We start from the raw sequence: 51,114 nt of genomic DNA, 5'->3' as shown, positions 1-51,114 counted from the left end.
GGCCGTACGAGCAGCGCCAGCCGGGCGGCGGCGCCCTCGCGCACGGCACGGGCCCCCACGAGCCGGACGCAGCCACCGGTGTCGGCCGTCAGCCGCAGGGTGCCGTCGGGGGCGGTGCGGTGGTCGACCGATGCCCAGGGCAGTCCGGTCAGTCCTGCGGCCCTGTCGGCGGACAGCAGCGGCAGTGGGGCGGCGTGTGCGAAGCCGGGGGTCAGGGTGTGCACCTCGACGGGCCGGTAGGGCCGGCCGGCCGGCTCCGCCCGGTCACCCTGTGCGTCGGCACCGCAGCCGCAGACCGCCAGGAGCAGCACGACGGCGATCAGTAACGCGCCTGCCCGCGACCACTGTTGACGCCCCACGGCACTCCCCCGCCCGACGTTCCGTCCGTGCATCGGACGCGGGGAGTGCCGTTCTGGTTTCAGCGGCGCGTCAGTTCGCAGGAGTGCGAGAGGAAGTTGCCCATCAGCCCCTCGGCGTCGCCGTTCTTGTACGCGTACGCGACGCCCGTCAGCTCGCGCCCCGCGCCGTCGAGCCGTAGCGCGAGCCCCAGCCGGGGACCGCCCAGCCTGGCGTCGGCGGTGGGCAGTTGGAGCGGGAGGTCCGCCCGCAGGTCCCACTCGGCCGACGCGTCGGCGGGTCCGGTGACCCGCTCGCCGTCCACGCTCACCTCGACGCCGCCGTCCGGCAGTACGCGCACCTCCGTGGGGATGTCCCGCTCTGGCGCCACGATCCGGCCGCTCCACACACCGGGCGGCAGTTCGGCGGGGCGCGCCGCGTCCTGGGTCAGCGGCGAGATCAGCTCGGGCCGGTAGTCCGGTACGAGCGCGCTCATCACGTACTGGACGACCGCGTCGCGGGCCGCCTTGTTCGTGCTGTTGGTCAGCACGGCGACCGACAGCTCCCGGTCGGGCACCGTGACCAGCATCGCCGCCACCCCGCCCATACCGCCGCCGTGGCTGATCATCAACGGCCCGCCCCCGTACGACACACACCAGCCGAGCCCGTACCCGAGATGCGCGTTGATCGGGACCCCGTCCCGCATGGCCGCGACCGTCGCGGGCTTCAGCAGCCGCGCGTACGACTGGCCGAAGAGCGCGAGTTCCGGCGCGGGCGCCCAGCCGAGGGTGGCTCCGGGGTGGCTGGTGCCCATGACACGGGGATACGGACGGCCGTCGACCGTGTACCGCACCGCCGACGGCGCGGGCCCCGGATAGGCGGATGCCAGCAGGCAGTTGCGCAACCCGAGCGGCCCGAAGACCCGCTCCCGCACGAACGAGCCGAGCGGCTGCCCCCCGGCCTTCTCCAACAACCGCCCCAGCGCCCGGAATCCGAGGTTGGCGTACTCGTAGCCGGACCCCGGCGCACGCCGGAGCCGAGCGTAGCGCTCCGCATCGACGGCGGGCTCGTCGGCGCCGTAGTGAAAGTCGTAGTGCATCCCGAACCCGCCCCGATGCCGCAGCAACTGACGCACCGTCGGCTCACCCCACGGCGAATCGCCCGCCACGGGCACGGGCACGGGCTCGTCGAGACCGATCAGCCCCTCGTCGACGGCGACACACACCGCCGTCGCCGTGAACGGCTTACTGATGGACGCCAGCGCGTAAGCGGTCTGCGGCGAGGCGACCCGCCGGGCAGCCACATCGGCGAACCCGTAAGCCTCGGCAAGCACCACTTCCCCACGCTCGGCAACGGCGACGGACACGGAAGGACACCCGTGCTCCCCCAACACACCAGCACACACCGCACCCAGCCCCGCCAGCACGCCTGCCCCGCCCGCCCCATCCTGCGTATACACCATGGTCACAGTGTGCCTTGCGGAGTGCGGAGGAGGCGGAAGGGGGCAGCCGGACAGCGTTCGCACAGGCGGTCGCACGCATCTCAAATGTGCGAACTCATGCGGCCTAAAGTCATGTTGACCCCCCATCAGGTTCCTGAGATCGTGGTCTCTTCTCTCATTTGGTGGAACAGAAAACAACGGGGGCCTTCGTTGACCATCGATCCCGTACCGTCCTCGCACCCCGTCCCGCTCGTCGCGGTCGCCGGGTATGCCGGGTCCGGGAAGTCGGAGGCGGGGAAGTTACTCGCCCAGGCCACCGGCTGGACTTTGCTCGACAAGGACACCATGACCCGGCCTCTGACGGAGTCCCTGCTGAGCGCGCTGGGCGGCGATCCGGACGACCGGCAGACCGCCCTCTACGCCGACCGGGTGCGCCCGGTGGAATACGACTGTCTGCTGAAATCGTGCTGGGAGAACGTCGAATGCGGCGTCCCGGTGATCGCGGTCGCCCCGTTCATCAAAGAGGTCGACGACCCGCAGTGGGACACGCGCATCCGAAGGCGCTGCGCCCGTCTGGGCGCCGGATTCGAATTACTTTGGGTGGAGAGCGATGCCCCGTCGATGCGCGAGCGTCTCACGGCGCGCAATGCCGGACGGGACACCTGGAAACTCGCCAACTGGGGGCGCTACCTCGCCACGACGGCCGTCGACCGTGTTCCGGTCGGGGACTTCCATCGGATCGACAACCGGCTGACCGCCGGGACACCGCTCGCCGAGCAGGTGGAGGCGGTGGCCATGGGCCTCTCCGCCCGGTACGACCGGTACGTGGGGAGCCGCGTGTGAACACCCGCGCCGTTCCCGATCCTGGTGGTGTGATCCTGCTCGGACCACCGACCGCAGGCAAGGACACCGTCAGCGCCGCCCTGTCCGAACATGACCCTCGCTACACCCAGTTGACCAAACTCAAGGTGGGGTCCGGCCGCACCTCCGGCTACCGCGCGACCAGTGCCGCCGAACTCGCCGCACTGCGCCGCATGGGCCGTATCGTCCTGGAGACACACCGGTACGGCAACACCTACGCCGTAGACAGCGCCGACCTGTCGCGGATGCGCCGGGACAAGCTGGTACCGGTGGTGCATCTCGGCAGTGTGGACCACCTACGCGCCTTCCGCGAAGCCGTGGACCGGCCCTGGCTCTCTGTGCTCCTGTGGGTGCCCCGCGCTGTCTGTGCCCAGCGCTCGGCGGACCGAGGTGACCCTGACACCGAAGCGCGGCTCGCCGCCTGGGACGCGGCGCTGGCCGATCTGGCCGCCGTACCGGCGGACGAGGCGATTTTCCACCAGGTGGTGCGAACCGACAGTGACAACGCCGACAAGGCCGCACGGAAAGTAGCGGAGCGGTACGAGAAGTGGGACTGGAAAACCGCTCCGCCCTGGTCCGAGCTGTCCCCGAAGATCGCCGAACTGGCCCAGCTCACATCGCACTGACACAGCGAGTGCTGCCGACAGGCAGTGTGCACCGTCACCAAGTGTGAGTCGTCGTCATGGGGGCCGATGTGGGCACGATCAGCACACTCGAATCACTGGCCCGCACGGCGGGGCTGGAGGCGGGACCGGGCGGTGGGCGTGACCTCACCGTCCGGCGGCGTGAGATCGACGAACCGCTGCGGTTGGACTCGCTGTCCGCCGGCCGGCTCGCGCTTCTGCAGGTGGACGTGGACGGGATCATCGCCGTCCGCTCCTGCGTGATCGATGAGTTGGTGATCGACCACTGCACCGCGGAGGCGTTGCTCGTCACCAACTCACGCATCGGCCGGCTCACCATCCGTAACACCCCGCTCAACTGCGAGCTGGCGGTGAACGAGTCGACGGTCCAGACCCTCGACATCCACTCGTGTGCCGCGACACGGCTGGAGGGAGTCCGGGTGGCCGACTCGGTGCAGATCTCCGGCATACGCGGCGCCGTGCACCTCAAACGATTACGCACTGCGTCCCTGACCGTCCGCAGTCAGGCGTCGGCGGGTCGCCGGCGCCGGCGACCGGACGTGGTGCTGGAGAATCTGCATGTGACGGAGGAAATCACCTTCGACGACCTCTGGCTCAACACGCTGTCCCTGGAAGAGATCGACGCGGACGTCCTGATCCTGCGCCGGGTACGGCTCGAAACACCGCTCGCCGGGACGGGCATACGGTGCCGCGAAGGGCTCCGCGTCAACGGCATGGTGGTGGTGGACGACGCGGCGAGCACAGTGTCCGACAGCGACGTGAAGGGCACCGTCGAGATACGCGGGCTGCGCCAGGCGGGCACCGTACCCGGCGACGCGGCGGAGATGGTCTTCCGGTCGTCGACGATCGGCCGGCTGACGGCCGCCTCCGACGAGGGACTGCCGGTGCTGGTACGGCTCGACAACACCGCCGTCACAGACACACTCGCTCTGCCGGGCGGCCCCGCCCGTTACCACCTCAGCGACAACAGCACCGTGCGTGAAGTGGACCTCGGGGACGCGGTGTTCCGTAACACCGCTCAGGTCACCGGCTTCCTGAACCGCGTCTTCACCGGGCCGGGACCCGGCGCCCTCGAAGCCGTCAGATCCACCCTGGCCCTGCGCCGGCGGAACGCCGAAGAGGACCAGCTCTACTACTTCGCCCGCCAGCGGGAGTCCCTGCACGGACCGCTGCTGCGCCGGCTGTTGACCAGGGGCCTGCTCGGCGGTGTCCTCGGCTGGGGCGTACGGGCGCGCAACCCCGCCCGCACCCTCGTGGCGGCCGTACTCGCCACGGCAGCCGCGATGCACGCCTCGGGCGCCGTACGAGGCCCCGGCGTAGGTCAGTTGCTGAGCCCCCTCGGAGCCTCACGTGCGCTGATCCTGTCCAGCGCGCTGTGGCTGAACGTCGGTACGGGCGCTCCTTCGGAGCTGAAGACGTACGCCTGGACGGCTTTGTCGGTCCTCTTCGCCGCCGGAGGTCTGCTCTTCACGACGCTGACGGTGGGCATCATGATCCGCAAGCTCGTACGCTGACGGAGCCCCCCTCTTTTTTGGGGCTCGGTTCACCTCCGGGGCGCCTTAAGCCCCTGTCGACGGTCAACCGTGCTCGGGGCGGGCCTGGAGGCGCAGCTCGGCCAGTGCCGCTTCTACGGTGAGCCCCGTGTCCTTCTCCGGATTCCAGCCCACCAGCACGGTGGCAGCGGCGGCGACGATCTGCGGGGGCAGCCCCGCGTCAGCCAGCAGCACGGCTGCGTCCTCCAACTCGGGCCCCCAACGCCAGGCGCGGGCAGCCGTCTTGGGGATGTACGACGTCTCGGTGAGGTAGCTGCCGGGTCGGCTGCCCGCGATCTCCATCAGTTCGTCGGCGACCCCGTGGGCATCGGCGGCGCCGTAGGCGACGGCGGCGAGGACCCGGGAGACCTTCTGGTAGCTGGAGTAGGCGAGTTTGAGCGCCGATGCCTTGCCGATGTCCTCGCCGAGGGGCCGGGTGACGACATCGGTCCGCTCGAAGATCGCTTCGGTGCGCGCGACGGCCGCGGCCGGCCCCGCGAGGTACAGCGAGGGCGTCTTGCCGCCGACGGGCGGGGATCCGACCACCGCCCCGTCGACGACGGCCATGCCGGGCAGCAGTCCCGCGATGTGCCGCATCCGGTGCGGGGCGACGGCGTTCGCCTCGACGTACACCGCCGGGCCTGGACCGTCGGCCGGGGCGTGGGCAGCCACTTGGGCCGCCACGTCCTCGGCCGCAGCGGGCGGGCAGAGCGAGATGACCAGGTGCGCACGGGCGAGCAGGCCGGTGAGTGACTCCGGTTCGAGACCCGCCTGTTCGGCCCGCCGCCGTGTGGCGGCGCTCCGGCCGTCGGGACACCACAGCACGGTGGTGCCCCGGGAGCGGAGCTGCGCGCCGAAGGCTGCGCCCATGCTGCCCGGATGCAGGAGTCCGACCACTGCCGCGCGCGCTGTCGTCAGTCCGTGCCCGTTCAGGTTCATGTGCTCAGCATGAAGGGCCGCACCCCCGGGGGTGCGGCCCTTCGTCCGGTCTGTTACCGGCTGACCTACTTGCTGATCAGGCTGCGCAGCACGTACTGCAGGATGCCGCCGTTGCGGTAGTAGTCCGCCTCGCCCGGGGTGTCGATGCGCAGGACCGCGTCGAACTCCACACCGGTGTCGGTGGTGACCTTGACCGTGCTCGGGATGGCGTCGTTCAGCGCGGTCACGCCGGAGAAGGAGAAGGTCTCCTCACCGGTCAGGCCCAGGGAGGCGGCGGTGACGCCCTCCGGGAACTGGAGCGGCAGTACGCCCATGCCGATCAGGTTCGAGCGGTGGATGCGCTCGTACGACTCGGCGATGACCGCCTTGACGCCGAGCAGCGCCGTGCCCTTGGCCGCCCAGTCGCGGGACGAGCCCGAGCCGTACTCCTTGCCAGCCAGGACGACCAGCGGGGTGCCGGCCTCCTGGTAGTTGACCGACGCGTCGTAGATGAAGGAGACAGGGCCGCCGTCCTTCGTGAAGTCGCGGGTGTAGCCGCCCTCGGTGCCCGGCGCGATCTGGTTGCGCAGGCGGATGTTGGCGAACGTGCCCCGGATCATGACCTCATGGTTGCCGCGGCGCGAGCCGTACGAGTTGAAGTCGCGGCGCTCGATGCCGTGCTCCGTCAGGTACGTACCGGCCGGGGTGTCGGCCTTGATCGCACCGGCCGGGGAGATGTGGTCGGTGGTGACCGAGTCGCCCAGCTTGGCCAGCACCCGGGCGCCGGTGATGTCCTCGACCGGCGACGGGTCCTGCTGCATGCCCTCGAAGTACGGAGGCTTGCGCACGTAGGTGGACTGCGGGTCCCACTCGAAGGTGTTGCCCGTCGGGATGGACAGCGCCTGCCACTGCGCGTCGCCGGCGAAGACGTCCTTGTACGAGTCGTTGAACATGTCCTGGCCGATCGCGGAGGCCACGACCTCGTTGACCTCGGCCTCGGAGGGCCAGATGTCCTCCAGGTGGACCGGCTTGCCGTCCTGGTCGGTGCCGAGCGCGTCGCGGGTGATGTCCACCTTCATGGAGCCCGCGATGGCGTAGGCGACGACCAGCGGCGGCGACGCCAGGTAGTTCATCTTGACGTCGGGGTTGATCCGGCCCTCGAAGTTGCGGTTGCCGGAGAGCACGGCGGTGACCGCGAGGTCGGCGTCGTTGACGGCCTTGGAGACCTCCTCGGGCAGCGGACCCGAGTTGCCGATGCAGGTGGTGCAGCCGTAACCGACGAGGTTGAAACCGAGCTTGTCGAGGTACGGGGTGAGGCCCGCGCGGTCGTAGTAGTCCATGACGACCTTGGACCCGGGGGCCAGCGTCGTCTTGACCCACGGCTTGCGGGTGAGGCCCTTCTCGACGGCCTTCTTCGCGACCAGCGCGGCGGCGACCATGACGGCCGGGTTCGAGGTGTTGGTGCAGGAGGTGATCGCGGCGACGGTGACGGCGCCGTGGTCGATCTCGTACGTCGAACCGTCCGGGGCCGTGACGAGGGTGGGCCGGGTCGGCACACCGTTGTGGGCGGCCGGGGAGTCGGAGGCGGGGAAGGACTCCTTGCCGGACTCCTCGTCGTCCGTCACGTAGTTGCGTACGTCCTGGGCGAACTTCTGCTGGGCCTCGGCCAGGATGATGCGGTCCTGCGGGCGCTTGGGGCCCGCGATGGACGGGACGACCGTGGCGAGGTCGAGCTCCAGCTTCTCGGAGAAGTCGGGCTCGGCGGCAGGGTCGAGCCACAGCCCCTGCTCCTTGGCGTACGCCTCGACCAGCGCGATCTGCTGCTCGCTGCGGCCGGTGAGGGTGAGGTACTTGATCGTCTCGGCGTCGATCGGGAAGATCGCGGCCGTCGAGCCGAACTCCGGCGACATGTTGCCGATGGTGGCGCGGTTGGCGAGCGTGGTCGCGCCGACGCCCTCACCGTAGAACTCGACGAACTTGCCGACGACGCCGTGCTTGCGCAGCATCTCGGTGATGGTCAGCACGAGGTCGGTCGCGGTGGTGCCGGCGGGCAGCTCACCGGTCAGCTTGAAGCCGACGACGCGCGGGATGAGCATCGAGACGGGCTGTCCGAGCATCGCGGCCTCGGCCTCGATGCCGCCGACGCCCCAGCCCAGCACGCCGAGGCCGTTGACCATGGTGGTGTGCGAGTCGGTGCCGACGAGGGTGTCGGGGTACGCCTGGCCGTTCCTGACCATGACCGTACGGGCCAGGTGCTCGATGTTGACCTGGTGCACGATGCCGGTGCCCGGCGGGACGACCTTGAACTCGTCGAAGGCGGACTGGCCCCAGCGCAGGAACTGGTAACGCTCCTGGTTACGGCCGTACTCCAGCTCCACGTTCTGCGCGAACGACTGCGGCGTACCGAACTTGTCGGCGATCACCGAGTGGTCGATGACCAGCTCGGCGGGGGCCAGCGGGTTGATCTTCGCCGGGTCGCCACCCAGCTCCTTGACGGCCTCCCGCATGGTGGCCAGGTCCACGACACACGGCACACCGGTGAAGTCCTGCATGATCACGCGGGCCGGGGTGAACTGGATCTCCTGGCTCGGCTGCGCCTGGGAGTCCCAGCCGCCGATGGCCCGGATGTGGTCGGCGGTGATGTTCGCGCCGTCCTCGGTCCGCAGCAGGTTCTCCAGCAGCACCTTCAGGCTGTAAGGGAGGCGCGCTGAGCCCTCGACCTTGTCCAGCCGGAAGATCTCGTACGACTCGTCGCCCACACGCAGCGTGCTGCGGGCGTCGAAGCTGTTCGCCGACACGACAGTCTCCTTCATCAATGTGCGCGTACTACCGCATCCTGCCGCCTCGATCTGTCGCCCATCCGCTAAGGTATGGCTAAGTTAGGTGACCCTAACCGACTGACGGCTGCGGTACGCCTTCGGCAGATATCTCGATGTCGAGATAACTGTAGTACATGACCGCCGCCCGGTCATGCTCCGACCTCCCTGACCGCGCCCCGCGACGGGCCGGGTTCGAGCCGGGGCCGGAGCGGCATTCACTCTCTGGCACCGGCGACCCGCAGGCCGTCCATGTAGTCGCGGACGCGCGTGATCAGTCCGTTGTGGACGTGGAGCACCAGGAGACCGGGGACGGTGAAGGTGGTGCGACCGGTCGGCAGCGTTCCTACCACCACGTGCTCAGCGATGATCACTTCCGGATCGGCGGTCTCGCAAGCCGCGGTCTTCCTGATCTCCTCCACCTGGACGGGGCTGGCTCCCCAGGCCGCCCGATATCCCGCACGCACCGCCTCGCGGCCCTCGTAACGCGCGGGAAAGCCGGGAGAGGTGAACGGGAACTCGTGCACCGCGTCCACCGCATACAGGTCGGCGAGATCGTCTGCGGACTTGTCGAGCATGGCCCGGTAGTAGCAGGCCAGCACCTCGCGAGGGGTGCGGACGGCAGGTGCCTCCAGGTCCGGCACAGGGATCACTCCATTCGCTCAACACGCGTTGACCCGGCCACCGTAGGAGTCGGCCGACGGTTGGGTCAACAGCTGTAGAGTGAATTGGTGCCTTCCCCTCACCGGTCCCGCGCCGACCGCCGCCGAGCCACCGAACTGCGCATCCTCAGCAGCGCCCGGGGGCTGTTCGCCGAGAAGGGATTCGATCGCACCACCATCCGCGCCGTGGCGACCGCGGCAGGCGTCGACCCGGCTCTCGTCATGCAGTACTTCGGCTCGAAGCGCGAGCTTTTCACCCACGCGGTGCAGGCGGTCCCCACACTGCCCGCGGCCACTGACACCGACGCGCTCGTCGATCAGCTGCTGGCCACGCTCGACCTCAAGCTCGGGGGTCTTCCCGAGGGCACGCTGGTGATGTTGCGCTCCATGCTCACCGACCCGACTGCGGCCGACCACGTCCGCGCCGCCCTCGACGGGCAGATCGACAGCGTCAGCGCTGCCCTGCCCGCAGCCGAAGACCCCCAGCTGCGCGCCGCCCTGGTCGTCGTCACCCTGCTGGGCGTCACCATCGGCCACCAGTTCCTCGACCTGGCCGCTCTTCGCGACGCCCCGCCCGACCGCATCGCGGGCCTGCTCCGCCCGGCGTTCAAAGCCCTGACAGATCCGGCGGGTTGAAACAAGGGCGTGAGGGCCTGGCCCCACTGTCGACGGTCATCCCTGACCGCCCCCCTGCCGCCGGAAGCCCGTCCGTCGGAAGCCCGTCCGCCGGACGGCGACAATGGGCCTGTGCTGATCATGGATGCCGTCCTGGAAACCTATGATGCCGTCGACTTCGCCCTGTGGCCCACGGCCGCCCCGAGCGCGGACCGCCTGCTGGTCCTCTCCGGCCACCTGTCAGCGCTGGAAGTCGGAACAGCGATGGCTGTCCAGACCAGCTACACCTCCGACGACCGGGCCTCGGACCCCGAAGCCGGGATCCGACGTATCGAGGCGCTGCTGGACGTCGATCTCGTCATGGCCCCGGGCGGCATCCTCCTGCAGGACACCGCTACCGGCGTCGTGATCGAACCGGGGTGCTGCTTCGGTCTGGAGAACTGGCGCGACTGGCTCGGCCTCCTGCACGGCGAAGAGCTCTGGCTCGGCCACGGCACCGCCGCGCACATCGAACAGCGGGGAACGCTCGTCAGGGTGTGGCCGGACGCGGACCCACCGGCAGAGCGATTCATCGAGCTTCCCGTGGCCGAGTTGCCGGACCTTCTCCAGACCGTGCACGACAAGCTCAACGGTTTTCTCGCCCTCGCCGAACAATGGGCCTCCCGCTACGCGCCCGCGTCGGCCCCCGCGCTGATTGCCAAGCTCGACGAAGGCCTGCACATCGGCACCCCGCTGGACAACTCCCGCGTCGCGGACCCTTCCTAGGCAGCGGGCCCGTCCGGCCCGCGCCCGGAGGCGCGGCGGCGGGTTGGGTGGTAGCAGGTTGCGCACAGTGCTGCGAGGAGCTGGAGTGCGGCGGCTGCGAGGAGGGCGCCGGGGAGTGAACGGGCCGCCAGCGGGCCCGCTGTGGCCGCGCCGATGGCGAAGCCGGTGATCTTCAGGCTCGCGCCGGTGGTGAAGACCTGGCCGCGCAGTCGGCTGGGGGCTTCGCGGTGGCGGACCGCGAAGAGGGCTGTGAGCTGCGGGCCCTCGCCGATGCCGGCGATCAGCATCGCGGTGACGAGCAGGGCCGGCCGGCCTGTCGCGGCGAGGAGGAAAGCCGCGGCGAGGACGAGCGTGCTGCACCAGATGACGGTGTCCGGGCGCAGCAGCCGTGGGTGGCGGGCGAGTACCGCGTTGGCGGCAAGTGCCGAGGCGGCTGTCAGGGAGAGGAGGAGCGCTCCGCGATCGGCCGAGCCGAGGCTGTGCTGTCCGATCAGCGGGGTGCACGCGATCACCATGCCCTGGCCAGCGCAGGAGACCACCGACGTCGCGGTCGCCCTGATCAGTGGCCGGTTGCCGGTGATGGCCCGCAGTCCGGCGGCGAGGTCGGTGGCGACCGAGGTGGCCGGCCGGTCTTGGGCCGGCGTCCGGGCCGGCGGCAGGGCGAGTGCCGAGGGCAGTGCGAGGCAGATCAGCGCGACGGCCACGATCACACCGGCGGACGCCCCGGCCAGGCCGGCGACGATCCCCGCCAGCGCCGGACCCGCCAGGCTCGCGAGGTTGAAGGTCATCGCGTCGAGCGCGTTGGCGCGGGGCAGGCTCTCGCGGGCGACGACGCCCGGCAGTTGCGAGGTCCACCCGCCGGACAGGGCAGGTCCCAGCAGCCCGGCGCACACCGCGATCAGGGCCGTGCCGGCGACCGGGCCGTGGCCCAGGGCGGCCAGGACGACCAGGAGCATCGCGGCGTAACCAATGAGGGCCCGGGCCAGCAGGCGGCCCGGCCTGGGCGACCTGTCGAGCACCACGCCGAAGACGGGTCCACCGATCGCCGCCGAGATCATGAGGCCCGCCAGGAGCGACGAAGCGGCCGACGCCGATCCGGTGACCGCGAGTCCTGCCAGCAGCAGGGCCGGACCCGACATCTCGTCCCCGGTACGGGCCGCGGCCGCCCCGGCGACGTACCCCCACAGCGCGTAACGCTTCCCCATGCACAGCACGTTACGGAGGTAACTCAAAACTTCACAAGATGCGTTACATTCGTCGAGTGCCCCTCAGAGACGACGACTGGTCAACTCGGCATTCGGTGCAGGCGGTTGCCGGCCGGACCGCCGCCCTCGTCAACGCCCTGGCCTGCGAGAGCCCGACGGCCGACGCGGTCGCCGAAGTGCTCCGCGAGCACGGCGAGACCGGCGCCGTCGAACTCTCCCCGACCGATGTCGCCGAGATGCGCGACGCCGCCGTGCTGCTGCGCGAGGTCTTCACCACGGACCAGGTCGACGTCGCGGCGACCCGGCTGAATCAGCTTCTCCGGCGCACTGTCGGCACCGTCCGTCTCTCCGCGCACGACGGTCTCTCGCCCTGGCACCCCCACCTCGACAGCGACGACGACGCGCCCTGGGGCGAGTGGTTCCTCGCCTCCTCCTGCCTGGCCCTGACGGTCCTCGTCTGGGACCACCAGCGGCCGCCCGGCGGCCTCTGCGCGTCGGCCAGTTGCCGGAACGTGTACCTCACGCAGGGAAGCGGCCCGCCACGCCGCTACTGCTCTCGCCGCTGCGCGACGCGGGAGCGGGTGGCGGCCCACCGCCGCTCGCGCTCCTGAGCCGGCACCTGCGCCTGCGCACTGGAGTGTGACGGCATGCCGCCGATACGATCCACGGCATGTCTGCCCAGCTGAGCGAAGCCGCCCGCCAGATCCTCGACGACACCAACTACGCGATCCTCGCCACGGTCAGCCCGGACGGCAGTCCGCAGACGTCCGTCGTCTGGGTCGGCAGGGACGGCGACGACGTGGTCATCTCCACGGCCGCCGGGCGGCGCAAGGAGAAGAACCTGCGGCAGGAGCCGCGCGTCAGTCTGAGCGTCTTCGACAAGGACAACCCGCTCCGGTACATCGAGATCCGCGGCGCCGCGACCGTCACCGAGGACACCGGCCGCGCGCTGGCCGTCTCGCTCGCCGAGAAGTACGCGGGGCCCGGCGCGGGCGAGGAGTTCCTGCAGCTGCCGCCGGAGGTCGTCCGGGTCGTGATCCGCATCACGCCCGACCGCGTCGTGGGCAACGCCGCCGCCTGAGGCGTGACGCGCGGGTGCCCCGGGGACCGGCGGGCCCTGGGGCGCGCGCCGGCCACCGGGGCACCCGGGGCGGTCAGTTCAGCAGGTGCCCTCGTCCTTCCAGGCACCCCACTCGCCGGTCGAGCCCGGCTTCTCGTTCTGGGTCCACCACTGCGCCTTCCACTTGTGGCCGCTGTACGAGACCTCCTCGCCGCCCGTGTACACGGTGGTGGCGCTCCACGGGGTCGTGGTGCAGGTCCCCGGCGGGTTGGTCGGCGGGTCGGTGGGCGGATCGGTCGGCGGGTTGGTGGGCGGCGTCGCCCCCGCGAACTTCACCGAGTACTTCGCGAAGTCCCAGGCGGCCTGCGGCACACTGCTGCAGGTGCCGGACGTCGCGCCGTTGTTGTCGGCCGGTGTGCACTGCCGGTCGCGGTTGAGCGACCAGAAGGTGAACCGGTCCATGCCGTGGCTGGTCGCGAAGTCGAGGACCGTCTGGAAGTCGGCCTGGCTGAAGTACTCGCCGGTGTCGCTGCGGCCGTTCATTCCGGAGAAGCCCTCGTGGGCGTAGGCGGTCGCCTCGCTCCAGCCGAAGGTGGAGCGGAGGATCGAGTTGAAGTTCGTCAGCGCGGAGGTCTGCGAGGCCGCGCCGTTGAACCCGCCGTCGAACGGCATGATGGAGAAGTTGTTCGGTGTGAAGCCCTGTGCCTTGGCCTCGTTCAGCATCTGGGTGCCGAACCAGCCGGTGCCCGCCGCCGTGCCGGCCGTGGTGACGGAGACATACAGGCCGGGGTTGTTCTGCTGGAGGATCTTGGCGGCGCCGATTTCGTGCGCGACGGCCGCGGTGTTCTCGTACTCCGGCTCTTCGAGGTCGAAGTCGATGGCCTTGAGCTGGTACTTGGTCACGACCTGCTGGTACGCGGCGGCCGTGGCCTCCGAAGTGGCGCACGCCTGGCCGAGTTTGGTACCGCCGTAGCCGCCGATGGAGACGGACACGTCTCCGCCCTTGGCCCGGATGGAGTTGATGACCCCCCCGACCGCCGTGTCGTTGGCGACGGGCGCCGTGCCGCCCCAGGTCGGGCTGCAGCCACCACCGTTGGGGGCGAGGATGAACGCGAGTTGGAACGCCTTCAGTCCGGTCGCGTCCATGATGGCGCCGGCGTTGGGCGGGTTGTTGTCGAGGGGCATCAGATAAGGCGCTGCGGCGTACCAGCGATTGCTGAGCGCTGCCGCGTCGGCGGACGCCGTCGCTCCGGCCGCCTGGCCGGTAGCGAAGGCGGCAAGGCCGGCCGTGGCGAGCGCGGCGGTCGCCGCGCCGCAGAGGAGAGCACGAAGACGCTTCATGTGCAGGTCTCCTGAAGGAGTGGAAGGGAGCCTTCAGAATTGAGCACCGCCAGGGACACGTCAATGACTTGGACTAGACCAATTCAAATCTGTTGTATCCCACAAGCTTTGGCGCGGACAGGCACGGACAGGCGCGGGACGGCGACGCGAACGGACACGGACGGGCCCGGGCGGACGCGGAACCAACCGGCGCGCCACCGGTGTCCCAAGCGGCGTGACGTAACGGGGATGGCCGCCTACGGTGGGTGGTCACAACAGGCCGGACCGGCCGTTGTCGAAGGGGGGAAGGGCGTGGTGGAGCCCGGGGCCGGCATAGGACTGCGCGGTCGCAGCGGCATTCTGTCGCTGGTCGAGGAGTGTCTGCGTTTACCGCCGGGGGCCGACCGCCCCGTCACGATGCTGCTCGGTCCGCGCGGCAGCGGCGCGAGTGAGGCGCACGGTGCGCTGATGGAGCGCTTCGGACCTGAACATCCCTTCGCCTACCTGGACTTCGGTGGCGCGCAGTCGTTGCTGCCGCGCTACGCGCTGGCCCTGCTGGCCCGCCAGCTGGAGCGGAAACTGCCCCGCTTCGGCCGGTCCAGATTCCCCCTGCTGAGCCTCGGACTCCTCGCGTCCGACCAGGAGTTGCACATCCGCAGCCTGCCCGAGGGCCGGCGTGCGGTGCAGCGGCAGCTCGACCGGTTCCAGGAGGCCAACGAGGCCCGGCACGGCGACTATCTGGCGGCCTTCTTCGAGGTCGGGATGGGCGCCGTCGGAGTGCCCGAGGGGGCGTCAGCCATCGCGCTCGCCGTCGCGTCCGACGCGCTGCGGCGCGGTCGTAACCGGCTGCCCGGGCGGGCGTTGGCGGGCCGGCTGACCGGTGGCGCGCAGTGGTTCGGCGCGCACCCGCTGATCCGCAGCGGCGACCGCTGGGAGGCCCTGGTCGAGCTCAACCTCTGGCGCCACGAGGGCGATGCGCAGGAACAGGAACGCCTGGACCGGGTCTTGTTCTCCGCGTTCCTGGAGGATCTGCGCCGTAACGCCGCACGGTCCTTCATGCCCCGCTCGTACCTGGTGCTGCTGGACGAGTCGCACGCACCGTACGGACGCCGCTTCCTGGACCTGCTGCTGCGGGCCCGGCACGACGACGCGGTGGTGGCGGGCACCGACTGCGATCCGCTGACGGTCGTGGCGAGTTCCAACCGCTGGCTGCCCCGCTGGGGTCCCGCCACCGGCGACTCCTGGCCCTGGCAGCTCCGCGGCCCCGACCACGCGTCGCTCACGGACTGGAACGACTACCGGCCGACCAGGGACAGCGAGGACACCTGGTGGTACCCGCTGCGGCTGCGCGACCTCAGCCTCGACGAGGTGCGGATCCGGATCGAGTTGCAGCTGGGCGGCAACCCCGACCACGCGCCGTACACCCGGCTCACCCCGTTCGTGCACCGGCTGACCGGTGGTCTGCCGCGCGCGGTGCAGCAAGTCCTGGACGTACTGAGGCAGTCGAGCGACGTCCCGGCCGAGAGCGGTTCCGAGCAGGAGCGCTGGCTGCGCACACTGCCGGACCGGCCGCTGCTCGCCGGCGAGGTGACGAGGCCGCTGGCCGACACCGCGACCGACCACCTGCTGCACGGGCTGGACACGATCGAGCGCACCATGCTCGCCGAGGTCGCCGCCGCGCGGGACCTTTCGGTGGGCGCGCAGGTGCTGGGACAGGGCGACGCCCTGTTCGGCGAGATGCGGTCGCGCTGGCTGCTGGCCGGGCCCGGCACCCTCGTACCGATGCTGCATCCGTGGCTGCGCAGGCTGCTGCTGTGGCAGCTGGCCCGGCGCCCCGACGACTGGGACATGGCGCACGAACTGCTTGCCGAGCACTACAGGGCCGAGGGCCGGCCGGTGCGGGAGATGTACCACCAACTGGCCACGGGACAGGTCGACGAGGTCGCCGAGCAGCTGAAGCGGCGCTTCCTCGACGTACCGGCCGCGCAGTGGATCAGCGAGTTCGGCGCGGTCACCGCGGCCCCCAACCGGCTGCCGTCCGCCGGCGGGCCGCTGGAGGTGCTGGCCGGGCTGAGCGGCGACCAGCCGGGGACGGTCCAGGACGGCGGCCCGCAGTCGGTGATCCGCAGTCTCGTCGCCGCCCGCTGGGTCTGGAGCGATCCGCTCGGCGACCCGGGGATGCGGCTCGGCAACATGATCGCCGACGGGTTCGCGCAGCTCTCCAGGCTCCGCAGTTACGACATTGTGCCGCTGTTCAACGAGGCGGAGCGGTACCGCAGTTGGCGTCATCCGCAGACAACGTCCGGGGAGGCATGAGCCGGTGATGGTCAGAGTCGAATGGCCGCTGCACGTCGTCCGGCGGATCGTGTTCGGGGTGGTCACCGCCGCCGTACTCGCGGTGGGCGGCTGGTTCTTGGTCTCCTGGCTCCAGGAGTCGCAGGCCCGGTGCGGCGCGGGCGTGGTGAAGATGGGCGACGACGCCGAGTGCGTGGGGGTGACCGACGGCTCGTACACCTTCGCCGGTCATCTCGCGCCGGTCGAGAAGAAGATCCGGCAGGAGAACGCCAAGGTCGCGAAGGGCGAGGACAGTTATGTGAGCGTCGCCTACATGACCTCCTTCACCCTGAAGGACGACGACAGCAACTCGTCCGAGTCGGTGCGGCACGAGCTGGAGGGCGCCTATCTCGCGCAGTACCGCTACAACGAGGGCGATCTCGGCGGGAAGCCGAAGATCCGGCTGCTGCTCGCCAACACCGGCAGCAGATCGGCCCATTGGCGGCACACGGTCGGCGAACTGACCGCCCGCGCCGACGACAAGCAGGGCAGGCTCGTCGCCGTCACCGGCCTCGGCCCCAGCACGGACGAGAATCTGGCCGCCATCAGGGAGCTGTCCAAGAAGGGCATCGCGATGGTCGCCTCCACGATGACGGCCACCGACATCCAGGACATACACAACTTCGTGCGGGTGTCGCCGACCAACGTGGACGAGGCGTACGCGGCGGCCGGCTATCTCAAGCGGAACAAGTTCAAAACGGCGGTCGTGGTGCAGGACGCGGCGAAGGGAAACCTCTACGCCGGCACCCTGGGCCCCGCGTTCACCCGGGCCTTCCCCGACAAGGCCGGCCATCGGCTGGTGGCCGAGACGAAGACGTTCGACTCGTCGGTGCGCAGCGCCTGGCAGACGGAACTGCGCTTCATGTCGGTGGAGTTGTGCGCCCAGAAACCTCAGGTGATCTACTTCGCCGGGCGCGGGATCCATCTCACGAGCTTCCTCGACTCGCTGGCCAACCGGAACTGCCAGTCGGAGCAGTTCACCGTGATCGCCGGTGACGACACCAGCAATCTCACGGCGGACAAGCTCGCCGACGCGGCGGCGACGAAGATCAACGTGCTGTACACCGGCCTCGCCCACCCCGACATGTACAAGAAGAACCCGGACGCGGTCTCGGCCCCCTCGGCCAAGTTCTTCGCCGAAGGCGCCGAGCTGGACCGGTGGTTCCCCAACGACAGCCGCGACGACGGCCAGGCCATCATGGCCCACGACGCCGTGCTGACGGCGGCGACCGGCGTACAGATGGCGGCCAGCTCGCAGGGCGAGGTCGTCGGGGACGCGGTGGCGCGGATGTTCCACCAGATGGACGGCGGTCAGCAGGTGGCCGGTGCGAGCGGTTTTCTGTCCTTCCAGAACAACGGCAACCCGCGCGACAAAGCGGTCCCGGTGCTGCGGCTGACCGCCCAGGGCAGGGCGGTGTTCGTCGAGGTGTCGGCGGCCAACGGCAGACCGCGGGAGAAGAACGGCTAGGGAGTGTCCGCGAAGTATCGTCGTCCGCCCTCGGGGCGGGGCTCGCGGGGGCTGGTGCGTGCGATCGCAAGGCGCCGATGTGGCCTTGTAGCGGAGCTACTTGGGCATGTCGGCAACGCCGCGAGCGTGCGTGCCAGCCCCCGCGAGCCAGACGAGACTTCGCGGACACGACCCAGGGCCTGATCCGAACGACAGCCCCAGGGCCGGTCGATGCCCCCGTCCGGCCGGCGGAGCACCGCTGCCACCTGCTCGAAATTCCGGCCAACCTGCCGGGCATGTATCGGCGTTGACGGGATATCCGTACCCCTGACAGAGGAGGCGCAGATGCCGATCACATTCCGCAAGAGTTTCCGGATCCTGCCGGGGGTGCGGCTCAACATCAACCGCCACTCCTGGTCCATCACGACAGGCGGCGGCAAGCACGGGCCGCGGCACACGTCAAGTTCGACAGGACGGCAGACGACGTCGCAGGACCTGCCGGGCCCCTTCGGCTGGCGCAAGACGACGACGAAGCGCCGCGGTTAGGGTCTGCCCGGCGGCTGAGCGCCGGGCAGTAACCCGAACGGCGGTATACGGATTGTCCGTACGGCCCCACAGACCGATCATCGGACTGTGGGGCCGTACGGGTTGACCTCACGCGACAGACCCCCCTCGCGCGGCGCTTATCTCACACGTGAGATAGCCTTTCGCTATGGCAGACGACTACCTCGTACGCATCGGCAAGCTCATCCGTGACGCCCGACAGCACCGGGGCTGGACACAGACACAGCTCGCCGAGGCACTGGCCACCAGCCAGAGCGCCGTGAATCGCATTGAGCGCGGCAATCAGAACATCAGCCTTGAGATGATCGCCCGGATCGGCGAGGCACTCGACAGCGAGATCGTCTCGCTCGGCTACGCCGGGCCGATGCATCTGCGCGTGGTCGGCGGACGCCGGCTCTCCGGCGCCATCGACGTCAAGACGAGCAAGAACGCCTGTGTGGCGCTGCTCTGCGGCTCCCTGCTCAACAAGGGGCGTACGGTACTGCGCCGCGTAGCCCGGATCGAAGAGGTCTTCCGGCTCCTCGAAGTCCTCAACTCCATCGGTGTGCGCACCCGGTGGATCAACGACGGGGTCGACCTCGAAATCGTGCCGCCCGCCGAGCTGGACATGGCGGCCATCGACGAGGACGCCGCCCGCCGCACCCGCTCCATCATCATGTTCCTCGGCCCGCTGCTGCACCGGATGGACAACTTCCGGCTGCCGTACGCCGGCGGCTGCGACCTCGGCACCCGTACCATCGAGCCGCACATGATCGCCCTGCGCCGGTTCGGCCTGGACATCGCGGCGACCGAGGGCATGTACCACGCGCAGGTCGACCACTCGGTCTCGCCCAGCCGCCCCATCGTCCTGACCGAGCGCGGCGACACGGTCACCGAGAACGCGCTCCTGGCGGCCGCCCGCCACGACGGCGCGACGGTCATCCGCAACGCCTCGTCCAACTACATGGTCCAGGACCTGTGCTTCTTCCTCGAAGCGCTGGGCGTACGGGTCGACGGCATCGGCACGACGACGCTGACCGTGCACGGCGTACCGTCCATCGACGCGGACGTGGACTACTCCCCCTCCGAGGACCCGGTCGAGGCGATGAGCCTGATCGCGGCGGCCGTGGTCACCGAGTCGCGGCTGACCATCCGCCGGGTCCCGATCGAGTTCCTGGAGATCGAACTCGCCGTACTGGAGGAGATGGGCCTCGACCACGACCTGACCAGCGAGTACGCGGCCGACAACGGCCGTACCCGGCTGGTGGACCTGACCGTACGGCCCTCCAAGCTGGAGGCGCCGATCGACAAGATCCACCCCATGCCGTTCCCCGGCCTGAACATCGACAACGTGCCGTTCTTCGCCGCCATCGCCGCCGTGGCGCAGGGCAAGACCCTCATCCACGACTGGGTCTACGACAACCGCGCCATCTACCTGACGGACCTCAACCGGCTGGGCGGCCGGCTCCAACTCCTCGACCCGCACCGGGTCCTGGTCGAGGGCCCCACCCGCTGGCGCGCCGCCGAAATGATGTGCCCCCCGGCGCTGCGCCCGGCCGTAGTGGTCCTGCTGGCCATGATGGCGGCGGAGGGCACATCGGTGCTGCGCAACGTGTACGTCATCAACCGCGGCTACGAGGACCTGGCGGAACGCCTGAACTCGGTGGGCGCGCAGATCGAAATCTTCCGGGACATCTGACCGAAGAACGTCGCCGCACGCTGACACACGCCGACGCACCCCGTCCGACCCGCCGCGAAACGGGTAGGACGGGGTGCGTCGGCGTTCCGGCGCGTCAGGGGATCAGTGCCTCGATGCGGTCGAGTTGGGCCGCGAGGACGTCTTCGAACGCCGCGCTGCGGTCCGCTCCGAGGGGGCGGAGGTCGCGGGCGTAGTGGGCCAGGGCGGGGAATCGTTCGGGATCGGCGCCGAGCACCGCGACGCGGAACTGCTCCATGCCCTGCTCGTACTCCTCGGGCGTGATGGCGCTGATACCGGCCTCGGAGGCGATGAGCGCCGCGACGAGGATCACGGTGCGGTGGTATCGCACGGGGACTTCCTCGTCGGGCAGGCCTGACGCGCGCAGGGCCTGCAGCATTTCCTCCATGACCAGCCGGGATCCGGTGCCGCCGGACGCATGGCGTCCCCACACCGCGGCGAGCTGGGGCTGTTCGCCGAACGCCTCCCGCAGGCGCAGGGCCACTGCGGTGACGCGCTGCCGCCAGTTGCCCTCGGGCCGGTAGCCGTCCATGGCGGCCAGGAGGATCCGGTCGGCAACCGCGCGCAGCAGTTCGGTCTTGTTGCGGAAGTGCCGGTAGAGGCTGGAGGAGTCGGTCCCGAGCGCTGCGGCGAGTTTGCGCACGCTGAACGACTCGGCGTCGCTCGTGCGCAGCAGTTCCGCCGCCGTGTCCAGGATCTCGTCGGTCGACCATCGCCTTCGACCCGTCATCTCGCCCCTCTCGTCCGGACTCAGCCTAGCCCATGCGTTCATCGATGCACTCATTCATGCACTTGCCGATGCACGCGGTGCGTGCATAATGAGGACAACGGACCGTCCGGTCACCACGACGTACCCGGCATCCGGCCGGGAGGGAAGAAGGAGCCATGAGTGAGTTCACTGCCGGGACGCGGCCGGCGGAGCCCGACTTCGCGGCGATAACGACCGGGGAACTGCTCGCCTACCGCGAGGCGGAGAACCGTTTCCGGGCCTCCGGCGCGGCCCGGGCGTTCCTCGGGGAGCCGGATCCGGGAGCCGCGATCGGCTGGCAGGAGATCGCGCTGCCCGGCCGCGACCTGGCGGTCCGGGTCTACCGGCCGGCGCCGACGGGGGACGAGGAGGCCGCAGCCCCGGCCGGCCTGCCCCTCGTGGTCCATGTCCACGGAGGCAGCTTCGTGGGCACGGCGGTGCAGTGCGACTGGACCAACAGCCGTCTCGCCGCGAGGCTGCCCGCCCTCGTCGTCTCCGTCGAGCACCGCCTCCTCACCCCGGACAGCCCGCTCGCGAACGCCGCCGACGACGGTTGGGACGTGCTCGACCACGTGGTGCGGCACGCGGCGCAGTGGGGTGCCGACCCCGCGCGCGTGGCCGTCTTCGGTGAGAGTTGCGGTGCTCTGATCAGCGCGCTGACGGCGATCCGGGCAAGGGAGGCGGGCCTGGAGCTCACGGCGCAGGTGCTGGTCAACCCCGCGGTCGACGTGACCGCGACGATGTTCGACTATCCCTCGGTCGCCGAGTACGCGGACAGCCCGACCCTGGCCCTGCCGCAACTGCGGCTCTTCCAGCGGCTCGCCGCCTCCTCGGCGGCCGAGGCCCGCGCGGTCTCACCCCTGTACGCGGACGACCTGGGCGGGCTCGCCCCGGCGCTCGTGGTGGTACCCACCCAGGACCCGGCGGCCGACCACGGCCGGCGCTATGCCGAGCGACTGCGCACGGCGGGGACCTCGGTGCGGCTCACCGAATACCCGGGAGCGAAGCACGCGTTCCTCACACTGCCCGGCGTGGAACCACAGGCCGAGGCCGCCCGGGCGGAGATCCTCGCGTTCCTGCGCACCGCCTTGGCGAAGTGACGGAGGAACGGTCCGGGGCCTGCGCGGATCAGCTCTCCGGGAGCAGCACGGTCGGGTCGCCGGTGAACCATGCGCTGTCGATGGTGAGTCGGCGGATGCGCCAGTTCTCGCCGTCGCGTACGAGGTCGGCGTCGTAGCGGTTCATCATCAGCGCGTGGCGGGTGCGGTCGGGCTTGGGTCCTTCGCCGGGCGGGAAGTGCTGGGCCATCGCGTAGCACTGGACGCTCGCGCTGTCGCCGTCCACGGTCGTGCGGATGTTGCTGATGACGTGGCTGGTGTCGAGGGGACCGACGGCGGGGATCAGCGCGCCGACGACGACGTCACGCGGGGCCAGCACCGGGAATTCCAGGCCGATCTTGGTGGTGGCGGGGGTCAGGTCGACCGTGGCGTCCTCGGTGAGCGAGGACGTGAACAGTTCGGCGTCGCCGTGGTCGAGTCCGGCCGCGTAGCGGTGCAGTGTGTCGGCGACGGCGGCGCGGTCGGCCAGGAGTCGCAGGGTCGTGTCAGTCATGACGTCCTCCGGGGTTGTGGTTGAGACGGAACAGGTTGCGGACCGACCTCCGCCGCCGGCGAGGCGCGTATCGGTGCCGCCGGCGGATAGTCGGTGTAGCCGTCGGGGCCGCCCTGGTAGAACGTGGCCCGGTCGCCCGTGGCGAGCGGCAGACCGTGCCGGAAGCGGGTGGGGAGGTCGGGGTTGCCGATGAACAGCTCGGCGAAGGAGACCAGATCGGCGAGGCCTTCGCCGATGACGGCGTTGGCGGATTCCTGGTCGAGGCCTGCGTTGGCGATGAGCGTTCCGCGGTACAGCGGCCGGAACAGCCTGAGGGATTCCTGCCGTTGGGCCGGAGTCACCTTCTCGTTGGGCCGCCGGGTCATCATCAAGTGCAGATAGGCAAGCGGGTAGTCGCTGAGTCGCGCGGCCACATGCTCGTGCACGGCCAGGATCTCCGGCGAGACCTCGTGTGACGCCCCCAGCGCCTGGTGCGGGGCGAACTTGACGCCCACCCGGTGCGGCCCCCAGACGCCGGTCACCGCGTCGAGCACCTCGAACAGGAAGCGGGCCCTGCCCTCCACCGTGCCGCCGTAGGCGTCGGTACGCAGGTTGAGCGCGGGATTGAGGAACTGGGCGATGAGATAGCCGCGTTGGGCGTGCAGCTCCACACCGTCGAAGCCCGCCAGCCGCGCGTTGGCCGCGGCCGACCGGTACTGCTCCACGACGTCCGCGATCTGGTGTGTGCTCAGCGCGCGGGGCGTGATGACGTGGGTGGGCCCGTTCGGCGTGTGCACCGTACCGCCGGGATTGACGGCGGAGGGTGCGACCGGGAGATGCCCCTGGTGGAAGTCCGGGTGCGAGGCGGCGCCGGTGTGGGCGAGTTGGGCGAAGACGGTTCCGCCCTCGTCGTGCACGGCCGACGTCACCGCCGCCCAGGCCCGTACCTGCTCCTGGCTGTAGATGCCGGGCACACGCACCGCCCCCACCGCTTGCGGGCTGATCCAGGTGCCTTCCGACACGATCAGACCGGCGCCGGCCCGCTGCCGGTAGTACTCGCTGTGCAATGTCGTCGGAGCCAGCGCCGGATTGTCCGCACGGGCCCGGGTCATCGGCGCCATGACCACGCGGTTGCGCAGTCTCAGCCCCGCACCGAGATCGTAAGGACCGAGCAGCGGCTGCTCTTCGGTCCGGGGTGGGAGGGACATGCCCGCCTCCTCGCAGTGGCAGTGGTTCAAGCCGGTACCACCACTGTCACGCCGAGGCAGCCATCACGTCCAACGATGTCTGATGCTGATCACCAGCACCATGGGTGATGACGAACGCCCGTCCAAGAGGTGCGGGTCCTATCGGCCGGCCCTCGGGGTGCGGATCGCCTCGGCCGCTGCCTGGGTGGCCTGCTGGGCCGCTTCGACGAGGCTGCTTCCGTTGACGAGACGGGCCGCCGTGACACCGGCGAACACATCACCCGCCCCCGTGGTGTCGACCGGTGTCAGCGCCGGTGCGGGCAGGCGGGTCGTCCGTCCGTCCGCCACGACGAGCGCGCCGTCGGAGCCGAGCGTGACGATGACGGAAACACACCGCTCCGCGAGTCGGGCCGCCGCTTCCGCCGGTGTGTCGGCGGCCGTCAGATGGTGTGCTTCGGAGACGTTGACGATGAGGGGATCCGCGGCGGCCAGGACATGCTCGGGCAGCGGGGCGCTGGGGCTGGCGTTGACCATCAGCCGGGCGCCGCGCGCCACCGTCCAGCGCGCCGTGGCCTCCGTCGTCGCCTGCGGGATCTCCAACTGGGTCAGTACGAGCCGCGGGGCGAGGGCGTCGAGCGCGCGGGTGACGTCGTCGGGCAGCAGCAGGTTGTTGGCCTCGGGGAGCACGGTGATGCTGTTCTCACCGTCGGGCGTGACCGTGATCAGGGCGAGGCCGCTGGACTCTCCCCGTACGGCGAACTGCGAGGTGTCGACGCCCCGTCGTACGAGCTCGGCCTCCAGCGCCCGGCCCGCGTCGTCGGACCCGCGGCAGCCGACGAACGCCGTCGCTGTGACGCTCGCCGCGGCGACCGCCTGGTTGAGGCCCTTGCCCCCGGGGTGCCGGCGATAGTCGGTGCCCAGGACCGTCTCGCCCGCGGCGGGGCGACGGGGCGTACGGGCGACGAGGTCGAGGTTCGCGGATCCGACCACGGCTACGCGGCTCAATTCTTGCTCCCGGTGGTGGCGACCGATGCGACGAAGTAGCGCTGCAGACCGAGCAGGATCACGGCGGGAATGACCGCCAGCACGGCCGTCTCGGCGAAGACGCGGCCGTAGTCGGTGCTGAACGCGTTGAAGGTCTTGGCGATGGCGACGGGGGCGAGGTCCTTCCCGTCGCTGGTGGTGACGAGGATGGGCCACAGATAGGCCTGCCACTGGAAGAGGAAGAGGATCAGACCGGTGCCGATGAGGGCCGGCCGGGTCAGCGGCAGATAGATCTTCAGGAAGATCCTGGGCCACCCGGCGCCGTCGACACGCGCCGCCTCGGCCAGTTCGGACGGGATCCCCAGGAAGAACTGACGGAGGGTGAAGATGGCAAGACCGTTCCCGAGTCCGGGCAGGACGAGGGCGGGAATGCTGTTGGTCAGGTCCCAGTCGCTGAACGTGTGCGCCAACGGGATGGCGATGGCCTCGAAGGGGACGAGGAAGCTCAGCACGACCATGCCGAAGACGAACTTGCGGCCGGGGAAGTCGACGACCGCCAGGGCGAAGGCCGCCATCGCGGAGATCACGATGCCGAGGACGACGGTCACGGCCGCCACGATCACACTGTTGGAGAGGTTGCGCAGAAAGCCGTTGTCGACCGCGGAGCGGATGTTGTGGAACGTCCAGTGCTCGGGCCACAGCATGTGCCAGTTGAGGGACGAGCTGTTGGCGAAGGTTTCGGTGGCGCCGCGGAACGTGCTGGCGATGAGCCAGAGGACCGGCAGCAGGAAGGCGAGGCCCACGACGACGGCGACGACGGCCAGCACGATCCGGCCGGTGCGGCCGGTGTGCCCCGTACGACCCGTGTCACCCGTGCGGCCGGACGCGGAAGCCGCGGGCCTGACAGGGTTCGGGAGCGGGGTGCGGTTCATGATCAGCTCTCCTCGACGCTGCGCAGCAGCCGGAACTGGACCGCGACGATGACGATCATCAGGGCGAGCAGCACCAGCAGTTCCGCGGCGGCGGTGTGCGGATCGGCGAGCTCGAAGCTGTTGTGGAAGATGTCGTACATCAGGAAGTTCGACTTTCCTTGCGGTCCCCCGTCGGTCAGGATCTGCATGGGCGCGAACAGGACGAAGTTCGAGACGGTGTCGGCGACCAGGACGAACAGCAGCGGCCTGCGGAGCAGCGGAAGCGTCACCGACCAGAAGCGGCGGAACGGGCCCGCTCCGTCGATGGCGGCGGCTTCGTAGTACACGGTCGGGATGTCGTTGAGACCCGCGATGAGGAAGATCATCCAGTAGCCGACGCCGATCCAGCTGGCGATGAGGATGAGGCTCGCCACCACCTGGCCCTGTCCGGTGAGGAAGGGCTGCTGGTGGATGCCGACGCCGGTGAGCGCCGCGTTGACCGGACCGTCCGGGCGGAGCGCGATCCCCCACACCACCGCGGACCCGGTCATCGGGACGGCGGCGGGCAGGAAGATCAGTGTGCGCCAGATGCCGGTGGCCGGCAGGTTCTGGGTGAGGAGCACGGCGAGGGCGAGCGCCAGCACGATCTGCAGCGGGTTGACGATGACGTTGAAGATCAAGGTCTGCTGGACGGACGACCAGAAGGCGTGGGAGGAGAAGAGCGCCGTGAAGTTGTCCAGGCCCACGAAGCTCGGCGGCAGTGTGCTGCCGGGGAGACTGGTGTGCGTGGCGTCGTTGACGGCCTGGATGACCGGGATGAGCCGCAGCACGATGATGAGCGCGAGGGCGGGCGTCAGGAAGATGGCGGCTGCGCTGAGATTGCCTACGAGCCTGCGCCGGTGAAGTGTGCCTTTACGGCGTGGCGCGGGAGCCGTCTCTCCGGCGTCCGGAGGGTGCGTGGTGAGTGTCATTGCGGGAGTCCCTCCCGCCGGCCGGGGCTTGGTCGGCCCGCCCCGGCCGGTCGGTTCACATGGGTCAGCGGTACTTGGCCCACGCCTGGTTGATCGTGCTGGTGGCGGAGGACAGGGCGCTGCTCGCGGAGGCGCCGTTACTGATGTCGTCGAAGGTCTTGGACAGGGTGTCCTCGAACTCGACGTAGCCGGCGGTCCTGGCGCGCAGCGTGGCCGTGTTGGCCAGTTCGTACTTGGTCAGGTCGACGGCGCCCGCCATGCGGGGGTCCTTGAAGACCTTCTCGTCGTAGAAGGTCGCCGTGCCGGCCGTGTTGGAGGGCGGCACGGTGAGGCTGGGCATGTACTGGGCGAAGCCGCCCTTGTCGAGCGCCATGAACTTCATGAAGATCTCGGAGGCCACCGCCTTCTTGCTCGCGGGGTTCAGCCCGAGCGACCAGCCGCCGGTGGGGGTGGCCGCCTTGCCGCCCTTGAAGTACGGGTAGGCGGTGACGCCGAAGTCCAGCTTGGCGTTGGACGCGAACTGGGGTCCCCACCAGGGGCCGCCGGGGAAGAAGGCCACCTGGCCCGAGGCGAACAGCTCCGGGGTCTGGGCGACCGGTACACCGCGCGGGGAGACCTTGTCCTTGTACAGCGAGCCGTACCAGGTCATCGCCTTCTCCCAGCCCGCGGTCTCCAGCTTGGGCGTGAGGTTCTTGTCCCCGCCGGCGCCCGGGCCGCCGCCCAGGCTCTCGGCCAGGGGCTGCAGCTGGTAGTAGCGGTTGACCTGGTCGAACAGCAGGCCCCACTTGGCGCCTGCCTGCTGGGTCTTCTTCGCGTCGGCGGTCACCGCCTCCCAGGTCAGCCGGTCGGCTGGCTTCGCCGAGGGGAAGGGGATGCCGGCCTTCTTCAGCAGCGTCTTGTTGTAGAAGAGCAGCTGGCTCGACGTCTGGAAGGGCATGGCGACGAGCTTTCCGTCGCTGGTCGCCGCCTGCAGTGACGTCTTGTCGACCTTGCCTGCCATGTCGGGGAACGCCGACGTCAGGTCGGTGAGCCAGCCCCGCGCCTGGTAGGCGTCGGTGCGCGGCATGTCGACGTCGTACAGGTCGAGCGTCGAGTCCCGGCGGCTCAGCCGGGTGCTGAGCACACTGTTGAACTGGTCGAACGGCACCGCCTGGTAGTTGACGGTGATGTTCGGGTGCTCCTTGTGGAAGGCGGCGAGCACCGGCTTGATGTCGTCGGCCGAGTACGCGGCGCCGGCGTAGTTGATGGTGACCGGCTTCGCCGGGTCCTTGAGGCTGTCGGCGGCGGTGAGGCCTGCGGGCTTCTGTCCGCCGCCGGACGAGTCGGAGCCGGATCCGCAGCCCGCGACCAGCAGGGCCGTGGCGATCGCGCCGACGGCGAGTTGTGTTCCGGCCCTGGCGGGGCGGGGAAGGGTGGGAAGCTTCATGACGGTCCTCTCTGACGGTCATGGGATGACGGGTCAATCGCCGGCGGACGTACCGGTGAGGCGATCGAGGAAGAGGCGGCCGAAGCCAGGCACGTCGGTGTCGACGGCGACCGAGGCGTTGGGGGGTCCGGGGGGCGGGGCGAGGGCGAGTCCGCGGTCGGCGACGACCAGGCCCCGGGCGAGTTCGCTGGTGGTGTCGGTGGCGACGTGGGCGTCGGCCCATGTGCACAGGGACGGGTCAGCCACGGCCGCCACGACGAGGGGGTCGTGCAGGAAACACGCGTCCCTGTGTTCCTCGCGCAGCGGGAAGGCCCTGGCCAGGAAGTCGATCCAGGCCAGCGCGCACTCCCCGGCCCAGCGGCCGAAGGAGTCACCGCGGGACAGTACGGCGGCGTCGTCGCGGGTGAGCCGTACCCGGGAGGTCTGGTCGATGCCCACCATGCGCAGCTCGGCGCCGCTGGCGAGGACCATCGCGAGTGCCTCGGGGTCGACGTAGGCGTTGAAGTCGCCGACGACGGTGATGTTCTGGGCGTAGCCGGTGGCGGAGCCGGCCATCATGACGATTTCCGCCACGTTCTGGGCGAACCCGGGGTCGAGTCGCAGGGCCAGCGCGAGATTGGTCATGGGGCCGATGGCGACCACCGTGATCTCGCCGGGATGCGCGGCTGCCAGCTCCACGAGATACGCGGCGGCGGTGAGGTCGCTGGTCGGTCCGAGCCGGTCGGCCGCCGCCGTGGGGACGGCGGGCCGGTCACCGACGACGTCGTCGAACAGGGCACGCAGGGGAGCCATGTCGCGCAGCAGCGGGCGGTCGGCGCCGCGCAGGACGGGGAGGCCGGGGTGGCCGAGCCGCTGGGTCAGCCGGCGGGCGACGTCGACCCCCGTGTCGACGTCGACGTTGCCGTTGACGACGGTCAGTGCCTCGACGGTCAGTTCGGGCGACCGCAGGGCCAGCGCGATGGCCAGGCCGTCGTCGATGTCGGAGCCGGGTTCGCCCAGACCTGGGTCGGTGTCGATCACGATCCTGCGTGCGGTGGTCATGCGGGCACATCCTGTTCGAAGGTGATACGAACGGCTTCCGTCCGTGCGGCGAGCTCGGTGACGGTGATCCGGTCGAAGCCGCGTACGGCGCTGCGGACCACTCCCCCGGTGGGTTCCACCAGTCGGCCGGGGACGGCGTCCACACCGTGCAGGGCACCGAACACACTGCCGACCGTGGCGGCCGTCGAGTCGGTGTCACGGCCCGCGCCGACGGCGAGGGCGATGCTGCGTACGAAGTCGCCCTCACCCCACAGCAGAGCGGCGGCGATGATGGCGGCGTTGTTGACAGTGTGCACCCAGTTGTAATGGCCGAGTTCGCTGTCGATCCAGCGCTGCACCGTCTCGCCGGTGGCGCCCCGCTCGGCCATGCGCAGCAGCTCGGCCTGGCTCGTGTACAGCCGCGAGCGTGGCGGGACGACGGTGAGCGCGGCCCGCAGGGCGTCGATCGGCTCGGTGGACACCAGCGCCTCGGCGTTCAGCGCCGCGGACCACATCGCACCGTAGATGCCGTTGGCGGTGTGCGACAGGACCGCGTCGGTCAGCGCCATCTTCGCCGCGGCACGGGGGTCGCCGGGCTGTACGTAGCCGTAGATGTCGGTGCGGATCAGCGCGCCGATCCACTCGCGGTACGGGTTGTCGTGGGTGGCCGTGCGAGGTGCGCGCAGGCCCCGGATGAGGTTGCGGTACGCGGCGCGCTCCGCCGTGAACGTCTGGGTGAAGGGAACGCGGTCCAGCCACTCGCGGCCGATGTCCTCGGTCGTCAGGCCGCGCCCGTACGTCTCCAGCAGGTGCAGGCCGAGGATCGTCCAGTCCAGGTCGTCGTCCCTCGGGACGGCGTCGAAGCGGCCGGCCGCGGCGAACGGAGCCGATTCGTGGAGGTGGCTGACACCGGCGGGCAGTGTGTCCAGCAGCGGGATGAATCCGGTCTGCGGCCACTGGCCGACGGCCCGCAGGTAGATGCCGACCTCGTCGCGGGTCAGGCCTTCGACGGGTTTGCCCATCGTGTTGCCCACACACCGTCCCAGCCAGGCACCGGCCAGTCGGCCGGGCAGCTGTTCCGGTGCGGCGGGCCGCGCGGCTGCCGGCGGGGCGAGCGCCGCCCATATCTCCTCGGCGTCGGACGGTTCGTCGAAGTCCCAGGTGGCGGAGCGCGGCAGGGCGGCGAGTGCGACGGCGACGACGACCCAGCTCAGGGTGGGCACCAGCAGGACCAGCGAGTCCGTGACGGCGACGCCGCCCTCCCAGGCGTTGACCACCAGTTCGGTGGCCGCGCCGCCCGGCAGCAGCCGCTTGAGCGGGGCGAGGTCGTCGGTGCCGGCGATGCCCACCCAGCTGGCGACCCCGATCACCCCGAGGCTGACCGGCAGCGTGGTCACCTGGGCGTGCTCCGGCGAGTTCGTCAGCCCCGCGGTGGCGAGCGCCAGGCCGACCATCATGGCCAGCGTCGCCAGGACGGCCACCACGAGCAGCAGCACCTGGGCCGGTGCGGTGGCGACCGCGCCGAGCACGATCAGGATCACGATCACCTGGAGCAGCGCGATGACGGTGACCGGCAGCAGCAGCCCGGCCAGGATGCCGACGTCGCCGGCGGCGGTCGAGCGCAGCCGTTTGAGGAAGAGGTTCTGCCGACGCGAGGCCAGCGTGGTCACGACCGTGGTGTAGAGGCCGAAGGTCATGACGGTGAACATCACGATCGCCGCGATGTAGCCGAGGCCGGCCGCCTCGGCGAAGATCTCGTGCCGGTAGACGAAGAACGCGCTGACGGCGACCGGGATGACGAGTCCGGTGACCAGGACGAGCCGGTTCCGGAAGATCTGGATCAGCTCACTGCGAGCGATCGCGAACATGAGGTGTGGGTCCCTTCGTGGCGGAGACGGACGCGGGGCGGAGACGGAGACGGAGACAGAAGCGGAGGCGGGGCGGGGACGGCGGGGGCGGGGGCGGTCACTCGCCGCTGATGGCGCGGAAGACGTCGTCCAGGCGGGTCGGACCGGCCTGCAGGCCCCGCAGGTCCACACCGGTCTCGTGGGCCCAGCCCAGCAGGCGGTAGAGATCCTTCTGCAGGCTGAAGGTCTCGACGCGGCAGCCCCCGTCCACGGCCGCACCGGCCAGCGGTGGCTCGGGAGCGCCGGCCGGCAGCGTGAAGCTGATCACCGAGGGCAGCGTCTGCGTCAGCTCCACGACGGTCCCCTCGCGGTGGAAGGTCCCCTCGTGCATGAGCCCGATGCGGTCGGCGCGCTGCTGCGCCTCCTCCAGGTAGTGGGTGGTGAGCACGATCGTCGCGCCCTCCTCACGCAGCCGGTCGACGGCAGCCCAGAGTGCGTCGCGGGAGTTGATGTCCAGGCCGGTCGTCGGCTCGTCCAGGATGACCAGCTCGGGGCCGCCGTAGAAGGCGGTGGCGAAGTCCAGCCGGCGCTTCTCGCCGCCGGAGAGCTGCGACACCTTGGTGCCCGCCTTGTCCGTCAGCCCCACGACGCCGAGCACCCGGCCGACGTCGTCCTGCCGCCGGGTCAGCGCCCCGATCAGCCGGACCGACTCCCGCACCGTGAGGTCCGGGGAGAAACCGCTCTCCTGCAGCATGATGCCCATCCGCGGGTGCACGGCGGCGCGGTCCAGCGGACTGCGGCCCAGCACACGGACGGCGCCCGACGTGGTGGGCCGGTGGCCCTCGATGACTTCGAGGGTCGACGTCTTGCCCGCGCCGTTCGTGCCGAGCAAGGCGTACACCTCGCCCTTCCGGACCTGGAACGACAGGTCCTTCACGGCGTGGAAGTCGCCGTAGCGGACGTTGAGTTTCTCGACTTCGATGACTGGGGTGGTGGACATACCCCGATCACACCGTGTGGGCCGCCCCGCTGGTAGTGGCGTCGTATCACGTCCCCGGCATGACATTCCTGGCACGCGCGTATGACGTGGTGTCACTGGCGTACCGGGGAGTTCGCGCCAATACTTGCCGCACGATGTCCGATATTTCCGAGGTGACGCGCGGCCGGCTGCGGCGGCTCAACCTGATCATGGTGTTCCCTTCCATCGCGGTCGGCGGCGTGCTGCTGGTGGCGCTGGACACCGAGTCCTGGTGGGACGCCGCGGTCCTGGGGCTGGGTGTGCTCGCGGCTCTGCTGGCCTTCGTGTCCTGGACGGCCGGCGGTCTGGCCCGGGTCGCCGTGCCGTGTCTGGTCATCACCGCGGGCGTCTGGCTCTTCGGGGTGCTGGTGGCCGGGAGCGGGAAGGCGGTCTTCGGTCTGTCCGTCGTGGGCCCGCTGATCGTGCCGCGGCTGCCCCGCGGCCGGGGCTGGGCCGCCGCAGGACTGGTGGCCTACGTCGCTCTGGCGGGTGCGACCCGGTTCCTGGTGACCCAGGACGATCCGCGTGGCGTGCTGATCGAGTTCGTCATCGTCCCGGCGGGCGTCACCGCCGTGGTGACCGGGCTGATGTTCCCGAACAAACGGTTCTACGACGTCGTCGAGGAGCTGGACGAGTCGCGCTGGCGCGAGGCGGAGCTGGCCGTCGTACGCGAGCGCATGCGGTTCGCCAGCGACCTGCACGACATCCAGGGGCACACCCTGCACGTGGTGAAGCTCAAGGTCGCCCTCGCGCAGAAGCTGGTGCACCGCGACCCCGGCCGGGCCGAGCAGGAGCTGCGCGAGATCCACTCGCTGGTCGGCGACACCATCGCCCAGACCAAGGAGCTCGCCTACGCCCAGCGCAGGCTCAACCTGCCCGCCGAGCTGGAGAACGCGAAGAACCTGTTCGAGGCGGCAGGCATCGAGGTGCACATCCGCCGCGTCGCGTACGCGGACACCGGTGTGAGCGAGCTGCTGGGCCAGGTGCTGCGGGAGACGACGACCAACATCCTGCGGCACGCCGAGGCCGAGGAAGTACGGATCACACTGTCCGGGACCGGCATCAGCATCGTCAACGACGGCGCCCCAAACTCCCCCCTGCCGGAACTCGGCGGTCTGGCCGTGCTCGGACAACGCGTGGCCGACGAAGGGGGCACCCTCACGGTGGAGCAGGAGGACGGGCGCTTCCTGACCGCGGCGGCCTTCCCGTCACCCGGCCCCGACCCACAGGAGACCCGATGACCACCGTTGTACTGGCCGACGACGAGGCGCTGCTGCGCAAGGCGCTCGCCGCACTGCTGCCGCTGGAGGGCGACATCACCGTCCTCGCCGAAGCCGCGGACGGCGCGGAGGCGGTCACCGCCACCCTGCGGCACCGGCCCGACGTGCTCGTCATCGACCTGGAGATGCCCGGTGTCGACGGGCTCGGCGCCGTGGCGGAGATCCGCGGCGTCCACCCCGACCAGGTGATCCTGATGCTGACCAGGCACGCCAAGCCGGGGGTGCTGCGCCGGGCGCTGAAGCTCGGCGTCCAGGGGTTCGTCAGCAAATCCGCCGAACCGGCGCACATCACGTCCGTCATCGCGACGCTGCACGAGGGACGGCGCTGGATCGACCCGGACGTCTCGGCGCTCGCCCTCATCGACGACTGCCCGCTCACCGACCGCGAGATCGACGTCCTGCGCGCCACGTCCTACGGCTACTCCGTCGCCGACATCGCCGGCCAGCTCCATCTCGCCGAGGGCACCGTCCGCAACTACCTCTCCAACGCGATGGGCAAGACCCAGACCCAGAGCAGGCACGAAGCGGCGCGGTACGCGCGCGAACACGACTGGCTGTGACTGCGGCTGCCGGCGGGGTCAGCGCGGCGCGGCTCAGCTCTTGGCGCGGTGCCGCACCTGTACCTCGGTGAAGCCCTCCAGGCCGAGGCGGCCGTTCTCGGATCCGACACCGCTCCACTTGTGGCCGCCGAACGGCTGGTCCGGGTGGACGGCGAAGTGGGTGTTGACCCACGCCGTCCCGCATTCCAAGTCGCCTGCCACCTGGGAGGCGCGCTCCACGTCGGTGCCCCAGACCGAGCCGCACAGGCCGAAGTGGGACCCGTTGGCGCGCTCCACCACGTCGTCGAGTGAGGTGTAGCTGATCACCGGCAGGGCGGGGCCGAACTGCTCCTCGTCGACGATGCGGAACCCGTCCTCGGCGCCCGCGAGCACGGTCGGTTCGTAGAAGTAGCCGGGCCCTTCGACGCGTTTGCCGCCCGCCACCGCCCGCGCGCCCCGGCCGACCGCGTCGTCGACGAGTTCGGTGACCCGGTCGAACTGCGGCTTGTTGTTGACGGGCCCGTACTGCACGCCCTCGTGCAGGCCGTTGCCGACCTTGACCTCGCGTGCGACGGCCGCCAGCGCTTCGACCACGTCGTCGTAGAGCCGCGCCGGTGCGTAGACACGCTTGATCGCGGAGCAGAGCTGTCCGTTGTTCTGGAAGGCGAAGTCGAATATCTTCGGCGCGACCCGGGCCGGGTCCGCGTCGTCCAGCACGATCGCGGGGTCGTTCCCGCCGAGTTCGAGCGTCACCCTCTTGAGGTCGCTCGCCGCCGCCTCCGCGACCCGCTTGCCGGTGGCGACGCTGCCGGTGAAGGTGATCTTCCGGGGCACGGGGTGCGCCGTCATCCGCGCGCCGAGCGGATCCTGCCCGCTGACCACGTTCAGCACACCGGGCGGCAGCACCTCGCGCATCATCGCACCGAACGCCAGGGTGGTGAGCGGTGTGTACGGCGATGGTTTGAGCACCATGGTGTTACCGGCCAGCAGGGCCGGAGCGACCTTCCAACAGGCCAGCATGAGCGGGAAGTTCCACGGTGTGATCGCCGCGACCACTCCCATCGGCCGGCGGATGACCTCCACGAACGCCGCGTCGTCGTCCCGGATCACCTCGTACGGAATGGCCATGTCGGCGAAGTGCTTGAGCCAGTATCCGGAGCCGATGATCTCGAACGCGGCATCCTTCAGCGGCTTGCCCTGCTCACGGGTGAGTACGGGGGCCAGCTCGTCGGCCTTGCTCATCAGCAGATCGCCGGCGGCGTGCAGGGCCTTGCGCCGCGCGTTCTCGTTCTTCCGCCACGACCGGTACGCCAGCGCAGCCGCCTCGAATGCGGCGTCGAGCTGGCCGGGACCGCAGTCGGGAGCCTCGGCGTGCACCGTACCCAGAGCCGGATCGACGACCCCGAAGGAGGCGTCCCCGGATACACTCGCGCCGCCAATGGTCATGGTGTATTGCGGCATTGCCGCTCCTTCGGGTCGCCGGGCCTGGTTTCGCACCGTACCGCCGGGCGGCAGCCGCCCCCACCCCTGCGCGGACATTCTGGGGGCCGCGCATAGGGGCCCTTAGGGGTTTCCGATCTGTCCCACGTCACAAATACTGGGCGGTGCCGGCCGCGAGCGGAGAATTCGCGCGGCCCGCGCCCCTCGGGTATTTCCGAACCTGCGGGTATTTCCGAGAAGTTCGGGACGCAGTCACAAAGGAGTCGGCATGAAAAGCGTTTCCGCCACCGCGTTGTGGGCCGCGGCTCTCCGGGCCGGCGAATCACAGCGCGACGACGCGTTGTTCGTCGACGAACTGGCAGAAGAGCTGGCCGGCGACAAGGGCTTCGCGCTGCGCACCCGGTACGAGCGGCCCGGCGTCGCGGACAGCCTCGCGATCCGCACCCGCTACATGGACGAGACGATCGCCAAGCACTCCGGCTTCCGGCAGGTCGTGCTGCTCGCCGCCGGTCTCGACACCCGTTCCGTACGCACCGCGTGGCCGGCCGGCACGACGCTCTTCGAGGTGGACCACCCGGATCTGCTGGAGTGGAAGGAAGAACGGCTCGCGAAACTGGGCGTCACGCACGACTGCGAACGGCGCACCGTGGGAGCCGACCTGACCGAGAACTGGCAGGAAGCGCTGCGCGCGGCCGGCTGGGACGCGGCGGAGCCGACCCTCTGGGTCGCCGAGGGGCTGCTCTACTACCTGCCCGAACAGGCCGTGCACGCACTGGTGAAGGCGGTCGCCGACATCGCGCCGCCCGGCAGCGTCTTCGCGGGCGACATCGTCAGCCACCAGTTCCTGATCTCGGAGCACGACTTCCCGCAGAACGGCCTCCCGCTGCTCGCCGAGGACGGCAGCCCCTGGCAGTTCGGCACCGACGAGCCGGAAACCCTGCTGTCCGGGGGCGGTTGGGAGCCGACCGAGGTCAAGTCCGTCGGCGACGACGGCGCTTCCTTCGGCCGCTGGCCGGTACCACCCATCCCCCGGCACATCCCCGGCGTCCCGCGGTTCTTCCTTTTCACCGTGACCAAGGCCGGCTGAGCAGGCCCCTGGTCCAGCAGATGGCGACCTGTCGCAGAGTCCACTGCGGCGCCGGCCCGGACACCCGCGTTCGAGAGGAAGCCGCAATTGACGACGCCCACCCCTCACCTGCTCGGTAACTTCGCCCCCGTCGGCGAACTCACCTCCTACGACCTGCCCGTCACCGGGACCATCCCCAGGGAGCTGACCGGCTGGTACCTGCGCAACGGGCCCAACCCGCACGAGGCGGCGTCCGCCCACTGGTTCCTCGGCTCCGGCATGGTGCACGGTGTCCGGCTGGAAGGCGGCCGGGCGACGTCCCACCGCAGCCGGTGGGTCCGCACGTCGTCCTTCACCGAGGGCGCCACGGTCTACGACTCGCTCGGCAACCGCGATCTCACGGCGGGACCCTCCAACACACACGTCGTCCGGCACGCCGGCCGCATCCTGTCACTGGCCGAGTCGTCCCTCCCGTACCTGCTCACCCCCGAGCTGGACACCGTCGGTGTGCACGACTTCGGGGGCAAGCTCACCACGGCCATGACCGCGCACCCGAAGACCTGCCCGACCACGGGCGAGCTGCACTTCTTCGGGTACGGGATGCTCACCGCCCCGTTCCTGACCTACCACCGGGCCGACGCCGCCGGAAATCTGACCGTCAGCCGTGCGGTCGACGGGGTCGGACCGACGATGATGCACGACTTCGCCCTGACCGCCCGGCATGTGGTCTTCATGGATCTGCCGGTCGTCTTCGACGTCCTCGAAGCGATGTCGGGCAAGCCCATGCCGTACAAGTGGGATCCCGAGTACGGGGCCCGGCTCGGGGTGCTGCGGCGCGACGACCCGCACGGCGAGATCCGCTGGTTCGACATCGATCCCTGTTACGTCTTCCACGTGCCCAACGCGCACGACGACGGCGACAGCGTGGTCGTGAGCGTCATCCGCTATCCGGAGCTGTGGGTCGCGGACAGCAGCGAGCCCTACCCGGTCGCCTCGCTGTGGCGCTGGACCGTGGATCTGGCGGCGGGGAAGGTCACCGAGGAGCAACTCGACGACCGGAACACCGAGTTTCCCCGTATCGACGACAGACTGGCCGGGCTCGACGCCCGCCATGTGCACACCACGGTGGCCGCTTCTCATCCCCGCCACGACGCCGTTCCGGGCGCGCTGCTGCGCTACGACATGCACACCGGCGAGGTGGCGCGGCACTCCTTCGGGCCCGGCCGGATTCCGGGTGAGGCCGCCTTCGTCCCCGCGGACGGCAGGCCCGGCGGCGAGGGGTGGCTCATGACGTACGTCTACGACGTGGCGACGGACACCAGTGACCTGGTCATCGTGGACGCCGGCGATCTGAGCGCGACGCCGGTGGCGACCGTTCATCTGCCGCAGCGCGTCCCGTACGGCTTCCACGGCAACTGGCTTCCGGACACGGGAGCCTAGGTCGTGTCCGCAACGGCTCGTCTGGATCTTGCCGCCACGGAGCGTCGCGACGCCGAGCGGGAGCACGAACCGTTCGACAACGTCAAGCCAACAGCCGGAGAATGGCTCAAATCTTGTCGCCACCCACGGCCTTCAGCGCTTAGCCTGGCCTCTAGCATATTTGCGTGGCCATTGGCGTGCTCGGCTGAGAGTGCGCCTCGGGGGAAAGAAGGCCAGTGAATGCCTGAGTTTGCCGACCCTGATCACCTGCATGCGCTGGCATTCAGGCAGGCCGTCCGCATCGGGCAGTTCAACAGTAAACAGATAGCGGAGACCCTTCGCCTTCCCTGTGCGAAGGTCGACGCCATTCGCAAGGGCCTGCTGCATCTCAGACTCCTCCAGCCGTCGGCGCACGACTCGGAAGTCTTCGTCCCGGTGAGCCCCGAGGCCGCCGCGACCGAGCTGGTCAGAATGTCCGAAGACGAAATACGCAACCTCCAAGAGGACATCGACCGCACCAAGCGACGGCTGAACAAGCTCCTGCCGGCCTATGTGGAGGGACGGAGCCTGCGCGAACAGGTCGAGCAGAGCCTGGAGCCGCTCCAGGCCGCCGACCACATCCGCTGGATGCTCAAGGAGCAGGCAGAACGCTGCCGCAGCGAGATACTGATCAGCCGCCGCGGCGACCTGCTGCCCGCCGCCGATTCCGTCGGAGCCATGCATCCGGAGCTTCTTGAGGCGGCGCGGCGCGGGACGCGTATCAGGGCGGTCTACCAGCACGCGGCCCTCGGTGACCAGACAACCCGGGGGCACATCGAGGAACTGGCAGCGGCCGGCGCCCTGGTGCGGATCCGTGCGGAACCGGCAGGACAGCTGATCATCTTCGGAGCCGAGGTCGCGATCGTCTTCGGCCGCGAGCCTTCGCCCGGCAGCGCCGACGCGGAGTATGCGACCGAGGCGGAGTATGCGACCGAGGCGGGGTACGTGTCCGAGGCGCCGACCGCCGTCGCCGTACGCGACGCGACGGTCATCGGCCATCTCCGCGCCACCTTCGACCAGACCTGGGACGACGTGGGCTCGTCGGCGCCCGAGGACATGGGCGACGCCAGGACACTCGGGCTTCTGCAGCTTTCGATCATCCGTCTGCTGGCGCAGGGCTTCAAGGACGATGTCGTGGCCAGGCGCCTGGGGATATCGGTGCGCACCTGCCGACGCCACATCAAGGAGATCATGAACGAGCTGGACGCCAGCAGCCGTTTCCAGGCCGGCGTACGGGCCACGCTGAACGGCTCCGTGACCGAGACGGACCACAACGCGCTGATGTGAGCCGCGGGACGTGGGGGGCGGAGGTCGGGGGTCTGGGCGTCAGGCGTCCGCCGGGCGCCCGTCGGGTGGGTCTTCCCTGTCCGCCGGCCCGTCCGCCGGCCGGTCTTCCGGCCGGTCCTCCGCCTCGGCGCGCAGCAGGAAGCCGCCCGTGCGTACCCGCCCCGACGTGAGGCTGCCCCCGACGGCACGCAACCGCTCGGCGAGGCCCAACAGACCGTAGCCGCTGCCCGCTTCGGCCCAGGTCTCCATGCTGAAGAGCTTCCCGCGGCCGTCGTCCTCGATTTCCAGCCATGCGGCGCCGAACCGTACTTCGCAACTCCGCGCGCCACTGTGCTTGAGCACATTGGTCACGCCTTCGCGGAGCACGTAGGCGAACACGTCACGCAGCTCGACACGGACGATGTCGCCCGTCTCCGGCAGCGTCGCGGCGATCCCGGCGGCGCGCAGCGCCAGCGCGGCGTTCGCCAACTCGTCGTCCAGGGAGACCAGTCGCGTGTCGAGGACCGTACTGCGGATCTCCTGCATCGCCTTGCGGGCCAGCTCCTCGATGTCCCGGACCTCGGTCCGCAGCGAGTCCTTGACCTCGGCCCCACCGGTCCCACCGGCCCCCCGGTCACCGGCGCCCTCCAGGATCCTGCGTGCCACACCGCCCTTGAGCGCGATCGTGGCGACCGTATGCCCCAGCACGTCGTGCAGATCCCTGGCCAGTCGGTTCCGCTCGTCCATGACCGACTGGTGGGCGATGACCGCGCGGGCGGCGCTCAACTGCGAGACGACGCGGGTGAGCAGGAACAGCGACGACAACGACAGCGTCAGCAGCACCAGCAGCCACGTGCCGTTCCAGTCCACCCGGCCGACGGCCAGCCGGGTCGCCACCACCTGGGCCAACGCAACGCCGAGCCCGACCAGCCGGCTCGCCTCGGCCGGCAGCAGCACGACAGCCGCCACGATCGCGTAGGCGAGATTCACCAGCGTCGTGACGTCTCCCGTGATGACCGGCAGGAACGACCCCACCACGAGGAGCCAGCCAACCATCAGCGACCGGCCCCATCGCGAACTGCGCTGTCCCACCTGCGTGATGACCAGGAAACTCGCCGCGTAGACCGCGAGATCCAGGGCCAGCAGGGCCCAGCGGACACCGGTGGCCGCTCCGTCCATGTCCACGGTGGCCAGGGGCAGTACGACGATGAGGATCACCACCACCAGGTGACCCCGCAGCCGGACCAGCCGGGACTGCTGCCGCCCTCCCCCGCCCTGCCCTTCGACGGGCCACTGCCGGGAGCCGAAGCGCGTCGAGTCAGTGTTCATCCGAGTTCACCGCCCGACGACGGACGGACGCGGGTCTCAGATCGCGTATGACGCAAGAATCCAGCTTTCCGGGAGGTCACACCCATGATGCCTGTCACGCATCATTGTGCCCCCGCACCACGCCGCACCGCGGCCAAGGCAGCCCCCTGGGGCCAACACTTAGGGGGCGGTTAGGGGTTACCCATCCCTGCCCCTCCGGAAAGAATGAACGCTACCCAGCTCACTTATCAAGAGGGGCTTTCCGCAATGGCGCCGATATTCGCTAACGGCCAGTGCCGATCATTCCGGGGCGACGGACGGCTCGATCTGCTGGTACGGAACGCCCAGACGGGCGAGTTGTTCGTCCATCCGCACAGCGGAACGTTCAACGGGACCAACACCTTCGAAGAGCCGGTCAAAATCGCCGAAGGGTTCGGCTGGCAGCGCTTCTTCTTCGTCCGTGCGGTGGACGCCACAGGAAACGGCAAGGCGGACATCTGCGCCTTCAGCGTAAGCGAATTCAATCCCGGTGAGAACGGCGAGTTCGGCTACTTCCTGCTCCAGAACACCGGCGGGCCCGGCGAGATCGGTCCGTTCTCCGACCCGCTCCGGGTCTCCGGCAAGCGCGAGGACGGCCGGCGGTGGGAGACGATCGGCTTCGCCGACCTGACCGGCTCGGGCACCGACGACACCTTCGCCCGCGGCGAGGGCGGCGGGAACGTGGACGCGTTCGTGCACCGCGACGCCGGTGTGATCCACGATCACACCTACAGCCGCGACCCGGTACCGCTCACCGAGATCAGTGTCGACGACTTCCCCTTCGCCATGGCCGACTTCACCGGTAACGGCAACCTCGACCTGGTCGTGCGCCGCGCCAACGGGAACATCGACCTCTACGAGTTCCCCGCCAAGCCCGGCACGCCGGCGGGGACCGCGCCCTCCGGCACCTGGCACACCATCGCGCACGGCTGGCACGACATGATGATGATGACGCTGACCGACATCGACCTCGACGGCAAGCCGGACCTGCTGGGCCTGCGCCCCGACGGCACCCTCAACGCCTATGTCCACTCGGGGAAGTTCGACCCGGACAACCCGCTGGCCACGCTTCAGGATCCGGTCGCCGTCGGCACCGGATTCGAGAAGTGCGACGTGATCAGCTGATCCCCAACGCGCCGCCACCGGTCGGTCCCGTACGGCCCGTAAAGGCCTCGTACGACGCCTACGCCTTGTACGGGCCGACCGGTGATCCCGCGCGTCCCGGTCGGCCGATCCGCACGAGAGACCGAGCCGCACGAGAGACCTTGCCATCCGTATCGCACCGCCGGAATCTGGATTGGGTTTAATGTCCTTCGAACTTCCCTCTCGTGACGTTTCCGAAGACGCGGTGGCGATCGTCGGTCTGGCGTGCCGCCTTCCCCAGGCCGGCGACCCGGAATCATTCTGGCGGCTCCTCTCCGACGGCCGGGACGCCATCACGGAAGTGCCCGCCGACCGGTGGAACTCCTACGACTTCTTCGACAAGGATTCGGCCGCTCCCGGCAGGGCCAACATCCGGCACGGCGGCTTCATCGACGGCATCACCGAATTCGACGCCGGCTTCTTCGGAATTCCGCCGAACGAGGCCGCGATGATGGACCCCCAGCAGCGGCTCGTCATGGAACTGAGCTGGGAAGCGCTCGAGGACGCCGGAATCGTGCCCAGCAGTCTGCGGCAGTCCACCACGGGCGTGTTCGTCGGTGCCATGGCCGGGGACTACGCGGCCCTCCTCCAGGGCAACGGCCCCGAAGCGGTCACCCGGCACAGTCTCACCGGCCTCAGCCGGGCGCTGCTCGCCAACCGGGTGTCGTACACGCTCGGCCTGCGCGGTCCCAGTATGACGGTCGACTCCGCCCAGTCCGCCTCGCTGACCGCCGTCCACATGGCCTGCCAAAGCCTGCGCGACAACGAGTCCGGCCTCGCGATCGTCGCCGGCGTCAACCTCAACCTCACCTCTGAAGGCACGGTCGCAGCGGCGAAGTTCGGCGGACTGTCCCCGGACGGCAGGTGCTTCACCTTCGACGCCCGCGCCAACGGCTACGTCCGCGGCGAGGGCGGCGCCGTTGTCGTACTCAAACCACTGGCCCGCGCCCTGGCCGACGGCGACCAGGTGTACTGCGTGATCGCCGGCAGCGCCGTCAACAACGACGGCGCCAGCGAGGGGTTGACGGTCCCCGACCGGCACGCGCAGGAAGAGGTCGTCCGACTGGCCTGCCGCCGGGCGGGGGTGGCGGCGGCAGACGTCCAGTACGTCGAACTGCACGGGACCGGCACCCGGATCGGGGACCCCATCGAGGCGCGGGCGCTCGGCGCCGCCATCGGTACGGCGAAGGAACCAGGCGCACCGCTGCTCGTCGGCTCCGCCAAGACGAATGTCGGCCACCTGGAGGGCGCTGCGGGCATCGTCGGGCTGCTCAAGGCCGCGCTGAGCATTCACCACCGGCAGCTGCCGCCGTCCCTGAACTTCGAGACCCCCCATCCGCTGATCCCGTTGGACGAGCTCAACCTGCGGGTGAACACGGAGCTGAAGCCGTGGCCGCGCACCGACGTACTACCGCTCGCCGGGGTCAGTTCCTTCGGCATGGGCGGCACCAACTGCCATGTGATCCTGGCCGGGTTCGAGCAGAGCGGGGTGGCGAAGGGTTCACAGCTGGGCGGACTTCCGACTCAGGGGTCGGGATCGACGTCGGCGTCGGCATCGGCATCGGCATCGGCATCGGCGGACCGGGACCACGGTCCGGTTCTGCTGCCGCTCTCCGGGCACAGCGAGGCAGGACTGCGCGGCCAGGCGGCGCGCCTGCGCGACCATCTGCTCGCCGACGCGGGCGGTGAGGCTGCGGCTGACGCCTCTGCCGAATCCCCGGCCCGGCTGGTCGACACCGCGCTCGCCCTGGCCACCACGCGCGAGGCCTTCGCGCACCGGGCGGTAGTCGTGGCAGCCACCGCCGAGGACGCAGCCGACGCCCTGGACCGGCTGTCGCGTGGCGAGCCCGCCGCCGATGTCGTGACGGGCCACACACCCGGCACCGGGCGGGCCGACGTCGCCTTCCTCTACTCGGGGCAGGGCAGTCAACGCCCCGGCATGGGAAGTGAGTTGTACGACGCCCATCCCGTGTTCGCCGCCGCCCTGGACGAGATCGCCGCCGTCCTCGACGACCAGCTCTCCGTGCCGCTGCGCGACGTGATGTTCAGCGCCGAAGGCACCCCTGAGGCGGAACTGCTCCACCGGACAGCCTTCGCGCAGCCCGCGCTCTTCGCCTTCGAGATCGCGCTCACCCGTCTCTACGAGAGCTGGGGCGTACGCCCCGACCATCTGATCGGGCACTCCATCGGCGAGATCTCCGCGGCCCATGTCGCCGGAGTGCTCAGCCTGTCGGACGCCTGCACGCTCGTCTCCGCTCGCGGGCGTCTGATGCAGAGCCTGCCGGACGGCGGCGCGATGATCGCCGTCCAGGCGACGGAGGAGGAAGTACTCCCCCACCTGGAAGGTGAGGCAGCGGCGTCCGTCGGCGTCGCCGCCGTCAACGGGCCGGCCTCCACCGTCATTTCGGGCGAGCGGGACCGTGTCGAGGAGATCGCCGAGACCTTCCGCGCCGCCGGCCGCAAAGTCCATCGCCTGCAGGTCTCCCACGCCTTCCACTCCCCACTGATGGAACCGATGCTGGACGAGTTCCGGCAGGTGGCCGAGTCGCTGACCTACCACGCACCCACTCTCCCGATCGTCACGAACCTCACCGGCACGTACGCGACCACCGACCAACTCGGTTCGCCCGACCACTGGGTGCGCCATGTGCGTGAGGCGGTCCGCTTCGGCGACGGCATCCGGTCGCTGGCCGCCGAAGACGTAGCCGTATACGTCGAGATCGGCCCCGGCTCCGTACTGACGGCCCTCGGGCAACAGTGCCTGGACGGCACAGCGGACGCCGATTTCGTCGCCGCGCTGCGCGACGGACGCTCAGAGACCGGCACCGTGCACCAGGCGCTGGCGAGGCTGTACGTACGAGGCGCCGGAGTGGCCTGGGAGGCGGTGTACGACGGATCGGGCGGGCGGCGCGTCAAGCTGCCCACGTACGCGTTCCAGCGGGACAGGCACTGGCTCCAGGACTCGGCCACCGCTGCGGGCGCGGGCGCCGTTACGGCGGCCGGTGCTGCCCCGGTGGCGTTCGTAGCTGTCGAACCGTCTGTGACGTCCTTGGCGGGCAAAATCGGCGCGCTGTCGGTCGAGGAGCAGGAACGCGAGCTGCTGGACCTCGTCTGCACGCAGATCGCCCTGACCCTCGGGTACGCCACTTCCCGAACCGTCGACGCCACGCTCGCGTTCAAGGAACTCGGCTTCGACTCCCTCAGCGCTGTTGAGCTGCGCAACCGACTCAACACCGCGACCGGACTTCAGCTCCCCGCGACGCTCCTCTTCAACTTCCCCACCCCGCACTCCCTCGTCACTCATCTGCTGACGCAACTCACCGACGTTGAGGATGGGTTGACGCCGGTCATTCCGGCCAAGGCTCCGGTCGACGATGATCCGATCGCGATTGTGGGGATGGCGTGCCGGTATCCGGGTGGGGTGGTGTCGCCGGAGAGTTTGTGGGATCTGGTGGCGGGTGCTCGGGACGGTGTGGGGGAGTTTCCGGCTGACCGTGGCTGGGATGTGGAGAAGCTGTACGACCCGGATCCGGAGAGCCGGGGGACCTCGTACGCCCGGCACGGTGGATTCCTGTATGGGGCCGGGGAGTTCGATCCTGGGTTCTTCGGGATTTCGCCGCGTGAGGCGTTGGCGATGGATCCGCAGCAGCGACTGCTGCTGGAGACCTCCTGGGAGGCGATCGAGCGGGCCGGGATCAACGCGACCGAGCTGCGCGGCAGCCGTACCGGCGTCTTCGCCGGCGCCATGTCGCAGGAATACGGTCCGCGTCTCCACGAAGCCGCTGAGGCGGCCGAGGGAGCGGAGGGCTACGCGCTGACCGGCAATTCGGTCAGCGTGGCCTCGGGTCGCGTGTCGTACACCTTCGGTTTCGAGGGTCCCGCGGTGACGGTGGACACCGCGTGCTCGTCCTCGCTGGTAGCCCTGCACCTGGCGGCGCAGGCCCTGCGCTCGGGCGAGTGCGACATGGCCCTCGCCGGCGGCGCCACCGTCATGGCCTCTCCCGGCATGTTCGTGGAGTTCTCCCGCCAGCGGGGCTTGTCGGTGGACGGCCGGTGCAAGGCGTTCTCGGCGTCCGCGGACGGTACCGGCTGGGCCGAGGGCGTCGGCATGCTGCTCGTGGAGCGCCTGTCGGACGCGCGCCGGAACGGTCATCCCGTGCTGGCGCTGGTGCGCGGGTCGGCAATCAACCAGGACGGAGCAAGCAACGGCCTCACGGCACCGAACGGCCCCTCACAGGAACGAGTGATCCGGCAGGCGCTGGCCAACGCCGGTCTTGCCGGTGCTGAGGTGGATGCGGTCGAGGCGCACGGTACGGGGACGACACTGGGTGACCCGATCGAGGCGCAGGCCCTGATCGCGACATACGGGCAGGGGCGGGCCGAGGACCGGCCCCTGTGGCTGGGCTCGCTGAAGTCGAACATCGGCCACACGCAGGCGGCTGCCGGTGTGGGCGGCATCATCAAGATGGTCATGGCGATGCGGCACGGCGTGCTGCCGCAGACGCTGCATGTCGACGCGCCGTCGCCGCACGTGGACTGGACGGCGGGCGCCGTCGAGCTGCTGACCCAGTCCCGGGAGTGGTCCGCGTCCGGCCACCCCCGGCGCGCGGCGGTCTCGTCGTTCGGGATCAGTGGGACCAACGCCCATGTGGTCATCGAGCAGTGCGAGTTGGCCGACTCGGCCGTGGAGGCAGAGGCGCAGGCTGACGGGCCGGTTCTGCCGCTCGTGCCGTGGATGATCTCCGCCCGCAACGTCGAGGCGCTGCGGGGGCAGGCGGCCCGTCTGCGTGAGTGGGCGGAGGACGCTCCTGAGGCGGACGTCGCTGCGGTGGGCCGCGCGCTGGTCTCGTCGCGGACGGTGCTGGACGAGCGGGCGGTCGTGGTGGGCGCGGACCGGGGCGAGCTGCTGGCAGGTTTGGCGGCGCTGGCGTCTGGGGCGTCTGCTGCTGGTGTGGTGAGCGGTAGTGGTGCGGGCGGGAAGCTGGCGCTGTTGTTCGCCGGGCAGGGTAGCCAGCGGCTGGGCATGGGCCGCGAACTGGCCTCCGGATTCCCGGTGTTCGCTGCCGCATGGGATGAGGTGTGTGCGGTTCTGGATCCGTTGCTGGCGCACCCGGTTCGGGATGTGGTTCACGCGGAGCCGGGTTCGGAGTTGGCCGGGCTGTTGGATGAGACGGGGATGACGCAGCCGGCTCTGTTCGCTTTCGAGGTGGCGTTGTACCGGTTGCTTGTCTCGTATGGGGTTGCGGCGGACGTGCTGGCGGGGCATTCGATCGGTGAGTTGGCGGCCGCACATGTGGCGGGGGTGTTCTCTCTGGAGGATGCGTGCCGTCTGGTGGCGGCGCGTGCCCGGTTGATGCAGGCGCTGCCGAGTGGTGGTGCGATGCTCGCCGTCGCCGCGTCCGAGGGGGACGTACTTCCTCTGCTGGCAGGCCGCGAGCGCGAGGTGAGCATCGCGGCCGTGAACGGTCCTGCCGCTGTCGTCATCTCCGGTGCGGAGTCTGCGGTCGAGGAGATCGGGCAGCTGCTGGCCGATCGCAAGATCCGGACGCGCAGGCTGCGGGTCTCGCACGCGTTCCACTCGCCGCTGATGGATCCGATGTTGGAGGACTTCCGGCAGGTGGCGGACGGTCTGACCTATGCCGAGCCGACGATCCCGCTGATCTCCAACGTCACCGGGCAGCTCGCCGAGCACGGCCAGCTCACCACCCCCGACTACTGGGTACAGCACGTCCGTGAAGCGGTCCGCTTCGCAGACGGCGTGACGGCGGCTCGCGCCGCCGGTGCGACGCTGTTTGTCGAGGTGGGTCCGGACGGGGTTCTCTCCGGACTTGCCCAGCAGACCGTCGACACGGGCGACACCACCGCCTTCGTCCCGGCCATCCGCAAGAACCGCGACGAGACACGTGCTGTGGTCGAGGCCTTGGCCGCTCTCCACACCCGTGGCGTTCGCGTCGACTGGGCAACGTACTTCGAGTCCACCCCCCTGCGCCATCTCGAACTCCCCACCTACGCCTTCCAGCACCAGCATTACTGGCTCAACGCGACAACCGCCACCGGCGACGTCACCACCGCCGGACTCACCGCCATCGACCACCCCCTCCTCACCGCCGCGACGGAAGTCGCCGGCGGATCCGTGATTCTCAGCGGGCAGCTGTCCGCCGCCTCGCTCCCCTGGCCGGCGCTGGACACGGCGGCGCCCGCGGCTGTCGTGCTTTCCGGCTCCGCCCTCGTGGAACTGGCCCTGCGAGCAGGAGAGGAGGTGCGTTGTGGTCACATCGAGGAGCTGACACTCGCCGCTCCGATCACCCTGGCCGATGCGCACGGGGACGTTCTGCACCTTCAGGTCGCGGTGACCGCACCGGACGACTCGGGCCGGTCCGTGCTCAGCATCCACACCCGTCGCGCGAGCGGCCACGCCGCGCACGACTGGACGCTGCACGCCTCCGGCGTACTCACCACCGCACAACCCAGCCTCTCCCCCACCGCCGAGCGGGTCAACATGCGCCCCGCCGACGCCGTGACCGTTCCGGTGGAGAGCGTCTACGAGCGGCTGGCGGATCACGGTTACGACAGCGGTCCGCTGTATCCCGTGCTGCAAGAGGTCAGGCAGCGCGGGACCGACACGTTTGTCGAGGTGGAACTGCCCGAGGAGCTGCTTTCCTCCCGCACCGCTTTCGGCCTGCACCCGCTCCTGCTCGACACGGTGCTGCACGCTCACCACGCGGCACGCCTCTCCTCCGACACGGACACGGACACCGGCACGGACCCGAACTCAGTGCCCCTGCCCGTCGCATGGCAGGGCGTGTCCCTGTACGCCACAGGGGCCGGACGCTTGAGTGCGCGCATCTCGCAGACAGCCGCCGGGAACGTGCGGGTGGACGTCGCCGATCACACCGGGGCCGCGGTGGCGACCATGGAGGCCGTGACGCTCGGCGCGCTGCCGCAGGACAGTATCTCCGCCGCCCCTGGCAGCGCCCTCGGCGGACTGTTCGACGTCGACTGGGTCACCGTGCCGGTGACCGGCGATCACGCGGATGCGGTCCTGGACCGAACCGTGCTCGTGGCGGACGCCTCGGAGTCCTGGCCCACTGCGCACTACACGAGCCTGGCGGAGTTGGGCCGGGCCCTCACGGACGGTGTGTCGGCACCCGAGTTCGTTCTGGTGCCCTGCGCGCTGGGCTCGGCTCCGGAGGACGCGGGGTCGCATGCGCGCGCCTGCGTACAGAGTGTGCTGTCCACGGTGCAGGAGTGGCTTGCGGACGACCGGTTCGCGGCGTCCAAGCTCGTCCTGCTGACCCGGGGCGCGGAGGTCGACGCGGTAGGCGAAGCCGCGACGATGGCCGGCTCGGCCGTCTGGGGCCTGGTCCGGTCCGTACAGACCGAGCATCCGGACCGGTTCGTCCTGTTGGACGTGGACGAAGGCGTTGGCGAGAGCGTGGGCGAAGTCGGGGACACCGGCTTCGTACGGGCAGTCGTCGCAGCCCTCGGCTCCGGCGAACCCCAAGTAGCCTTCCGTGCAGGGGACATCAGGGTCCCCAGGCTGACGGAGCGAACCGCGCCGGACGCACAGGCCGTACAGGCCGACGTGTCGACGGAGCCGTGGAGTTCGACAGGTACCGTCCTGATCACGGGCGCCACCGGCACACTGGGCCGACTCGTCGCGCGTCATCTCGTCACCGAACACGGCGTCCGGCATCTGGTGTTGGCCAGCCGTCGCGGGTCCGCTGCCGCTGGAACCGCCGAACTCGTCGCCGAACTTGCGGAGTCCGGGGCACACGCTGAACTGGTCGCCTGCGATGTCGCCGACCGCGACGCCCTCGCCCGGCTGATCGCCGCCGTCCCTGCCGACCGTCCGCTGTCGGCCGTCGTACACGCCGCAGGTGTCCTGGACGACGGCGTCGCATCGGCGCTGACTCCGGAGCGGCTGGATGCCGTGTGGCGGCCCAAGGCGGAAAGCGCCTGGCTCCTGCACGAATTGACCCGGCATCTGGATCTGACGGCCTTCGTGCTGTTCTCTTCCGTGGCAGCCACGCTGGGCAGTGCGGGCCAGGCGAACTACGCGGCTGCCAACGCCTTCCTCGACGGCCTTGCCACGCACCGCAGAACCCTCGGGCTGCCGGCCACCTCCCTCGCCTGGGGCCTGTGGGAGGACTCAACCGACGGCATGGCCGGAACCCTCGACCCGACCGCCCTGGCCCGGTGGACCCGCCTGGGCATCGCGCCCCTTCCGCAGGACACAGGGCTTGCGCTCTTCGACTCGGCGCTGGCGCGGGATGCGACGCATGCCGTACCCGCCCGGCTGAACCTCGCCAGGGTCGGTGCACAAGGCAGCCCCGTCCCCGCCCTGTTGCGTGGCATGGTCCGTACGCAGGCCACTCGGCGCACGGTCGGCGACGCCGACCGCACAGCAGCCGCGACTCCCCTGGCCCAGCGACTGCTCGGGATGGGCCCCGAGGAACAGGAGCACATCCTCGTCGACTTGGTGAGCAGCCAGGCGGCGCTGGTCCTCGGTCATGTCCGGCCCGGTCTGATCGGGGCGGGGAAGGCGTTCAAGGACGCGGGCTTCGATTCCCTGACGGCCGTCGAGCTGCGCAACCGGCTCGTCGCGGCGACCGGCGTGAGCTTGCCGAGTTCGCTGCTGTACGACTACGCGTCACCACAGGCTCTGGCCACCTACCTCCGCACGGAGTTGCTGGGCCAGGAGACTGCACAGGCCTCGGTCACCGCTGGTACGTACGGCAGTTCAGCCGCCGCCTTCGACGAGCCGATCGCGATCGTGGGCATGGCATGCCGGTATCCGGGTGGGGTGGTGTCCCCGGAGGGGCTGTGGGACCTGGTTGCCTCACGCGCCGACGTGATCGGCGAATTCCCCCCGGATCGCGGCTGGAATCTGGAAAAGCTGTACGACCCCGATCCGGAGAACCGGGGCACCTCCTACGCCCGGCATGGCGGATTCCTTTACGGGGCCGGTGAGTTCGATCCGGGGTTCTTCGGGATATCGCCGCGTGAGGCGCTTGCGATGGATCCGCAGCAGCGGTTGCTGCTGGAGACGTCGTGGGAGGCGATCGAGCGGGCCGGGGTCAACGCGACCGAGCTGCGGGGCAGCCGTACCGGCGTCTTCGCGGGCATCGCTCCGCAGGACTACGGCCCACGACGGCACGAAGCCCCGGAGAGCATGGAGGGGTACCTCCTCACGGGCGGCTCCGCGAGCATCGCCTCGGGCCGGGTGTCGTACACCTTCGGCTTCGAGGGTCCAGCGGTGACGGTGGACACCGCGTGCTCGTCGTCGCTGGTGGCACTACACCTGGCGGCGCAAGCCCTACGCACGGGCGAGTGCGACATGGCACTCGCCGGCGGCGCGATGGTCATGGCCACGCCGGGGACCTTCATCGAGTTCTCCCGGCAGCGGGGGTTGTCCGCGGACGGCCGGTGCAAGGCGTTCTCGGCGTCGGCGGACGGTACCGGCTGGGCCGAGGGCGTCGGCATGCTCCTCGTGGAGCGGCTGTCGGATGCCCGCAGGAACGGTCATCCGGTCCTGGCGGTGGTGCGCGGGTCGGCGATCAACCAGGACGGTGCGAGCAACGGCCTCACGGCGCCGAACGGCCCGTCGCAGCAGCGGGTGATCCGCCAGGCGCTGGCGAATGCGGGCCTGACGAC

Annotated in this window: 38 protein-coding genes; 19 read left to right on the top strand and 19 right to left on the bottom strand. The window is 70.0% G+C overall.

Annotated elements, in window-relative coordinates; translation table 11 throughout:
• Together HY68_RS44020 and HY68_RS23815 are read right to left on the bottom strand one after the other, a co-directional pair.
• Positions 1-359: hypothetical protein (locus HY68_RS44020; protein ID WP_198533326.1), on the bottom strand; the 359-nt coding region annotated here is incomplete at its 3' end.
• 59 nt (positions 360-418) lie between these two features.
• Positions 419-1,798: a serine hydrolase domain-containing protein gene (locus HY68_RS23815; protein ID WP_041992007.1), complete on the bottom strand. Its 1,380-nt coding sequence runs from the start codon at positions 1,796-1,798 to the stop codon at positions 419-421.
• Between the two features lie 189 nt (positions 1,799-1,987).
• Here HY68_RS23815 and HY68_RS23810 point away from each other — a divergent pair, with 189 nt between their 5' ends.
• Genes HY68_RS23810 through HY68_RS23800 form a run of 3 tightly spaced genes read left to right on the top strand, consistent with a single transcriptional unit; the run spans position 1,988 to position 4,796 of the window.
• On the top strand, positions 1,988-2,620 hold the full coding sequence (locus HY68_RS23810; protein WP_041992005.1) for an AAA family ATPase: 633 nt from the start codon (positions 1,988-1,990) through the stop codon (positions 2,618-2,620).
• Entirely contained in the window at positions 2,617-3,264 is a 648-nt protein-coding gene (locus tag HY68_RS23805) for an AAA family ATPase (protein WP_052457160.1), read from the top strand. Before HY68_RS23810 ends, HY68_RS23805 begins: the two co-directional genes overlap by 4 nt.
• Before the next feature lie 56 nt (positions 3,265-3,320).
• Positions 3,321-4,796 (top strand): hypothetical protein, encoded by a 1,476-nt coding sequence (locus HY68_RS23800; RefSeq protein WP_052457159.1) that lies wholly within the window; start codon positions 3,321-3,323, stop codon positions 4,794-4,796.
• A gap of 63 nt (positions 4,797-4,859) precedes the next feature.
• Here HY68_RS23800 and HY68_RS23795 read toward each other — a convergent pair whose 3' ends face one another.
• The 3 genes from HY68_RS23795 to HY68_RS23785 all read right to left on the bottom strand — a co-directional run bounded on the left by HY68_RS23795 (position 4,860) and on the right by HY68_RS23785 (position 9,192).
• Positions 4,860-5,753 carry a DUF1932 domain-containing protein gene (locus HY68_RS23795; protein WP_041992002.1) on the bottom strand — a complete coding sequence of 298 codons (894 nt, stop codon included), beginning with the start codon at positions 5,751-5,753 and terminating at the stop codon, positions 4,860-4,862.
• Positions 5,754-5,818: 65 nt separating this feature from the next.
• Entirely contained in the window at positions 5,819-8,530 is a 2,712-nt protein-coding gene (acnA, locus tag HY68_RS23790) for an aconitate hydratase AcnA (RefSeq protein ID WP_041996967.1), read from the bottom strand.
• Between the two features lie 236 nt (positions 8,531-8,766).
• Positions 8,767-9,192 carry a nuclear transport factor 2 family protein gene (locus tag HY68_RS23785; protein ID WP_041991999.1) on the bottom strand — a complete coding sequence of 142 codons (426 nt, stop codon included), beginning with the start codon at positions 9,190-9,192 and terminating at the stop codon, positions 8,767-8,769.
• 87 nt (positions 9,193-9,279) lie between these two features.
• Between HY68_RS23785 and HY68_RS23780 the strand changes: the two genes are divergently transcribed.
• Both HY68_RS23780 and HY68_RS23775 read left to right on the top strand, forming a co-directional pair.
• Positions 9,280-9,846: a TetR/AcrR family transcriptional regulator gene (locus HY68_RS23780; RefSeq protein WP_041991997.1), complete on the top strand. Its 567-nt coding sequence runs from the start codon at positions 9,280-9,282 to the stop codon at positions 9,844-9,846.
• A 120-nt stretch (positions 9,847-9,966) separates the two neighbouring features.
• On the top strand, positions 9,967-10,590 hold the full coding sequence (locus HY68_RS23775) for a hypothetical protein (protein WP_157874380.1): 624 nt from the start codon (positions 9,967-9,969) through the stop codon (positions 10,588-10,590).
• Here the strand turns inward: HY68_RS23775 and HY68_RS23770 are convergent.
• Entirely contained in the window at positions 10,587-11,795 is a 1,209-nt protein-coding gene (locus tag HY68_RS23770; protein WP_041991993.1) for an MFS transporter, read from the bottom strand. The two genes, HY68_RS23775 and HY68_RS23770, sit on opposite strands and share 4 nt — an antisense overlap.
• Before the next feature lie 38 nt (positions 11,796-11,833).
• On the opposite strand from HY68_RS23770, the gene HY68_RS23765 reads away from it, so the two are divergent.
• On the top strand, positions 11,834-12,406 hold the full coding sequence (locus HY68_RS23765; RefSeq protein ID WP_041991991.1) for a CGNR zinc finger domain-containing protein: 573 nt from the start codon (positions 11,834-11,836) through the stop codon (positions 12,404-12,406).
• Positions 12,407-12,465: 59 nt separating this feature from the next.
• On the top strand, positions 12,466-12,876 hold the full coding sequence (locus HY68_RS23760; RefSeq protein ID WP_041991989.1) for a PPOX class F420-dependent oxidoreductase: 411 nt from the start codon (positions 12,466-12,468) through the stop codon (positions 12,874-12,876).
• A 78-nt stretch (positions 12,877-12,954) separates the two neighbouring features.
• Here the strand turns inward: HY68_RS23760 and HY68_RS23755 are convergent, their stop codons facing one another.
• Positions 12,955-14,196, bottom strand: a complete 1,242-nt coding sequence (locus HY68_RS23755; RefSeq protein ID WP_041991988.1) for a carbohydrate-binding protein — start codon at positions 14,194-14,196, stop codon at positions 12,955-12,957.
• Between the two features lie 291 nt (positions 14,197-14,487).
• Between HY68_RS23755 and HY68_RS23750 the strand changes: the two genes are divergently transcribed.
• The 4 genes from HY68_RS23750 (at position 14,488) to HY68_RS23735 (ending at position 20,198) form a co-directional block, all read left to right on the top strand.
• Entirely contained in the window at positions 14,488-16,491 is a 2,004-nt protein-coding gene (locus HY68_RS23750) for a hypothetical protein (RefSeq protein ID WP_041991986.1), read from the top strand.
• Between the two features lie 7 nt (positions 16,492-16,498).
• Positions 16,499-17,977 (top strand): branched-chain amino acid ABC transporter substrate-binding protein, encoded by a 1,479-nt coding sequence (locus HY68_RS23745; protein WP_041991984.1) that lies wholly within the window; start codon positions 16,499-16,501, stop codon positions 17,975-17,977.
• A 324-nt stretch (positions 17,978-18,301) separates the two neighbouring features.
• Positions 18,302-18,502: a DUF4236 domain-containing protein gene (locus tag HY68_RS23740; protein WP_041991983.1), complete on the top strand. Its 201-nt coding sequence runs from the start codon at positions 18,302-18,304 to the stop codon at positions 18,500-18,502.
• 166 nt (positions 18,503-18,668) lie between these two features.
• The gene (locus HY68_RS23735) at positions 18,669-20,198 is read left to right on the top strand and encodes a UDP-N-acetylglucosamine 1-carboxyvinyltransferase (protein WP_041991981.1); all 1,530 of its coding nucleotides are present in this window, start codon (positions 18,669-18,671) and stop codon (positions 20,196-20,198) included.
• A 94-nt stretch (positions 20,199-20,292) separates the two neighbouring features.
• Here the strand turns inward: HY68_RS23735 and HY68_RS23730 are convergent, their stop codons facing one another.
• Entirely contained in the window at positions 20,293-20,946 is a 654-nt protein-coding gene (locus HY68_RS23730) for a TetR/AcrR family transcriptional regulator (RefSeq protein ID WP_041991978.1), read from the bottom strand.
• A 155-nt stretch (positions 20,947-21,101) separates the two neighbouring features.
• Here HY68_RS23730 and HY68_RS23725 point away from each other — a divergent pair, with 155 nt between their 5' ends.
• Complete coding sequence (locus HY68_RS23725; protein WP_041991976.1) at positions 21,102-22,064, top strand: alpha/beta hydrolase; 963 nt, start codon at positions 21,102-21,104, stop codon at positions 22,062-22,064.
• Positions 22,065-22,092: 28 nt separating this feature from the next.
• Here the strand turns inward: HY68_RS23725 and HY68_RS23720 are convergent, their stop codons facing one another.
• The 9 genes from HY68_RS23720 to HY68_RS23675 form a co-directional block, all read right to left on the bottom strand.
• Entirely contained in the window at positions 22,093-22,575 is a 483-nt protein-coding gene (locus tag HY68_RS23720) for a nuclear transport factor 2 family protein (protein WP_041991974.1), read from the bottom strand.
• Positions 22,572-23,762: an alkene reductase gene (locus tag HY68_RS23715; protein ID WP_063779672.1), complete on the bottom strand. Its 1,191-nt coding sequence runs from the start codon at positions 23,760-23,762 to the stop codon at positions 22,572-22,574. Before HY68_RS23715 ends, HY68_RS23720 begins: the two co-directional genes overlap by 4 nt.
• 138 nt (positions 23,763-23,900) lie before the next feature.
• Positions 23,901-24,746 (bottom strand): ribokinase, encoded by an 846-nt coding sequence (locus HY68_RS23710; RefSeq protein ID WP_041991972.1) that lies wholly within the window; start codon positions 24,744-24,746, stop codon positions 23,901-23,903.
• On the bottom strand, positions 24,743-25,657 hold the full coding sequence (locus tag HY68_RS23705; protein WP_041991970.1) for a carbohydrate ABC transporter permease: 915 nt from the start codon (positions 25,655-25,657) through the stop codon (positions 24,743-24,745). Before HY68_RS23705 ends, HY68_RS23710 begins: the two co-directional genes overlap by 4 nt.
• Positions 25,658-25,659: 2 nt before the next feature.
• On the bottom strand, positions 25,660-26,607 hold the full coding sequence (locus HY68_RS23700) for a sugar ABC transporter permease (RefSeq protein ID WP_052457158.1): 948 nt from the start codon (positions 26,605-26,607) through the stop codon (positions 25,660-25,662).
• A gap of 64 nt (positions 26,608-26,671) precedes the next feature.
• On the bottom strand, positions 26,672-28,033 hold the full coding sequence (locus HY68_RS23695; protein ID WP_041991969.1) for an extracellular solute-binding protein: 1,362 nt from the start codon (positions 28,031-28,033) through the stop codon (positions 26,672-26,674).
• Positions 28,034-28,066: 33 nt separating this feature from the next.
• Positions 28,067-29,074, bottom strand: coding sequence for a nucleoside hydrolase (locus HY68_RS23690; RefSeq protein ID WP_052457157.1), 1,008 nt, complete (start codon positions 29,072-29,074; stop codon positions 28,067-28,069).
• Positions 29,071-30,921: an ADP-ribosylglycohydrolase family protein gene (locus HY68_RS46225; RefSeq protein WP_347560571.1), complete on the bottom strand. Its 1,851-nt coding sequence runs from the start codon at positions 30,919-30,921 to the stop codon at positions 29,071-29,073. The genes HY68_RS23690 and HY68_RS46225 overlap by 4 nt, the downstream gene beginning before the upstream one ends.
• A gap of 97 nt (positions 30,922-31,018) precedes the next feature.
• Positions 31,019-31,900, bottom strand: coding sequence for an ABC transporter ATP-binding protein (locus HY68_RS23675; RefSeq protein ID WP_041991967.1), 882 nt, complete (start codon positions 31,898-31,900; stop codon positions 31,019-31,021).
• Positions 31,901-32,034: 134 nt separating this feature from the next.
• On the opposite strand from HY68_RS23675, the gene HY68_RS23670 reads away from it, so the two are divergent.
• Both HY68_RS23670 and HY68_RS23665 read left to right on the top strand, forming a co-directional pair.
• Positions 32,035-33,159, top strand: a complete 1,125-nt coding sequence (locus tag HY68_RS23670) for a histidine kinase (RefSeq protein ID WP_041991965.1) — start codon at positions 32,035-32,037, stop codon at positions 33,157-33,159.
• Positions 33,156-33,758: a response regulator transcription factor gene (locus HY68_RS23665; RefSeq protein ID WP_041991963.1), complete on the top strand. Its 603-nt coding sequence runs from the start codon at positions 33,156-33,158 to the stop codon at positions 33,756-33,758. The genes HY68_RS23670 and HY68_RS23665 overlap by 4 nt, the downstream gene beginning before the upstream one ends.
• 33 nt (positions 33,759-33,791) lie before the next feature.
• Here the strand turns inward: HY68_RS23665 and HY68_RS23660 are convergent, their stop codons facing one another.
• Positions 33,792-35,198, bottom strand: coding sequence for an aldehyde dehydrogenase family protein (locus tag HY68_RS23660; protein ID WP_041991961.1), 1,407 nt, complete (start codon positions 35,196-35,198; stop codon positions 33,792-33,794).
• Positions 35,199-35,445: 247 nt separating this feature from the next.
• On the opposite strand from HY68_RS23660, the gene HY68_RS23655 reads away from it, so the two are divergent.
• The 3 genes from HY68_RS23655 (at position 35,446) to HY68_RS39650 (ending at position 38,988) form a co-directional block, all read left to right on the top strand.
• Positions 35,446-36,264: an SAM-dependent methyltransferase gene (locus HY68_RS23655; RefSeq protein ID WP_041991960.1), complete on the top strand. Its 819-nt coding sequence runs from the start codon at positions 35,446-35,448 to the stop codon at positions 36,262-36,264.
• 87 nt (positions 36,265-36,351) lie between these two features.
• Positions 36,352-37,683: a carotenoid oxygenase family protein gene (locus HY68_RS23650; RefSeq protein ID WP_041991958.1), complete on the top strand. Its 1,332-nt coding sequence runs from the start codon at positions 36,352-36,354 to the stop codon at positions 37,681-37,683.
• Positions 37,684-37,902: 219 nt separating this feature from the next.
• Complete coding sequence (locus HY68_RS39650; protein WP_052457156.1) at positions 37,903-38,988, top strand: LuxR C-terminal-related transcriptional regulator; 1,086 nt, start codon at positions 37,903-37,905, stop codon at positions 38,986-38,988.
• Positions 38,989-39,027: 39 nt separating this feature from the next.
• On the opposite strand, the gene HY68_RS23640 is transcribed toward HY68_RS39650, so the two are convergent.
• A complete protein-coding gene (locus HY68_RS23640; RefSeq protein WP_052457155.1) occupies positions 39,028-40,296 on the bottom strand; it encodes a histidine kinase in 1,269 nt (422 codons plus the stop codon).
• Positions 40,297-40,542: 246 nt separating this feature from the next.
• On the opposite strand from HY68_RS23640, the gene HY68_RS23635 reads away from it, so the two are divergent.
• Positions 40,543-41,439, top strand: a complete 897-nt coding sequence (locus HY68_RS23635; protein ID WP_041991956.1) for a VCBS repeat-containing protein — start codon at positions 40,543-40,545, stop codon at positions 41,437-41,439.
• A gap of 181 nt (positions 41,440-41,620) precedes the next feature.
• Positions 41,621-51,114, top strand: a 9,494-nt coding sequence (locus tag HY68_RS44010) for a type I polyketide synthase (protein ID WP_041991954.1), incomplete at its 3' end; no start/stop codon positions are given.

The sequence above is a fragment of the Streptomyces sp. AcH 505 genome (genome assembly GCF_000818175.1).
In the GTDB taxonomy this organism is placed as follows: domain Bacteria; phylum Actinomycetota; class Actinomycetes; order Streptomycetales; family Streptomycetaceae; genus Streptomyces.
Note: the sequence above shows the minus strand (reverse complement) of the source record. Positions and strands in the feature narration are given on the sequence as shown.

Excerpts from the sequence above, each read along its gene's own strand:
- HY68_RS23815 (WP_041992007.1), bottom strand. The coding sequence starts at position 1,798 with ATGGTGTATACGCAGGATGGGGCGGGCGGGGCAGGCGTGCTGGCGGGG.
- HY68_RS23800 (WP_052457159.1), top strand. The coding sequence starts at position 3,321 with ATGGGGGCCGATGTGGGCACGATCAGCACACTCGAATCACTGGCCCGC.
- HY68_RS23795 (WP_041992002.1), bottom strand. The coding sequence starts at position 5,753 with ATGAACCTGAACGGGCACGGACTGACGACAGCGCGCGCGGCAGTGGTC.
- HY68_RS23775 (WP_157874380.1), top strand. The coding sequence starts at position 9,967 with ATGGATGCCGTCCTGGAAACCTATGATGCCGTCGACTTCGCCCTGTGG.
- HY68_RS23770 (WP_041991993.1), bottom strand. The coding sequence starts at position 11,795 with ATGGGGAAGCGTTACGCGCTGTGGGGGTACGTCGCCGGGGCGGCCGCG.
- HY68_RS23765 (WP_041991991.1), top strand. The coding sequence starts at position 11,834 with ATGCGTTACATTCGTCGAGTGCCCCTCAGAGACGACGACTGGTCAACT.
- HY68_RS23760 (WP_041991989.1), top strand. The coding sequence starts at position 12,466 with ATGTCTGCCCAGCTGAGCGAAGCCGCCCGCCAGATCCTCGACGACACC.
- HY68_RS23755 (WP_041991988.1), bottom strand. The coding sequence starts at position 14,196 with ATGAAGCGTCTTCGTGCTCTCCTCTGCGGCGCGGCGACCGCCGCGCTC.
- HY68_RS23745 (WP_041991984.1), top strand. The coding sequence starts at position 16,499 with ATGGTCAGAGTCGAATGGCCGCTGCACGTCGTCCGGCGGATCGTGTTC.
- HY68_RS23740 (WP_041991983.1), top strand. The coding sequence starts at position 18,302 with ATGCCGATCACATTCCGCAAGAGTTTCCGGATCCTGCCGGGGGTGCGG.
- HY68_RS23735 (WP_041991981.1), top strand. The coding sequence starts at position 18,669 with ATGGCAGACGACTACCTCGTACGCATCGGCAAGCTCATCCGTGACGCC.
- HY68_RS23730 (WP_041991978.1), bottom strand. The coding sequence starts at position 20,946 with ATGACGGGTCGAAGGCGATGGTCGACCGACGAGATCCTGGACACGGCG.
- HY68_RS23725 (WP_041991976.1), top strand. The coding sequence starts at position 21,102 with ATGAGTGAGTTCACTGCCGGGACGCGGCCGGCGGAGCCCGACTTCGCG.
- HY68_RS23720 (WP_041991974.1), bottom strand. The coding sequence starts at position 22,575 with ATGACTGACACGACCCTGCGACTCCTGGCCGACCGCGCCGCCGTCGCC.
- HY68_RS23715 (WP_063779672.1), bottom strand. The coding sequence starts at position 23,762 with ATGTCCCTCCCACCCCGGACCGAAGAGCAGCCGCTGCTCGGTCCTTAC.
- HY68_RS23705 (WP_041991970.1), bottom strand. The coding sequence starts at position 25,657 with ATGAACCGCACCCCGCTCCCGAACCCTGTCAGGCCCGCGGCTTCCGCG.
- HY68_RS23700 (WP_052457158.1), bottom strand. The coding sequence starts at position 26,607 with ATGACACTCACCACGCACCCTCCGGACGCCGGAGAGACGGCTCCCGCG.
- HY68_RS23695 (WP_041991969.1), bottom strand. The coding sequence starts at position 28,033 with ATGAAGCTTCCCACCCTTCCCCGCCCCGCCAGGGCCGGAACACAACTC.
- HY68_RS23690 (WP_052457157.1), bottom strand. The coding sequence starts at position 29,074 with ATGACCACCGCACGCAGGATCGTGATCGACACCGACCCAGGTCTGGGC.
- HY68_RS46225 (WP_347560571.1), bottom strand. The coding sequence starts at position 30,921 with ATGTTCGCGATCGCTCGCAGTGAGCTGATCCAGATCTTCCGGAACCGG.
- HY68_RS23675 (WP_041991967.1), bottom strand. The coding sequence starts at position 31,900 with ATGTCCACCACCCCAGTCATCGAAGTCGAGAAACTCAACGTCCGCTAC.
- HY68_RS23670 (WP_041991965.1), top strand. The coding sequence starts at position 32,035 with ATGTCCGATATTTCCGAGGTGACGCGCGGCCGGCTGCGGCGGCTCAAC.
- HY68_RS23665 (WP_041991963.1), top strand. The coding sequence starts at position 33,156 with ATGACCACCGTTGTACTGGCCGACGACGAGGCGCTGCTGCGCAAGGCG.
- HY68_RS23660 (WP_041991961.1), bottom strand. The coding sequence starts at position 35,198 with ATGCCGCAATACACCATGACCATTGGCGGCGCGAGTGTATCCGGGGAC.
- HY68_RS23655 (WP_041991960.1), top strand. The coding sequence starts at position 35,446 with ATGAAAAGCGTTTCCGCCACCGCGTTGTGGGCCGCGGCTCTCCGGGCC.
- HY68_RS39650 (WP_052457156.1), top strand. The coding sequence starts at position 37,903 with ATGCCTGAGTTTGCCGACCCTGATCACCTGCATGCGCTGGCATTCAGG.
- HY68_RS23640 (WP_052457155.1), bottom strand. The coding sequence starts at position 40,296 with ATGAACACTGACTCGACGCGCTTCGGCTCCCGGCAGTGGCCCGTCGAA.
- HY68_RS23635 (WP_041991956.1), top strand. The coding sequence starts at position 40,543 with ATGGCGCCGATATTCGCTAACGGCCAGTGCCGATCATTCCGGGGCGAC.